Here is a 57,671-nt window from a genome sequence, read left to right on the forward strand (position 1 = left end):
AGCCATGATTGCTTAATTCAAAATCTAAATTGTCTAACTTTTCTATTGCACTTCATGAAGAGGCAGACGCTTTTACGTCACAACTTTAATTTTAATGGTTTACATGAATGAATCGCTTATGCGGATGTAGGTAAAGGCCTAATTCGTTCATAACAATCAAGATCAACGTTGCCATTACCAGACCCACCCCAACTAGAATCATTGGTGAGCTCACTGTTAGAATAAAGTAAAGGCAGGTTAGGATAACGACAATTTGTAACAGCAGCAAGGAGCTTTGTATGTGCGGCGGTTTGGGCTGATCAGATTTCATTGCATTCATTCCTTTTCATTTGAGATACCTGTATTCTAGCATAGAAATTTGGGAAAGCCAATTTTAAAGCTGTCACTTTTAAGCCATTGATCGATATTAATTCAAAAAATAGTCGCGAGATTGTTCTAAATTATGCGTTAGAAACGGCGCACCAGCACGGCTTTAAATGATTGATAAAGATTTTTTTAATTGGACGACTGAAGGTCTCAATTTAAAATTGGACAGGCAAATTTCAATATAAAGATTGCGCCGCCTGCCGTTTCTTGTTAGGCTTAAGGTATTCAATTGGTATAGGTTTGCAAACAAGGAGGCTGCCCCATGACAACTAAAACTGAGTTACAACAGCATTTAGCACTGGTTGATTCAAAAGCTTTTTGTTCAAGCATGTTGGTCCACGACACATTTCGTGCCTGCTTACACCGTAGCGCCGTTAATTTAGGCTTTATCGAACAAGATCGACTGACGCCTGCGGGCCATCAATATTTAAAAAAGAACATTCAGCCTTTGTAATGACTAACGATTGGCAAGCGCCAATCGTTTTTTCATGCTTGCCACCACAATTTGATCAAGGCTTGTGTGCCAGCATCCCCTAACTGTTTGTCATCAACCAGTTGGGTATATAACTGTTTGGCTTGTGCGGTGGCTGGTAAATCAAGCTGCATCCGCTGAGCTTCTTGTAAGGCGATCCGTAAATCCTTGAGAAAATGCTTCGCGAAAAACCCCGGCGTATAATCCTGTTTTAAAATCCGTGGGCCATAGTTGCTTAAACTCCAGTTGGCCGCCGCGCCTGCCCCAACAGTTTTTAACACAGCCGCTAAGTCAAGCTGCGCAGCCTGTGCATAAACCAGCATTTCCGTTAACCCTGTCATGGTGCCCGCAATCATAATTTGATTGGCCATTTTTGTATGTTGGCCTGCACCGTAATCACCAAACCGGACGATTTGTTGGCCAAAAACGTCAAAAATTGGTTGCATCGCTGTAAAAACAGCTTCCGGTCCGCCAACCATCACGGTTAACGTGCCTTTTTGGGCGCCAATATCCCCGCCAGAAACCGGCGCATCTAACACTGATAACTGTTGCTGTTCACCAGCTGTCCCAATTTTAACGGCCAAACTAGGCGTGCTGGTGGTCATATCGATCAACGTGGTCCCTGGCGTTGCCCCAGCCAACAACCCTGTTTCGGCATCAAAATAAACCGTTTCAACATCGTTGGGATAACCCACCATGGTGAAAATCACATCATTATCTGCGGCTAATTTCCGTGGCGTGGCCGCCCAAGTTGCGCCGGCCTGTAAAACCGTTGCCGCATGTGCTTTGGTTCGATTATAGACTTGTACCGGATAACCTGCTTTTAACAAATTCTGAATCAAGCCTGTGCCCATGACACCCGTGCCAATAAACCCGATTTTTTGCATTTTGATCACCTTTATCCTTGATAGAGTTCAGGGCGCCGATCCGCAAAAACCGGCATCCCACCACGTACTGTTACCACTTGTTGCAAATCTAATGTTGCCGTTGTAAAACCCGGTTGGGCGGCTAATTGCGTCACGACTTGCCCTAACGGATCGTAAACCAGCGAATGACCACCAAATTGATCATTGGGGTTTTCGCCAACACAATTAACCGCCACCACAAACGCCTGATTTTCAATTGCTCTGGCGGCTAACAACTGCTGCCACTGCTGAATGCGTTGGGTTGGCCACTCTGCCACCACAAACAATACTTGTGCCCCGGTAGCCATTTCACAACGAATCCATTCTGGAAAACGCAAATCGTAACAAATAATGCCGGCAGCTGGTACAGCTTGTAGTTGAAATAGGTTCGGCCGCCGCCCGGCCGTTAAATACTGGTCCTCCGCCATTAAACCGAATAAGTGTACTTTGTCATATTGGCTTAAAAGCTGCCCTGTGGCGTCAAAGGTATACATGGTGTTATAATCATCACCATCCCGCCGGGTCGCCACCGAACCACCCACAATGGCAATTTGATAACGCTGCGCCAAGCTTGCTAAAAAAGCTTGGGTAGCTTGACCATTCACATCACTATTTTGCTGTAAGTTTTGAAAGGCATACCCGGTACGCCACATTTCTGGTAACACCACCACCTGACACTTTGCTTGTGCCGCTTGCGCCACGACTTGTGTGACTTGTTGCTCATTTGCCGCAATCGCATCGTACTGCACAGCTAATTGAGCTAAGCCTACTTTTAACACCTGCGCACATCTCCTTTCATGCCAACTGCAACATTTATTTTTTAAGCGTAAGCAGTTTCACAAAATTTGTCAACGTAAGCAATTTCTTTCACTGAAAAAGCATGCTACACTGAAAGCAACTTAATCATAGGGAGTCTGACAGCATGTCAAAAACAACTACGCTACTTGTTACCCTGCTTTCTGCTGGGTTATTACTCACCAGCTGTGGCAAGCAAGATCAAACCAAACTCACGGCCTCTGAATCCTCTAGCTTGGCGGCCACGAAGAAAATGTCCCACTACACCTTACAGCAAAAATTCGTTGCCATTACAGATGCGACAATGGGACCTGTGCAGCTGGTCAACAAGCAATCCAGTAGTGCCAATGCACAGTTGAATACTAAAATTAGCAAGGCCACACAGAAGATCCAACAGATTCAAACCGATCTTAGTCGCAATCAAACCAACAGCGCTTTAACCAACAAGCTCAGTCATTACGCCAAAACCAGTTTGAAATTACTAAATTCGATCACGGCTGCAAATAGCAATCAATACTCTGAAAACTTCACCAAATTAAGCAATGAAACACAGAAAATTGCCAAAGCAGACTTTAATAATGAACTCCCAAATTCTTATCAAAGTGTGTTAACCTACCAAGCAGAACATGGCACTTATGCCAGTGGGAATATTTTAAATACCCCTGACTTCCGGATTTCCTTTACTAAAATTCAAACCATGACCACTTCCGGCGGTGATACAGTCTTACTGTTAACGTACACTTATCACAACAAGCGGGACACCACGGCAACCCCTGCCACTGACCTGGCCAAGTACGGTAGCTTCCATCAAGGCACAACCACACTGAAAAGCACCACGCCAACCACTTCAGATAGCACGTTGACGCAGTCCTTAAACCAGGCTACCCAAACCGTAGCAGCTGGCAAAACCGTTACTGCCGCAACGGCCATGACGATCAGCAGTACAGATACTGCCATTGAATACAATGCCGTTCAGCCTAAGAATCAAAAATCACTGGGAACGATTACGATCAATCTGAAACAATCATAGTCACCAGCCTCTAACAGCATGGGCCTTTACGCCATGCTGTTTTTGTATGCGTTAGTCCTTTTCAAAACCTTGACAAAGTCATCAAAACTCGTTATACTTGCGCACGCAATTATTTTATAGTAAGAAGGTAATGTGATATTGGGAACACAATCTAAAAATAAGTGGCTGATTTTGATCACCACATCGTTGATGACCTTTATGACTGTGTTAGACGCTTCAATCGTCAACATTGCCATGCCAGCTATTTCAACTGATCTGAAAATCCCAATGAATCGGGCTGAATGGGCGGTCTCATTTTACATTATTTTGATTTGTATGCTGATCACCTTATTCGGTAAACTCGGTGATGAGATCGGAAAAATTCGAATTTTCCAAACTGGCACGGTGATTTTCATTTTAGGTTCATTGCTCTGTGGATTAAGCCACAGTTTGGCCATGCTTCTCAGTGGTCGCTTGGTCCAAGCGCTAGGTGCCAGTATGACCATGGCCACTAATTTTGGGATCATTACCCAAATTTTCCCACAAAACCGGCGCGGTCGTGCCTTGGGCATTCTCAACAGCTTTGTCTCCCTTGGCAGTATTGCTGGCCCTGGAATCGGCGGGTTGGTGCTACAAACTTGGACTTGGCAAACAATTTTCATGATCAATGTGCCGGTGGGCTTGTTCACCTTTGGCTTAGGCCTTTTTGTACTACCGCATCATGCACATCCTTGGCGTTTTCAATTAGATGGTCGCGGGTTTCTATTATGGGCATTAGCGATTCTCAGCCTGTTCACAGCCATTTTCTGGGGCCAAGAAATCGGTTTTACCCAATGGCGCATTCTCGGATTAATCGTCCTAGCCATTGTGCTATTCGGCTCATTTTATCACGTTGAACAACATCAAGCGCAGCCCATGCTGAACTTTAAAATTTTTAACAACCATGAATTTACGGTCGGGTTAATGTGTGCGCTATTAGTCTTTGTGACCACGTTCTTTGCCAACGTGTTAATGCCATTTTACCTTGAAAAGACATTGGCTTTAAGCGCCTTTGCAGCGGGCATCGTGTTAATGGGGATTCCGATCATGATGCTGATCACAGCCCCAATTAGCGGTGCGTTAGCCGACAACCACGGTGCCCAAGGACTAACCTTTACTGGCCTAGTCCTGTTGACCCTTGCGGAGACTTACTTTGCCATCATGACGCCACACCAATCATTTTTATGGATGATCGGCGCTATCTGCCTATCTGGGATCGGCATTGGCATGTTCCAATCCCCTAATAATTCGATTATTATGTCCAGTGTGCCGAAGCAGTATTTAGGGATTGCAGGCAGTTTAAACGGCTTAGCACGGGAAGTTGGCATGATTTTAGGGTTATCTTTAGCCACTTCAATTTTATATTTAGGCATGAGCCAGCGGGCAGGCCGACACGTCACAACTTATGTCACAGCCCATCCTGAATGGTTCGTCACCGGCATGCATTTGGCATACGCCGTGGCAACACTTTGCGGTATCATTGCCTTATTGTTAACTGCACGCCGTTTATGGCTGGAAAGACGAGGGATGTCACATGAATAATGGCCTTTTTAAATGGCTGGCCATTGCCGATCGTCACTTTAAAATGACCTTAGACCGTGAATTAAAGCCATTACATTTAAACGCGAGTAACTATTATTACTTACTTCGCTTAAACGAGCGCCCTGGTATGAGCCAAGAAAGTTTGATCAGCTTGATGTACTTAAACCCTAGTAATATCACGCGGGCCATTCAACAATTAGTGCAACTTGGTTATGTCATTAAAGCCAATGACCCCGCCGATCGGCGTAGCGTTCATCTGACACTAACGGCGGCTGGTCAAGCACTGGTACCGAAGATCCAACAATTGCTCAAACGCCTTAATCAACAAGTCGCCACCGTTTTAGGTGATGATTCAACTGTTTTTCAACAACAATTGGAACAATTGGCTAAAATGGCGGTGCGCCTTGAAAAAGGTCAACCACTCTAAAAAATAAGCGTTAGCCTGTGATGATATCACTCTGGCTAACGCTTATTTTTAAACTGCTAATAAATCACCACTGGCTAATAAGTACAAATAGCGCTGTGTCACAGGCCGTTGCAATAGTTGTGCCAATGCAGCAGCATAGAGATTGATTTGGCCACGATACCGTTCTTTTAACAAGGCCTGGCGTTTTTCCGGTTGCTTTAAGCCCACGTGATCCGTTTTATAATCGAATAAAATCACATCTTCCGGCGTTACAAGATAACCATCCATGATACCGTGGATCAAGACTTGCGCATCTTCACCTGCTGGTAATTGTTGGAACAAGCGCGTTGCCGGTAATAATAATGAAAATGGCATTTCACGCTGGACCGCCTTTGGATGCAGCAACAATTGTTGTCCCAACGTGCTCTCAAAAAAGGTCATCAACGTTGGTAACGCAATTTTAGCGGCAACTTCTGTGGTTAATAAGCCCTGCGTCACTAATGTGTCAACTGTCTCCCCTAAACTGGCCAATGTTGGCTGCTGCGTCAAGTCCACTTGTTGAAGGACCAAATGGGTCGCAGTTCCAATTTCAGCTGGTGTCGGTTGCCGCGTCGTCTGTAAAAATTGTGGCGTGGCAAAATCTTGTTGCACGTAACGTCGCTTTCCCTGTGGTGTTTGCAGATCCAATTGATTCATTTCCAAAACATCTGGATCCGCAAATAGTTGTTTCACTTCTGAAACAGATTGATAAGCTGTGGTGCTGGTACTTTCTTGATAAGGATATTGTAAACGTAACACTTGTTGAATTTGATCCACATCGATGGTGGTTAATTCAGCTGGTTGTAGCGGTAACCGCCAGTCGTTGTCTGCTTGTTGTGGCGCCATCGTCGTCGTAAGCTGGGCCAGATCTTGCGGTTGCACAAACGTGATTTTAAAGGCTGTTTGATCTGCCGCCAAAACCGGTGCTGGTTGGCCTTGATCCAACCACTTTTCTGGGAACTGCGGTTGTCGGACCAAACAATACCCGAGCCAATCCATAAAATTATTGGTATCCCGGCGCAAGCTGTCATTTAACACCAACTGTTGACTTTGTAAGCCACGTTGCCATTTGGCCACCGCCGCTTCCTGACTCGGATAAGTGCCCACCAAATAAAGCTGCTGCTCAGCCCGCGTCAGTGCCACATACAACAACCGCATTTCTTCAGCGGCCTGGCGTTGTTGCACTTGGGTCCGCAACAATGCCTGTTGTGGCGTCGGTACTTTCACCCGCTCTGTCGGCTCCAAATAAGTAATGCCCATGCCGTAGCGGTCATCTAGCACATAATCCTGACGTAAACTGGCCTGATTAAATTGATGGTTCCCGTCCATTAAGAAAACAATGGGAAACTCTAGCCCTTTACTACCGTGAATGGTCATTAATGCCACCGCATTTTCTTGACTCACAGTGGGTGCTTCGGCTAAGTCCTGATCCTTTTCCTGCATTTTTTCAATAAACCGTACAAATTGGAATAAGCCTTTGAAACTGCTGGCCTCATAGGCGTGCGCGCGCTCATAAAGCGCATGTAAATTGGCTTGACGCTGGGCACCTGCTGGCATCCCACCAACATAATCTAAAAAGCCCGTTTCCTGATAAATAGTCCAAATCAGGTTCACCAATTGATTTTGCCGCGCTAATTGCCGAAATTGCGTGAGTTGCCCTAAGAAGCGGGTTAATTTTTGTTGGAGTTTGCCTTCAAAAGAGCCGGTAACCGCCCGCTTTTGAAACGCCAGTACGGCTTGATAATAGTCCCCGGTGCGCTGATTAATGCGCAATGCAGCGAGTTCATTTTCCTTTAGGCCCACGATCGGTGACCGTAAAACAGCCGCCAGTGGAATATCCTGGTAGGGGTTATCGATAATCTGCAACAAGGACAACATGATCTGGACTTCCGTTGTTTGAAAGTAGTTTTCGGTGTTCGCCACCACCAGCGGAATTCCCATGACTTTAAAAGTTTCGGTTAACGCTAAATTATTTTTGCGCGTTGGTGCCAGTAATGCAATATCACCATAAGTCACGGCCCGCATTTGTTGCGTTTGCCGATCATATAATTGCCCGTGTGCCACTAAAGCTTGGATCTTCTGGCCCACTATTTGGAGCTGGCCCTGCGTTTTATCTGGACCTGCCTTTTCGTCAGTGGTATACAGCAACAATTCAGGTTGCGCGCTTAATTCAGGATACTTGGCACCTGGAATCAAACGTGCAGCATCATCATAAGGCATTTCTCCCACCGCTTCATCCATGAGTTGACTAAAAATCAAGTTGACAAAATCTGTTACAGCTGGCGCAGAACGAAAGTTTTCAGCTAAAATAATCCGCTGATCCGGCGTGTCTGAATTTGCAAAAGCCTGATATTTTTTCAAAAACAGGCTCGGATCTGCCAAACGAAAGGCATAGATCGATTGTTTGACATCCCCGACCATAAAGCGATTGCCTGGCGTCGCCTGCGCAACGGTGGTTAAAATCGTTTCTTGCAATCGGTTAATATCTTGATATTCATCCACCAATACTTCTTGAAATTGTTGTTGTAAATTAGCTTGCACTTGCTGACCCTTAGGGGCCTTTAAAATCGCCAATGTTAAGTGCTCTAAATCACTAAAATCTAACACTTGCCGTTGCCGTTTAGCTTGGGTAAATGCGGCTTGAAATTGTTGGACCACGATCACTAATTGCTGGACTAAAGTGCCAGCGGCAACCATGATCTGCTGCGTATCGTCTGCTGGCAGTTGAAAATAAGCCGTCGCCAAAGTCACCACCGTTTTTTTAGCTTGGTCGCGATAAGTGGCAATGGTATTTTTAGCAGCCAAAGCGGCTGGTTCTAAATTGCGCAATGATGGTGCCCGCTGAAATTTAAAGCCTGTTAACGCTTTTTGAATCTGATCCCAGTCCCCCTGCGCCACTGTTTGGCGCAAAGTTGCTAATTGCGCTTGATCCTGGGTCAGCACTGCGCCAAACTTTACCAGGTCCGGCTGCGCTTGTGCAATCGTCAATGCGCTGGCTAAATCGCGTTGCGCTTGCATCAATTCACTTTCCAAATAAGGTTTTAACTGTTGCTGATAAAATGGGGTTTCAGTTAACGGTTGGTTGCCCACAACATATGCCTGGGGTAACGCATTGAGCCAAGCTTCCGGGTCTGGATTTGCATTCGCAAAGTCGAATAACCGATAAACAAGCTCGGTTAGCCCATCATCACTTCGATCATTCGAAAAATTTTGAACCAGTTGCGGAAAACTTGGACTGCTGGCGTACAACTTTTCACGCAGCTCATTCCAAACATCTTCCCGTAATAACAGTTGCTCGGTATCATCTGTTAACAGGCGAAAATTCGGGTCTAAATCGATGACATAGTAATAACGCTGGATCACGCGTAAACAAAATGCATGCAAGGTGCTGATCTGCGCACTGCCTAACAGCCCTAATTGCCGCCGTAAACGTTGTTGCTTGGTACCAGGTGCTAACTGTTTCAGTTGTGCCTCTAGCGCAGCTTGAATCCGCTGGCGCATTTCAGCAGCCGCCGCTTCCGTAAATGTCACAACGAGCAATTGATCTAAGTCCGTGCCTTGCAAAATTTCTTGGATCACCCGTTCAACGAGCACCGTTGTTTTCCCAGAGCCTGCTGATGCAGACACTAAAATATTGTGTCCCCGGGCGTCAACCGCGGCCTGTTGATGCGCTGTAAATTTTCGTGCCATTGGCTTAGGCATCCCCTTTCGTCTGTTCATGACGCAACATTTCGATCACCTTTTGCGGTGTCAACTTATCCAATTGATTGTATTGATTTTCCGGTAACATCGCATCAAATTGGAAAATCGGCTGGTAAGGTGAATACTGTAACGCTGTATGTTGATCTGGCCACTTCACTGGATTTAACGCATCTGCCCCAGCAAAAATAGCGGTACCGGCGGCTTTGATCAGCGCCGCGTTATGGGCTAGCAATAAGTCCAATTCTTGCGAAGTGACCAGTTTGCTATCCCGGGATGCATAGCCATGACTAATGGTTTTTTGCAATGGATAGACCGGTGAATGGCCAGTACGTGCTGCTGCCAAATCTTCATCTAAAGCCGCTAACAAGTTTTCATCATTCAATAAAATACCATCGTATTTATTGGCCGCTAACACAGCTTCATCAAAACTTTGTTTCAAAACGTCCTGTAATTTTAATTTAGGATTTTGCAAGTGCAAATAAACAGCCCCTGCTGGCTGAACCGTTTGATGGTCGGCACCTGTAAGGGTGGACACATTTTGCATCACAGCCGTTAAATAGGTCAGCATTTGTAGTGCTAAGCCGTAATAAGCATCCCGAAAATTAAATTGGTGGGCGCTTGACTTATAATCCACAATGCCTAAATAACGCTCACCCGGCAATACCAATTGATCGATTCGATCAATTTTTCCTCGGACTTGGACCACTTTTTGATTGGGCAACTCAAACCGTAATGGTTGTAACCCCTGATCACTCCCCACATGCCCAAACAACACTTCGGTTTGCAAGGGTTCCATTTTCGTGCGTTGCCCTTGTTGCCGCATGGCAAACCCCATTTGCCGGACGGTTTGCACCAATTGCTTGGCCAAATAAGCCATGCGATTGGAGCTCTTTAAAATCTGAAATTGTGGCTGGGCTTGTAGTTCCTGACAAATCCGCGTCACAAGTTTGTCAATTGCAGCTGGCGCTAGTTGCGCAATCGACTGACCTTGCGCTTTGATCTGTGTCAACAATTGATCTAACGCTGCATGGTAAAACTCCCCTGTACTTGCCGGGGATAACTGGAAAACATCGCGTTCCTGCAGCTTTAAACCATACTTCAAGAAATAAGCATACTGATTTTGGTAAAACTCTTCTAACTTGGAAATCGACGTGTTGATCAATTTGCCATATAACCCTTGCACGATCTCCGGGCGTAACGGCTCCGGCTCATTGTGATAGGTTAAACCTGCTAAGGCTTGGTCACTTAAAGCGGCTAAAGCTGGCTGACGCCGAATTTCTTGATAAAGTAGGCGCCATACCGCTGGTAGCGGCGTTTTTTCAGACTGTGCCTGCCGCACGATTTGTACTAATTCAGACAAGACCACCCGTGGTGCCCCTAAATAAGGCTGCACTGGACTGGTTAGCGTTGGCGCGGGCACAGCTTGTGGTTCCACTTGAAACTGCTGTTGTAGGCGTTGCACATAAGGTGACAATTGCAGCGCCCCAGCATCATCTAACTCTGGGCATGTAAAAATCAACTGTTCCTGTGCGTTTAAAAAGGCCAAATAGTTTAAAAAGGCCTCACCAGCAAATCGTTGGGTCAACGACTCGCTGAGTTGCATCGTCGCGGGTAAATAAGGTGCTAAGCGTTCCTGATCTTGATCACTTAATAATTGCTCCTGCACTTGCCGGTCCGGCATCACCTGGTCAGTCGCCCCAATAATAAACACAATTTTACGCGGTGCTCCTTGTACAATTCCTGTTTCAGAAACCAGCACTTGATCTAATGTTGACGGAATCTGGGCATAACTGGCACCGTTGAACCCAGCCGTTAAAGTCGCTAAAAAATCCGCGGCCACAAACGGTTGCGCGCCTAGTAGATCCACGTATTCATCCAACAGCTTACAGAATGTTTGCCACACTTGTTCCGGTTCAGCGGCTGTGGTGAGATCTCCAACTGCTAGTGCTTGATCGCGCCACGCCATTAACCGTTGTGGGACCCCTTGTTGGACTAGAAATTGATAAAGGACGGTGATTGCTGCTGTTCCTGTATCGGCAGCTGCCATTTTTTCAAAAAAAGCTGGCAACGTTGCCTTAACATAATGACGAATTTGATTCACTTGTTCCGTAATTTGCTGATCTGCTGTGGTTTCAACACCAAAATCATGGTCGGCAAACCGATAAAACTGCCAGTCTTCTTGGCGCAACCATTGCTGGCCTTCAAATCCATACTTCAACACCATGTTTTCCGTCAAATCAACAGCCTGCCGATAGGCCGCTACGGTGAGATCCTGCGGACGTAAGAGTTCGGTTTTTAACAGCCGCATCATATCCTGATAGCGATAATAACGCCGCTGAATATTAAATAACGCTGTAATCAATTCCAGCAAAGGGTGGTCTGCCATTTGATGCGTCAAATCCGCAAAATATGGAATCTGTTGGGCTTTAAAAATCGGTGCTAAAATCGTTTCGTAAGGTGTTAGATGACGCGTCATAATCAAAAAATCACGATAACGATACCCTTTTTCCGCTACCAATTGGCGAATACGCGTAGCGACCTGTTGCAGCTCGCGATACCGATTCGGTGCCGTGATGATCTGCAAGCTGGCTGGATCGGTTAAAGGCGCCGCTGCTGGTGTCGCAGTGCCATCAGTGGAGGCCTGCCAGTACTGTTCCACAGCCAATAAGTCTGCTGTCCGAGCTGGTTTTGTACGGACATCCATTAAAACTGGGATCTGACGTTGACGTGCAAACTGGTAAAGTTGATGATACAGCTGAGCCGGCTTAAAAAACAAACTCTGGGGATCAGGTACCGTGGTGGCCGCTGGCTGATCTAACATCAGATCCAGCACCACACTTTGACTTTGTGCCATTAAGACTTGCACCAAACGCTGTTCTTGCCCCGTCATTTGGTTATAACCGGCAATGATAAAGTGCGTGTCTGCCAAAGAGATTTGCTGTAAATAATCTGCTAAAGTCGTTAATAAATCGGTATTGGCTAAATAACGCTGCTTAAAGGCCGTGACAAAATCTGGGTAGAGCACCTGTAAATCATGCAGTTTTGCCACCAAATCTTGATTGGCATCCTGGGGCAAATCAGCAATGACGTCCGCCAGTAATGCTGGAGTTAACTGTGCCTGCTGTAAGGCCACCAATTGCCCGGCCACCATGGCCACAAAACCAACCTGCTGTTGCTCACCACGAAAAATCGTTAATTCCGTTTGGTGCACTTGTAACAGTTGTGTGACCAGCATATTCAATCCGGCCTGATCTAAACGGGGCAATTGATAATAAGCCGTATTTTTCATGAAATACCAGGCTAGCCGAGTAAATGAAAAGACTTGCAACCGATTTTGCGCATAAAACGGCTGATCCGCAGCAGTGGCGGCCTTTAAGGCACTGAGCACCCCAACTTCTGTACCAAACTTAATATGGTTGGGAATCAAATAAAAAAAACGGTCATGTGGTGCCTTTGCCATTGCTTGCTGCAGTAAAGTGACTAATGTGGCCTGATGATCGCCACTAGCCGGTCCAATCACAAACTGTAAACTCATTTTGTTCCGTCCTTTCGTTCCGAAGTGCTTCTAGTTTAACATAGAAACGCATTTTAGAACATATGTTCACGGCTATTTAGTCGCAAAAAAAGCCCGTGCTTCTATTAAGTTAGAAACACAGGCTTTTGCTAACGCGTCTTTTCAGTTACTTGGCAAATTCTAAAATGCCTTTCAAACTCTTGACCTGATGCTGCGGTTCAACGGTATCTGGTACTGGATCGTCGTGCCGGTTGATCCAAATCGCCGTCCAACCCATTTCAAGCGCTGGTAAAATATCAGTTTGATAGTTCGCTGCCACGTGAATGTGATCAGGTTCAAATTGCAATTCCCGCTGTAATGTATCAAAGAAGCGAATATCTGGTTTATAAGTCTGTACCATTTCTGATGTACATAAGGTAACCGGTAAATTCAACTTAGTCGTGTGCGCCATGACAATATCATCAGCGGTATTGGCCATAATCGCAATATTGTAATCACGGTTAATTAACGTTTTCAACGTATGTTCGACATCTGGAAAAAGCGGCAAGTTTTGCAATGCCGCAATCAAATGGAAGTAATTCCGTTTAAATGCACGATCCTTAATGCCAAAATGATAATCTAAGGCAATCAACGCATCCCGCAAAACCAGGTCGTAATCAACGTAAGGGATTACATTACCCGGATCAGCAATATAATCCGCAAAGGTTGTCCGCGCCTCTTTTGCATCCACCCCATCAATTTCGTTTGCAATTGCCTCAACGCAATCAAATAAGCCAGTACGATCAAATAAAGTGTCGTATAAATCAAAACTGATCCATTTTGCCATGTCTATCGTCCTCTCAAACTTTCTCTCTGACGTTAAGTATACACCAGCTCAGGTGTATAGGACACCTTTGCTTTGCAAAGGCTTTATCTTCACTGGTTGTCCAGTCTTGTGGGGGTAAACCGCCCCGCAGGACACATGGCACCAGCTCAAGTACATAGGGTACCTTTGCTTTGCAAAGGCTTCATCTTCGCTGGTTGTCCAGTCTTGTGGGGGCAGACCACCCCGCAGGACACATGGCACCAGCTAACTGATCTAAGGTACCTTTGCTTCGCAAACGTTTTATTTCCGCTGGTTGTCCATTGCTACAGGCACAACCTACACATCCGAAACACACCGTTGACTCAAAAAAGCAAGCAGGCGTGTGAATCACATGTCTGCTTGCTTAAAGGTTATGCAATGACTAATTGTTGTGTTTGAATCACGCCTAAAACACCGATAAAGGCAGGTACTTGTTGCAAGGCTGTTGCCACTGTTTGTTGGGTGCCTGCTGCTGCCATCACATATGTTTTGTTGTACTGCGGTACGGCTAACGTGGCGTAGGCAATCACCCCTAAGCGGCGTTTGGTCATCAAGTCAATGGCTTCAGCTAAGGTTGCAGCCCGTACCAAATAATGTTGTTGGTCATGGGTGGTCATTTTATAAACCGTCAGTTCTTGGGACCAACTCATTGTGGGTTTGATCGTGGTTGTTTTCGTTGTCCGCCGACGCCGGCGTTTGGGTTGTTGTGGGCTCAAGGTCTTAATTTGTTTGGTTAAGTCATCAATAATAGCATGTAACTCTTGAATTTCATGACAGGCCACACAAGTCTGCGGCTGACTGCCCGCTTCGTGCTGTGCGTTGTCATGATCGGTATACAAATTTGCCAAGTAAACCAGCAATTTATGCTGATTTTCTTTTAATTGTTGCCGCTTTGCTTCCATCTTCATCACCTATCATTTCAGTCAATATCAAGTATGCGTTAATATTACAACAAGATTACAAAGGTGTCAAATTTATAACAAAAGCGTTACCAACTTATCTATCTCAACACAAAGCAATTAAAATCAGCGCTAATAAAAAAGGATCGCATGACATTTGCAATCCTTTCTTCCTTTACAAACTTAGGCTTTTGCTTCAGCGTCTGCCAACAATTGGCGGAATGGCACCAGGCCTTCTGCACGATACTGCTTCACAAAGGCAGCGACTTGAGCTGGATCTTGTGTTTCAGGATCCAATTGTAATTGTTCAACTGGTAATGGGCGTAAATTAGAGATCTTCACATCGATTACAACAGGCCCTTTGCGGTCTTTCGCAGCAGCGAAGGCCGCTTTTAATTCGGCTAGATTGTGCACTTCATAGCCATCTGCACCAAGCGCCTTTGCAGCGTCACCAAAGTCCCCGTCAATCAAATCAACCCCTGAATGTGGTTGCTGATTATCGTCTTGTTCGCCTTCAATGAAGCCTAGGCTTTGGTTCGTTAAGATCACATTGATAATTGGCATATGATATTTCACTTGGGTCAACACATCTTGCATGACCATAGCCCAGCCGCCATCGCCGGAAATGGACCAAACTTGACGATCCGGGTAATAAGATTGTGCCCCAATGGCTGCTGGCAATGCATAGCCCATTGTGGCATACCAGCCAGACGTGGTAAAACGTTGTTGTTGGTCTGCTTTTAAGAACCGCATCCCGTTAATCGTCACATTTCCCACATCCGTTTGGAAAATCGCATCATCAGTTGCCATATCGTTAATAGCCTTGAAAACGGGTTCCACATGTAATGGGGTGCTGTCATCTGTTTCCAATGACGTCAACCAGTCACGCCAGTTCGCTTTATTGGCCAAAGCCGCTTCATACCAAGGGGTTGTTGCCGTTGGTTCTGAACGATCTAATAAGGCCTTCAACGTTTGATGTGCATCTGCCAAAATTGCAACATCCACACTGTGACGACGTTTAAACTTAGTGCCATCAATATCAACTTGAATGTACTTTGCATCTGGTGCAATAAAGTAAGGCTGGAATGGGAAATCAGAGCCTAAGAACAGCACTGTATCAGCGCCACGCGCGACTTCAACCCCTGGTTTTGAGGCTACACGTCCAGCTGAACCCATATTGCCTTTATAAGAATCGGGTACGATACCTTTGGCTAACGCAGTGGTCACAATTGGAATATGCATTTTTTCAGAAAAAGCAATCAAGTCTTCACGTGCACCACGAATGCCTTGGCCCACATAGATCAATGGATGCTTTGCAGCTTTTAATAAGGCCAATGCTTCATCTACTTTGGTTAAATCAGGTGCCGGATAAATTGGCTTTTGATAAAGGTTTGCAGATGACACATAATCGTCTTCGATTTCCTGCCAGCCTAAATCTTTTGGTAACGTCAGGACGGCAACCCCCTGATGCGCATACGCTTGCCGAATGGCCTCATCGACCACATGTGGTAATTGTTCGGCGGTCATGATCGTCCGATTGTAAACAGAAACATCCGCAAACATTGGGTTTTCATTCATTTCTTGGAAATAGTTGGTATTCATAACAGAAGTTGGGACTTGGCCCACTAAGGCTAACACAGGGACATGATCATATTGCGCATCATACAGACCGTTTAGCAAGTGCACCGCACCAGGGCCAGCAGAACCAAACGTCACACCGATTTTCCCTGTCACTTTGGCTTCCCCAACAGCCGCTAAGGCGCCGACCTCCTCGTGACGCACTTGCACATAATTTAAGGTATCCTGACGATTGTGAAGTGCATTCATGGTTGAATCAAAGGAACCACCAGGCAAGCCATAAATATTCTTGACGCCCCAGCTTTCAATGACCTTCAACATTGCATCTGCCGCATTAATTTTTGTCATGTTATAACCTCCATGTCTGACCATCATTTTTAAGCATCAATTGCTTTTGAATTTTGCTTACTAAAAATAAGTATATTTTTAGTATAGCACTTTACTTACTAAATACAAGCAAAAGTAAAAAAGCACCACCGACTAACTTCAGCATACTATGTGCTGGCCTGACAAAGCGACTAATATGCACAACTAAAAACCGATTTTAGGCCAAAAAAAACGCCTGTTACCAGACGTTTGTCATGACTAATTTAGTTAACATGGACCCCAAATGAAGGTTGGAAGTAAGAATTGATGCTTTGTACTTCAACACTTTGACCAGGTTGTGGGGCAGCGATATATTGGTTATTACCAATATAAACGGCGGTATGATAAGTTGAACCTTGGTTGCCCCAGAACATTAAATCACCAGCCTGTAATTGGCTAACACTAACACGTGAACCTGCTGATTCTTGTGCAGTAGTCGTCCGACCAATTTGTTTACCGGCTTGATTATAAGCATATTGGGTCAAACCAGAGCAATCAAAACCGCCGTTACCCGTACCGCCCCATGCATAAGGTACACCTAATTGAGACTTTGCAGCATTCACAATGGCTTGGGCTGTGTTATTTGAATAAGTGCCAGTTGCTGTCGGCGTAGTTGATGCAGTGGTCGCAGCTGCCTGTTGTTGGCTGGTAGCTTGTTGACCAGCAGCTTGATACGTTGCACCCGTTTGAGCGGTTGTTGCGGCTTGCGTCGTCGCTGCCTGTGCAGTGGTTGTAGCTGCTGTGCTGGTTTGAGCCTGAGCTTGACCAGCTTGAACAGTCGCCGTTTGTTGGTCAGCAGTAACCTGTAAATATTTACCTGGAACCCATTGATCCTGGCCAATATTGTACCAAGTTTCACCATAAACTTGTTTACTGGCTGTAATATTGACTTGATCCCCTTCAGTCAAATAACGAACTGGTTGTGGTGTTTGGTCAACGTTGTTCCAAACGGTTGTTGCACCGCCATGATACGTGACAGTCCCCGTTGTCGCTGCCTGAGCGGCCGTTGATGTTTGCAAACTGATCACCGTTGCACCAGCGACCCCGATCACACCAGCGGTGATTCCTTTTACCAAATTACTTTTCATTTTCATAAAGCGCGCATACCCCTTAATATCATCTTTTTTCATTTTTCCTAATGTTAACTATACCGGCTTACCGTTACAACCCCGTATCGGTAAAATGACAACTATATTACAAAAACGTGAAAGTCTTGCATTCAGTTTAATTTCGTGCTAGTTTGTCACTTTCTGAAAGAAAATCACATTTTGAGTTGTTGACAATCACAAAAAAAGTCAGGCCCATTGCTGAGCCTGACTTTTTTATTCTGGTAAGTTTTTCAAATGCTTCTTGAGATACGCCAATAACTGCGCCTCATTTCGAAAAACACGCGGTCGTTTCTGACCGTGTAGCCTTAGATTGATCTGATTGATCTTCATACGTCCTGTCCAGGTATAGCTGTATTGTACGACATAGCGATTATTTAACAGCTTTTTCCCAAACCGCAGCACGTAATAATTTTCAGACGCAATCAGTGGCGACACGTAATTTTTTTTATATTTAAAGCCATTCGCTTTTAAATAATTTTTGGTTTTACTAAGCATTGATCGCCACTTCCTTCCGCCCGATTTAAAGCACTAGCTAATGTATATAATACAAAAATTTGGGCTTAAAAGCTAGCAAATCAATCTAATTTATGCTTTTTACTATAGGCGTCCTGTATAAGTCATGAAACTAATGTAACAAGTATCCCCATCTGGTAAGTCATAACCTGTGTTCACGCCACTTCCATTATCTTCGTGTAGTACCATGAATTCACCTGAACCAAAATCTTGCGAATTTAAATAAGTGACTAATTTATGATCGCACTCTTCCAAAGTTTTACCAGTCACCATACGGCGGTTCCAACCACGGTTCACTTCACTGTTTTTGTTCGTATTAATTGCAGGCATTTTATCGCTCCTCTTTATAAAAACTGTCTTCTATTATACGCACTTTTCTTTCAGAAAACATAAAGAACTAATGAATTTGGAAATTTTTCGAAAAAATCCAATTTTTTTCTGAAACCTTTGGTATACTAGGAACTTGTACGCATCATTTGCTTTTTCATGAAAAGCACATTACATAATTGTTTAGCATAACAAGGGGGAAAATCAGTTGATTCATCAGATGTTGGCAGAATTTATGGGAACCGCCTTAATGATCGTTTTTGGGGTCGGCGTTCACTGTAGTGAAGTTTTGAAAGGCACCAAATACCGTGGTTCCGGTCATATTTTCGCCATTACAACTTGGGGTTTTGGTATCACCGTTTCATTATTTATCTTTGGTAATGTTTGCATCAACCCAGCCATGGTCTTGGCGCAATGCCTATTAGGCAATATCGCTTGGTCATTATTTATTCCTTATTCTGTCGCCGAAGTCTTAGGCGGGGTTGTTGGCGCCGTGATTGTTTGGATCATGTACGCTGATCATTTTAAGGCGTCTCAAGACGAAATTTCACCGATCACCATTCGGAACCTGTTCTGTACAGCACCTGCTATTCGGAACTTACCTCGAAATTTCTTCGTGGAATTCTTTGATACCTTTATCTTTATTGCGTCTATTCTGGCTATTTCAGAAATTAAAACACCTGGGATCGTCCCAATCGGCGTTGGTTTGCTGGTTTGGGCTATCGGCATGGGGCTTGGCGGTCCAACAGGGTTCGCGATGAACCTGGCGCGTGATATGGGCCCACGGATCGCTCACGCGATTTTACCTATTAAAAATAAAGCAGATAATGACTGGCAATACGGAATCATCGTTCCCGGGATTGCACCTTTCGTAGGTGCTGCCGCTGCCGCATTATTCATGCATGGTTTCTTCAATATCGGTTAATTCCATTCAAAAATCCTTGGCAGTTTGCCAAGGATTTTTGAATGCCTTTTTTTAAACCATATCCCACAAAAGATCTTTATCAGGGGCCACCGTGTTAGCAGGCACCACATCAAAGCCTAACGCCTTCCCTGCGTCAATGGCGCCACCGGCAACCGTTAACAGCGTTTGTTGTTGGTAGGCTTGCTTAATCGCAGTACTAGCCGCTGCCAGATCATCAAATTGCGCATAGTAGCTGGCCCGCAAACCACCGTTAAAGTAAAAACTAACTTTAAAATATTTATTCACAGTTTTTCCTCTTTTCTCATTTACTAAAAGGATACCCTAAACCGGCTTATTTTGAAACGTTTGTCGCCCTAATTCTTGGTAAAAAGTTGCCAATTGTGCCCCCTGCTGCGTCAAGGTCCAGGCTAACACTTGCCGCCGCTGCGCTGGTTGCATCAGAATCGTCGGCAATGCTAATTCGTCCTGAATTGTTGCATAAGCCGCTAAAATATCGGTCAGATCCAGATTATCTTGTACCATTAATTGTTGAAAACACTGACTGTAATAAGCTTCGACCTTATAATAAGTTAACCGATAATCAAAACTGCGTGGTGTTAAAGCATGCTGACACGCCTGTTGCGTGTGGCACATGGAAACACCTGCCAGCTCAAAATCAACACAGCGCAACAAAGCTAGCAACGACTGCCCCGGCTGCTTAGCCGCCCAAGCGGCTTGAAACCGTAAATGCTGCACTAAATATTGTTGCGCAAAATCACCTTGCGTCTGTGCCGCTGTATTAGCCGCCGTCAATAACTGAGCCACACAGGCTGTTTCTGATAAGCCAACAGCTGGTAATTGTTGCCGCTTGGCTTGTTCAAAGTCGATGATGCCTGGAAAATAGTGACAGTGTACCCACCAACTGGTTGTGTCACAGGTCAATAACGTTTGCCCAGCTGGCGTCACTTGGTAATAGCCTTGCGGAAAATCCGCCTGCCACTGATCCGGTGTGACTGCTGCAAGTCGCGCCACTAACTCAGCTTTACGACCACTGATTTTAAGTTGCTGCCGCCGTAACACAACTTTCAAGGCCGCCACTGTTTGTTGGGGTAACACCACCAGCGCGTCATGACTAACTTGCACCAAGTGCTGTTTGAGCAAAGTTGGCAAGATCTGCTGTGGCGTCACGTCATAGTGTTGCCAAAAAGCTTGTTTAAACTGATAGGTTTGCGGCTGTCCTGCAATGAGATGTAAGGCAATCACGAACTGCGCCGGTGTCATATAGTGCCCCCCTTTTGCCATGCTGAATAGCTTTCATTGTAAAGCGCCACGCCAAGCTGTCAACCTGTGTGAATCTGTGAAAACGGTATGAATTCTTCATGTTCGCTTGCCTTCTTTTAAAACAGCGCTTACAATTTAGTTATGCAAAATATTTATTTTTTACTGGAGGCCAACTAACATGGAAACTGTACAACGCTTAACCGACTCAATTCTCTCGCTGGACTGTAACGACCGTCGCTTGGAACGATTCGAAAATCTTTTCCCATTACCAGATGGCGTTTCTTACAATTCTTACTATATTGACGATGAAAAAACTGCCATTGTCGATACCGTTGATTCTAGTGTGACCTTACAATTTTTAGAAAATGTGAAATACGCCTTAAACGGCCGTGACTTAGACTTTTTGATCGTCAACCATATGGAACCCGATCATTGTGCCAACATTGTTGAATTAGCGAAACTATACCCGAATATGAAACTGGTCGGTAATGCACAAACCTTTGCCTTTTTCGAACAGTTTTACCCAAGCGCTGATTTAACAGCCAACTACTACCCGGTTAAAAATGGTGATCAGCTTTCTTTAGGACAGCATGAATTAAACTTCGTCTTTGCGCCAATGGTCCACTGGCCAGAAGTAATGTTCTCTTATGAAAGTACTGAAAAAATCTTATTCTCAGCCGACGCTTTTGGCACTTTCGGCGCTTTAAACGGGAACTTATTTACAGACGAAACAGACTATGAAAACCTTTATGGCGATGAATGCCGCCGTTATTACACCAATATTGTTGGGAAATACGGGCCACAAGTCAAGCGCGCTTTAAAAAAAGCCAGTAAGCTTGATATTGCAATGATTGCCCCACTACACGGTCCCGTTTGGCGTTCTAATATCGATTACATTTTAGACCGTTACATGAAGTGGGCCACTTATACCCCTGAAAAGGCCGGTGTGGTCATCCCTTACGCGTCTGCTTACGGCAACACGGCCTCTGCAGTTGACTATTTGGCCAACCGTCTCTCTGAACAAGGTGTCAAAGATATTCGGATCTTCGACGTTTCAAAAACAGATGCCTCTTATATCATTGCCAACATTTTCAAGTATAGCCATGTGGTGTTTGCAGCCCCAACCTATAACTTAAACCTATTCCCAGCTATGAAATCCTTCTTAGATGAAATGGCGATCTTGGAAATTAAGAATCGGCAGTTTGCGGTGATTGGTAACGGCACTTGGTCCCCAACTTCCACCAAAGAAATGATTGAATTCTTCGATACGCAAAAGGGCTGGACGAACTTAGGCGATACCATTACGCTGAAAACAGCCATGGTCGACGATGAAAAGGCCCAATTCGATGTGTTAGCGAAGGCCATTGCGGATTCCGTTAAGGCAACTGAAATTGACTAATTGGTTCAAAAAAAGTAGCGTCAGACAAAATGTCTGCGCTACTTTTTTAGCGGGCCGAAACTGGCCGCGTTTTAACTGCTGGCTTGGCCTTTGGTGCTGGTGCCAAGGTCGGCATATGGTGAAACCACGCAATTGCTACCACAAACGGTAGCAAAATCAAGGCTTCTAATCCAAAAATCAAAAAGGCTAAGCCTTGCACAGAAAGTTCCTCTTGATCTAATTGTTGTAACTGTTGTTTGACAGTCGCCTTACCGTGATGTGCCTTAACCGGTGCTGCGGTTTTACCACTGGCTTCTGTATCGTCATCATCAGCCGGCATGGTGATCGAGATCAGCGGATTTGCTGGTACCGGGGTTTCTGGACAAAATTGAACGATTGCCAAAAATTCAACCGCTAAAAATGTTAAAAATAACATGAGAATATTTTCTTGAATAAAGCGCCACCCAAAGCGTTTCATATTCACGCCCCCTCCAATTAGAAAACGTTTCCTAACAATCGATTTTAGCGTAACAAAATCGCCTGAAAGTCCACTGGGAGGGGCCTGAGAGAATCACAAGTAAAAAGTGTAAGAACTTGCGCTTCATCTCATAGTTCAGCAAATTTTTATTTAAATTTAGGTAGCACCAAATGTTGATAAAGCTTAACGGTTAACCCATAGTAACCTAAATATAAAATGCCAAAGATGCTAAACGGTACTAACAAATCACGGTAAGGATGTGTCAGCAAACCACTGACTTCAAACAATTGGAGCCCAAATAGCACATGGACCACCCCTAGAACAGCTGGTAAGGCAAACAACACGCCAATTTCGCGGTTAACACTCCGCCGTAATAATTTAGAACGTGTCCCAATCTTACCTAACATTTGATAACGTCGCCGATCATTAGCCGCACCGGCTAAAATCTTAAACATTAAGCAACTGGCTAGCATCGCTAAAAAGGCAATTCCTAAGAAGAAGCCCATAAACTCAAGGCCAGAAACCAAGCTGTTCATTAATTCATAGCTTTGATATTTACTTAAAACGAGCCCCACTGAACTTGGAAAATGATTCTCTTGATTGTCTGTGATCACAAGTTGTTTGATTTGAGGCAACGCTTGATAGAAGTTCTTGGTTTGAATCGCAACAACGCGATAGTGTGGCCCCTGCAAGGCCTGATAAGCACCGGCATCAACCACCCGCACAGGATGACCATAATCATTAGGCCGTAACCAATCATTTAACGTTTGTTGCCATTGTTGTTGCTTGGCCAGTGTCAGCTCAGACGGTTTAATTTCCCGATACGCCTTTTGACTGGTGGTGGTGCTTTGATGAATCGCTAACAGCGGTTGCGTAAATTGAGCCCGATTAAAGTACACCGTTCCCTTTACCACTTTGTAATCAACCTGCCATTGCCGCTTAATGTCTAATTGAGCCGCCTTTTTCTGTTGGGCCGCCGTTGGGTCATGTAAGACCACATCATATGGCGACACGTCAGCAATATTGTGCAGCTGGCTTTGGAAACCCATCCCCACTGTTAACGCCCCTAATGCTAAGGCAAAGAGCAGTGTGACCAACGTTAACATCCGATTTAAATCATGTAATCGAAATTGTAACTGTGCCAACACAAAGTTATTAAGCCCGTGATAAGCAAAGTGTTCCCGACGTTTTAAGCACTGTAGGCACCAGGTAAATAACGCGCGAAAAAGTAAAAAAGTGCCGACGACAATGGTGACTAACGCAATCCCAATACTACTCATTTTTAGCACATCAATTTTGATCATCGACCAGTATCCAATGGCCAATAAGATCAGCCCAAGCAAGCTTTGGAAAAACTGACCACGTGGTTGTCGTTGTAAATGAGTTGGCTGTGTATCACGATGTAATAGCGTCAGTACCGGTGTGCGCCGCAATTGCACTTGATTGACGATTGCTGCCAATAAGAACAAGACGCCGAAAAAAATCAACGTACTGATCATGGCTGGTCCGTAAAACGGTGTAAAGTGATGCACCGTTAAATGCATGCGACTGAGTAATAAATGGCCGGTTAGCTCAGTGAGACCTAAGCCAATCAGTAAGCCTAATACAGTGGCAACTGAACCAATCACCAATGTTTCAATGAAAATCAACTGCCCTAATTTACGCCCTTTGGCACCTAACACCATGAATAAGCCGTAATCACGTTGGCGCATACTAAGTAAAAAGTTGTTGGCATACAACAAATAAATAAATGTAATAATCGCCAACAGGACTGACCCGAATTGGAAGACTAGAAAGGCCATGCTAACTGGCGAATTCGATGTAACGAAGCTTTTATTTAAAGCCAAAGCTTCAAACATATAAAAAATCGCACTGGCCATGGCTAAACCGGATAAAAGCACTAAATAATCCCGCAACCGGCTTTTAATCCCTGTTAAAGCTAATTTCCACAGCATTTAGTCGCCCCCCTGTTCCGTTCGACCTAACACTTGTAAAATTTGTTGGTAAAATTCTTGCTTGGTCTGTTGACCGCGCTTTAATTCAGTGCCGATCCGGCCGTCTTTAATGAATAAGATCCGTTGGCAGTAGCTAGCCGAAAATGGGTCATGCGTCACCAATAAAATCGATACGTGTTGTTGTTCATTAAGCTGGGTCATGGTTTCCAACAAGTCTTTGGCACTTTTTGAATCCAAAGCACCAGTCGGTTCATCCCCCATTAAAATACTCGGTTCCTGCACTAAGGCCCTAGCAGCTGCCACCCGCTGCTTTTGGCCACCAGAAATCTCAGTGGGATAATGGGTTAAAATCTGGTCAATGCCTAAAGTTGCCGCGATTTTAGCCACCGCTGGCTTAATTTTTTTAGCCGCTACATTTTGAAGGGACAGCGGTAAGGCAATATTGTCATACGCTGTTAAATTTTCTAACAAATTGAAATCTTGGAAAATAAAGCCAATTTCCCGGGCGCGAAAATCGGCTAAAGCATCGCCTTTTAACGCGGCTAAATTTTGGCCGTTGATCACCACTTCACCTGCTGTCGGTTGATCCAAAGTAGACAAAATATTTAATAACGTGGTCTTGCCTGAGCCGGAAGCCCCCATAATACCGACAAATTCACCTGCTTCAACGTCGAAATTAATATTGTGTAAGGCTTCAAACTGCGGTTCATTTTTACCGCCATATACCTTGCGGACTTGTTTTACTGTCATGACTGCGGTCATCAAACATCCTTCTTTCTCATTTTGATTTACTTTTAGTTTACCGGGAAATGACCAACCGCTCCAGTGCTCGAGCTTACATCTCCCCGTCGTCAACGAACAGTTTTGTAAGTTTAACCATGAGTTCCCCTTGTAATCGATGCCAAATCTCGTATACTTTAAGCACGAGATTAAATTTTGGAGTGATTTTGATGAATAAAGTTGGGATTATTGGTGTGGGACATGTGGGCTCAGCAGCTGCACATGAAATCGTTGTCCGTGGGTTGTGTCATCACCTTGTCTTGATTGATGACCGTGATGCTAAAGCCAAGGCAGAATGCTTAGATCTAAAGGATATGGGTGCACAAACGCTCTCCCATACCAAAATTTCTGCACAGGATTACAGTTTATTAAGCGATGCTGACGTGGTGATTTTTTCAACCGGTGCTGTGGATCGACAAGGTCCTGACCGGATGCAAGAATTAAACTGGACCAAACAAACTGTCTATGATGCGATTCCAAAACTGATGGCAACTGGCTTTAACGGCGTGATCGTCTCAATCACCAATCCTTGCGATGTGATTGCGGCCTTGATTCAAAAAGTATCTGGCTTACCTAAAAATCGTGTTTTCGGTACCGGGACTTCGTTGGATACTGCGCGGATGAAACGGGTGCTGTCTCAAACTTTCAACGTGAACCCTAAAAACATCGGCGGCTACGTGTTAGGCGAACATGGGGATTCTCAATTTACAGCCTGGTCGACCGTTTCTGTCGCCGGCATTCCGTTAGCAGAATACCCTGGTACTGCGGACTTAGATCTGGCACAACTCACCAAAGAAATCTCAGCTGGTGGCTGGGCCGTTCACAGTGGCAAAGGCTACACATGCTATGGCATCTCTTCTTGCGTCAGCAATATTGTCAAGGCAATCTTAACAGATGAAGTGGGCGCCTTCCCGGTTTCAACCTATTCTGACCGCTACGATACTTACATCGGTCGCCCGGCTTACATCGCTGGTTCTGGGGTAGTCAAACCGTTGCCATTAAATTTGACCATCGATGAACGTACCCAGCTCGACCAATCGGCTGCTAAGATCCGCAAAAGCTTCCTAGAAAATGCAGTGGTTCAGGCCGCGCAATAGGCCTTTCTTGTGGTGTACTCAGTTAAAGAACCACCCGGAATTTTTCCGAGTGGTTCTTTTTGATTTTGTCTGATTTTTTTAAAACAAATGCTGCCATAATCGGTTAATTTGCTGACCGATAGACGCCTTTTTAACAGCCTTTTGCGTGTATACCGGTACCTTCGTGCCTGTTGACCCTTTTAAAAATTGACGTGTTTGCGCTGGTAAGGTAACTTCTGCCACACCGGCTTTGGTTTGTGCCTTAGTCGGTGCCGCCAAAGTGGTTTTAAGACGCAATTTATAAGTGGCCTTTTGCCCTTTTGGCACCCAATAGGTCAGCGCCTGCTTGGTTTTAGCAGTGGTCGTTGTTGTTTGACCTGTCTTGATTTTCACGGTTGCTTTGGGTTTTAAAGTGACTTGTTGGTTTTGTTGATACACGGCATGCATGATTTTTGCGGTTTCTGTGAAACGCGCATTGGCATCATCGTCACCTTGATTGGCATGCATCACCACCGTGATCAGCCGCGCCCCATTTTTAGTCACTGTCCCAGTAAAGCAAGCACCTGCTGCATCGGTCGTGCCTGTTTTCAACCCGTCTACTGGCAAGTCAGAAACGGCAGCTTGCTGGCCTGGTAACATGTAGTTCCAAGTGGTCATGTCACTGGTTGTGGTAGCAGTGGCCTTAAAAGTCGCCTTGGTGAGTTTCGTTGTTTGTAAGACTTGTGGAAAATCATCGATCAAATGACGGGCTACAATCGCCATATCTTCCGCCGTCATTTTATTTTCTGCTTTTTCACCCGAACCAGGGTAAATATGCCCTTCCAGGTCTTCATTATTCAGGCCTGATGTGTTAACAATCGTCGCATCTTGAATACCCCATTTTTTCAACAACGCCCGCATTTGATCCACTGCTTTGGTTTGATTGCCGGCAAAGGCATCCCCTAGCAAAATGGCAGCAGAATTCGCTGATGAGATCAGCGCCGCTTGATACAACGTTTTAATGGTGTATTCGCCATTTTGGGCCAATGGCACATTGGTCAATTCTGTATTTTTCGTTAACTGATAGGCTTGATCTGTAACCTTCACCTTGGATTGCCAATGTAACTTACCTTGCTGAATCGCTTGTAAGGTTAAATAAACCGTGATCAGCTTGGTCATCGAGCCAATGGGCAGGACCTGATTGGCATTTTGTTGATACAAGATCTGACCAGAATTCGCATCAACTGCCAACCCTGCTTTCGCATCGACTTGCGGTGAAGTCGTGGCGGCTTGAACCGTCATGGCCTGCATGCTACTGGCAACAAGGCCAAACACCACCAAAAAACTCAGCACCACTCGTTTGACGTTTTTCATTTTTTCTCCTTTTCCTGCGGTTTCAGCTTTTGGCCTTGTTGGACCGGTAAATGCATGATAAAAGCCGTCCGCTTGGCATTTGAGCGGGCATAAATATCCCCGCCGTGGCGTTGCACAATACTTTGCGCAATGGCCAATCCTAAACCTGTCCCACCTGTTGCCGTATTCCGCGATTCTTCCACCCGGTAGAATCGATCAAACAACTGATGTAACGCTGCATTGGGAATCGGTGTCCCATTATTGGCCACTTGGATCACCACTTCAGGGCCGTGTTGCCGCGCCCGTAGCCAAATCGTAGAAGCACCTTTGCCGTATTTCAAGGCATTACTGATCAGGTTATTAAATACCCGACTTAACTTCTCCGCATCAGCGTCCATCATTAAAGGCACAGGTTCGGTTTTCACTGAAATTTGAATTTGCTTTTTCTCGGCTTCTAGTTCAAAACTAGCAGCAAGCTGATCCAACATTTGCCCCATATCAATTTGATGAATGGATAACGGTGTGGACGTTTGCCGCATTTTGGTGTACTCAAACAGATCCTCGACCAAAACTTGCATTTGTTTGGCCTTATCGTAAGCTGTATGCGTGTACTTTAACACCTGTTCTGGCTTTTGATACTGCTTATTTTCAATTAAACCTAAGTACCCAATAATCGAGGTCAGTGGTGTGCGCAAATCATGACTCACATTGGTGATCAGCTCGTCCTTAGAGTTTTCGATTCGCCGTTCTTCCGCCATAGACTGAACCGTCGAATCCACCAGCGCATTAATGCTGAGAATCACCCGTTGCAAATCGCCGCGTAACGTAAACGGAATGCGATGTTCAAAGTGACCATCCGCAATATAGTGCAATTCTGCGATCACATGGCTTAACTGCATTTGGTGATACCGGCGAATCAAGCGCCAGTAGATCACCAAGGCATCGAACACCAACATCATCACCGTGAACACCCGCTGCCAACTCATTAAATGAAAGTTATTCGGGCCTAATGTGACCGCCTTTTTGATTTGAAAAATCGCGTCGCTTAACGCTTGGTTGGTGTGAATCGCTTGATTGGCCAACACGATAATCGATAGATTCAACAGTAATAATAAAATGAAAGTGGTAATGCCTTCCATTAATAGCGCACTTTTTTCACGCCCAGTTAACTTCAACGCGCTGCCCCCTCAACTGACTAATGAACCTCAACTTTATAACCGACGCCCCAAACCGTTTGAATCACTTTTTCGCCATTCGTTGCTTCTTCGATTTTGTCCCGCAAATGACTCACGTGTACCATGACAGTTTTCGCCGAAACGATACTTTCTTGTTGCCAAACCCGTTCGAAAATCTCATCAGCTGAGTAAACCCGATTAGGATGACTGGCTAATAAGTACAAAATGCCGAATTCCAATGCTGTTAGCTGAATTTGTTGGCCGGTTAACGTGGTCACTTCATGAGAGTCTTTTTTGATCACCAGTGGGCCGACCTCTAACACGTCAGGTGTATCGTTGGTAACTTGATGTTGGCTCCGCCGCAATAACGACTTCACCCGCGCCATGACTTCTAATGGGTTAAATGGCTTGGACACATAGTCATCGGCCCCGCTGATCAAACCCTTGATTTTATCCATATCGGTAGTTTTAGCCGACAACATTAACACTGGGATCTGCGAATCTTTACGCACCTCACGAACCACTTCCATCCCATCCATATTCGGCATCATAATGTCCAAGATCATTAACGCTGTATCTGGATTGGTGGCTAATTTGGTCATCGCTTCTTTGCCATCATAAGCTTTGATGGGTTCATAGCCTTCATTTTTAATATAAATACTGAGTAATTCAACAATATCTTGATCGTCGTCAACAACTAAAATTTTCACGAAAATCCCTCATTTCAATTCGAACTGGCCTGATTTAAATCAGCCGTTTATGATAGGGGAAGCGCCGCACGCCTGCTTTTTTACAATCAGTCACACCCTATGGTCTTCATTGTAACAAACAAAGCCTAAGAAAAATTAAAATCATACCAAGATATTTGGTTGTTGCGTCAAACGTTGTTGTAATCGTGGCGTTAAGTGCACCCCTAAACCAACACCGGTGGGCACGGTTAAGCGCCCGCCAATGAGTTGAAAGTCAGTGGTTAACAGATCCCGCTGATAATAGTGCGCACTGGCTGCCAAATCAGATGGCAACTGAAAAACTGGTAAGCTGGCCAACGCCAAGGCTGTTGCGCGACCAATGCCACCTTCTAACATACCGCCACACCAAAGCGGCCAATGATGTTGCTTCGCCCAACGAATCATCGCTAAGGCTGGTCCTAGTCCCCCAACTCGGGCGAGTTTTAAATTCAGGACTTGCCCCGCCCCTAATGCATTGGCCGTTTCCAAATCAGCTAGCGTGGCCACACTTTCATCTAAACAAATCGGTGTGTGTAGCCGTTGCTGCAACCATTGTTTGCCCACTAGATCCGTAGCTGGTAGCGGTTCTTCGATCAACGCAAGGTCTAATTGATCCAATTGCTGTAAAAAGGGGAGATCTGCTGTTGTAAATGCTGAATTAGCATCCACCAACAATTGCAGTTTGGGAAAAGCCTGACGCACGGCCTGAACTCGCGCCAAGTCAGCCGACTGGGTGACCTTCAACTTAATCCGGCGATAGCCTTGCTGGACCGCTGTGGTCACCTGCGCCACAGTGGCCTGTGGTGTGCCACTGGCGCCTAAACTGATGCCAACTGAGATTTGCGCTTGCGGCTGACAATTTAATTCAACTGCCAAACAAGCCGCCAATGACTGGCCTTGGCGCTGGGCCCACAAATCCCAGATGGCCGTTTCCAAAGCCGCCTGCGCCATTTGAAACCCAGTTACCGCAGTCCAAAACGACTGCACCGCCTGTGGTGTGGTAAACGATTGCCCTTTTAGCGCTGGAATCAACGTTTGGGTCAAAATCGCACGACTGGTGGCTTGGGTCTCTGCCACATAATATGGTGTGTCAAAACTTTCTAATTCACCAAGCCCTTGATGGCCCATTTCGTCAACCACTTGCACCAAGGTGATCCCGCGAGTTTGCACCGTTTCATGGGCCGAACGAAACGGTCGTTTCAATTGCAAGGTCACAGGCAACAACCGCACTGCTGTTAGTTCCATCCGGTTTGTGCCTCTAAAATGGCTTGATAAGCCGCTGGTTGTTCCAAGTGCACATTATGTCCGGCAGCTGGCACCACAAAGCGCTTTGCCTGAGGCAATAAAGCTGCCATTTGTTGACTGATCTGCTGGAACTTCGGGTCTAATGCCCCAACGATCAGCGTTGTCGGCACGGTTAAATAAGGCAACGCTGGCCATAAGTTCGGCTGCTGGCCAGTGCCAAAATAACGCAAACTATTCACCAGGCCCACTGGCTTATGTTGCTGGCGTTGCTGTTGAATCCGGTGTTGTTGGGTAAGGGGCAGCCGTTGTTGACTGGCAAATAAAGGCAGCCGAGCCCACGCTTGCGCAAAGGCTGGTAACCCATTTGCTAACAGCTGCTGGGCTAAGGCCTGATCATGGGCTTGCCGCTGAGCTTGCGCTGCCACACTGGCCAAGCCTGGGGAACTACTTTCCAATACCAAATGCTGCACGAATTCTGGATAGCGCAAAGCCAATCCCAACGCTAAGCGCCCGCCCATAGAATAACCCACTAAGGTCACCGGTGCAGGCTGTTCCCGCAACCACCGGGCCCAAGTCTCCGTTTGTGTCCACATGTTATAGGCCGCCGGGTCCGTTGCCGGATGGTCCCCGTGTCCGACTAACGTGACACAAGTCGTTTGGCCAGGTAAGGTCATAGCCAGGTGGGCAAATTCCCGCTGACTGCCCATAAAACCGTGAAAAAAGACCCAATGTTGTGGTGCTTTAACCATTAAAACCACCCACTTTCTTGTAATGCACGCTGAATCTGAGCAACTGCGGCTGCATGCTGTGCCACATTTGCCTCACGCTGGGTTGGCACTTCAATCAACTGTAAGCCTTGAACAGGCTGCGCCAAAGCCGCCACTAAAGCAGCCGATGTGGTGGCCTGTTGATAGCGACCATGATAAAGTGCGGCCACTTGGGCCCAGTCTAACGTTTGCGGCGTTCCGAAAACCGTTTCAAAATAAGCGGGTTCATCATGTTGCGGTAAAAATGAGAAAATACCGCCGCCTTGATTGTTAAGTAAGATCACCGTTAATTGCAACGAATAGCGTTGGGTCAGCATGAGTCCGTTTAAGTCGTGGAATAATGCCAAATCACCGGTCACCAAATAATGCGGTCGCGAATTGGTACTCATCCCCAGCGCCGTAGAAACGATCCCGTCAATGCCGTTGGCCCCACGATTGCAAAACAGACGTTGGGTTGCTGTTGCAGGCTGATAAAAGTCGTCCATATCCCGAATCGGCATAGAATTGCTGATAAAAATATCCGCATTCGCCGGCAACGTGCGCGCTAACACTTGTGGCACCCCAACTTCCGTTAAAGTTGCGCGAGTTGTTGGTGCCGGTAGCGCCGCAGCTAAAATCGCGCTAATCGCTTGCCAGTGCGCCCACCAAGTTGCTGGCGCCGGTGTCAATGCTGCCAATTGTGGAACCAAAGCCGGCAACGTGCTTTGCAGCAAGACGGTAGTACTTAACGTGTGGTCGGGCCAATCGGCATGCATCACCACCTGATAAATAGGACATGTTTGTGCTTGCAGCCAATCTGAAATCGCCGCTGACACCAGCGTTCCGCCTAACCGTAAAATCACTTCCGGTTGGAGCGCCGTTGGCAGTGTACCTTGGGCCGCCTTGAGCATCAAATCAGCTTGACCAATTGTTGCCGCTGCCCCACGTAATTGGCTTAAAGGATCCGTCCAAATCGGCCACCCTAACCGCTGAGCCGCGGCCGCAAAATCCGTTAAGGCTGATGTTGTGTCATGGGGGCCGACAATCACTAAAACCCGTTTGCCTTGTAGGCCCGTTAGCGCCTGAGCTGCCAAGGTTTGTGTCGTCGTCACTTGCTGTAATGAGGCAACTGGTTGAAACGGCAAAGCCAAGTCTGGCATCAAGGGTTTACGCAAGGGCAAATTCAGTTGGATCGGCCCTTGCGGCGGTGTTAGCGCCGTTTGAACACTCCGTTGTACCACCATATTGGTGTAGTCACCTTCTGCGGCAAGTTCACTGGGCAACGGTAATTGCCAAAATGCTTTCACTTGTTGCCCATAAAAATGATCTTGATCTAACGCTTGTGGGGCGCCAATCTTGGTTAATTCCGGTGGTCGATCGGTGGTCAGCACAAGTAATGGCACTTCACTGATCTTCGCTTCACAAATCGCTGGATAAAAGTTCGCAGCAGCCGTCCCTGATGTACAGACTAACAACACTGGTTGCTGACGGGTCTTCGCCAAACCTAAGGCAAAAAAGCCAGCTGACCGTTCATCTACGTCTACATACAATTCTAATTGTTTGGCCTGTGCCAACTGGGCCACACGCAACGCCACTGGTGTTGACCGTGAGCCAGGTGCCAGCACCACCACCCGACCTTGTTGCGCCATAAACGCGCCTAAAATCTGATCCACGCGCGCCGTTACATTGGTTTGTGCATTCATTTTGCGTCCCCTTTCAAGGCTTGTAACATCGGTTGAAATTTCAACGCTGTTTCCTGAAATTCTTGTGGTGCTTGCGAGCCCACAACGATCCCGGCGCCTGCAAATAACCAAGCCTGCTGACCTTGCAGTAAACCAGACCGAATGCCCACTGCAAACTCACCATCGCCGGCTAAATTAAAATGACCGATTGGTGCCCCAAATAAGCCGCGCTGCTGTGGCTCCACTTGCCGAATCTGCTGCAAGGCTGCCACCTTTGGCAATCCGCCTAACGCAGGGGTTGGGTGCAAGCTGGCCAATAACGCACCTAATGTCACCACGCCATTGCCTGTGATCGGCGTCCATAAATGCTGAACTTGCGGATTTTTCAATAATTGCGGTTGTTGGTCATAATGAACGGTTAACCCTAACTGACGTAAAGCCTGCGTAATCGCTTGTACCACATAGGCCTGTTCCTGTCGATTTTTAGCATCATTTAGCAATTGCGCCCCCAGCGTTTGATCTTGCTCAGGCGTCACCCCACGCCGAATCGTGCCGGCAATGGCTGCAGTGGTGACTTGATCGCCTTGACGGGCCACTAAACGCTCTGGTGTGGCGCTGATAAACGTTCGGTCTTGATAGCGTAATAAAAAGTGGTACGTTTGCGGCTGTTGCTGCCGTAATGTTTGCCACACTTGTACCGGTTGCCAAGCCTGACCCGCGGTAACGGCTAACACCCGTGCTAAAACGACTTTTTGCTGCTGGTGTTGTTGCAACCGGGCAACCGTTGCAGTGACGCCTTGTTGCCAGTGTTGTGCTGCCAACGCATGGGTTTGCACCGCTTGTAACCGTTGTGCAGGTAAGGCCACTTGTTGGGCCAACTGCTGTTCAAACCAAGCTTGCTGATCAGCAGGGCCTTGATAAATCGCCTGCGTTGCCGTTAAATGGACTAAAAACTGTGGCACGAAAAAGTAACCGGTGGTCAGCGGTCCCCAAACGCTGGCCCGCTGATCCGTGGTTTGAAAACCGCCAGCACCGACTACTTCGATTTCTGGTTGTTGAAATTGTTGCTTTAATTGTTGTTGCCATTGGGTCAATGTGGTGAGATCACCTTGTTGCGGCTTAAAATCTGCAATTTGCCCATAAGCCACATAACAGTCACCATTGGGCATTTCACCCATATAAAACGGGTCATACTGAGCGCCTAAGGCACATAACTGTGCTAGCGTTGGCCGCTGTGTCAGCGCTTGAACCCGATAATTTAAGTTTTTCATAAAAAATTGCCTCAATTTCCTAGCTTCGCTTTAAAAATACCAAGTTCCCGTGAGAATTTGCTTAAAAACCCGTAAAAATCCGATTTGGCGCAAAGTTACCTTTTGGTATATACTCTTTTGAAGACAACCAATTGAATCGGTTGTTGAATTGATCCAGCAAAGGAGCTAACAACGTGCAAGTCAACTATGAACAGTCCAGTACCCAAATCATTAAAAAGCTACGCCAGCCTTATTTATGGCCTAATTTAGTGATTTTTCTGGCGTTAACCCTTATAGTCGGCCTATTAAGCCTTTTTATTGCGGATCTATTGCCGCACACGCTGGCCTTTTCCATTCGGATCATGGCTGTCGCAGTTGTTGACTTTTTATTGTTAGCCTTAACCTTTGTCCAATACATGCAATACCTCAGCTACTTAAAAGAACATCCCAAACGGGTGCGGATGATCAACTATATTCATAATTTAGCGCAACAGGGGCTTCCTGAAAAGCCTTTGAAACAATTAATCAAATTAGTGGCTATCACTGAAGACCTGCGCAAGCCGCAATGGGAACCCCTTCAAACTGTTTTACGCCGGGCCGACAATGATCCGGAACAACGTGAGATCCTGTTGGAAAATCTGGAACAGTCTGAAAAAAAACTGAACGAATTTTGGGAACGCCGCCGCTTTGTAAGCCCGGTCACCTTTAAAGAATTTTTACAACAATTACAAGTGAATCACCATGAATTAGTGCCTGCTAAACGTGAATTTCGGTTAGAACACAGCGCATTGCCAACCCGTCGTCACCCACGCTAACCAAGCGTTTTAACACCTTTCCAGCCCCTATCAAGGTATACTAACCTTAAAGATCGTCTGTCGGTAAGGTTTTTTGAGGGGGCTGATGCCATGCAGCTGATCGTCGTGGCATTATTTCTGACAACACTCGGGGTACTCGACTTATTGCGTTTAACACACTGTCAACATTTTGCGCGCTGGCACCGGCGCTTGATTGGCGTAGTGGCTGTGCTTTTAATTTTATGTGGCTTAGCGATTCATTTTCATCACTGTTGTTTGATCAACTAAATAAAACGCAGGCGTTGACATTTTTTGCCAACGCTTTTTTAAGCATAAAGAAGGTATTCAATGCAAACAGCATTTCAAACTGCCAATCACATTTGGCTGGCCTGGTTAGGCTACGGTCTGGGCTTGCCCTTACTGGGCGGTCTGCTCTTAGCCGGCCTCAGTCATCAATGTAAAAAATTGATTGTCACCTTATTCGGCTGGCAGGCGCAAATTTACGGTGGCGGCCTTGGCGTCATGCTCCACGAGCTCAGTCACTTGCTAGTGGCCCTCCTTTTTGGCCATCAGATTGTTGATTTTCAACTCCTGGTTCCGCCTTGGAAGCTTAACCCCCAAGCTGAAGGACAGGCGCTAGGTTACGTGGTCCACCAAGGTAAAAATAATTGGTGGTCTAAAGCTGGTAACGTCTTTATTGGGCTAGCCCCTTTATTCGGTGGCACGCTGGTGCTGTGGCTGATCACGCATTTTGGGTGGCCTGAATTGGCCCAATTTGAGCAACACTTGCTCACAGGTGCGACTGCACCCAGTACCCTGTTACCAACCCATTGGGGGCGCTGGGGAATTTGGCTACTGCTGACGTTGCAAATTGCCATTGGTGGCTTCGACTTAAGCCCTGCTGACTACCAAAACGCCAGTGCTGGCGTGGTCACCTTGCTGATCGGGTTGTACGGCTTCAGCTGGCTTGGCGCCTTACTGGGTTTTGGAGGCACCTTACAACAAGTCGCGCAACAGTGGGGTATTTTAGCCTTAGGCTGGCTGGGTAGTGCCCTGTTAGTACTACTTGTCGTCACTGGGCTCCTTACCTTGCTCAACGGCCACCGTTAACGTCAAGTAGAAGCACCGGGACAATCGCAAGTGGATTGTCCCTTTTTTGCGCGCAGCTAAGTGATTAAGATAGGACTTGTCATTAAGGAAAGGAAGTCCTGGTCATGAAAACAAATTTTGATTTCTTAATGCCTAGCGTGAACTTTTTCGGCGCTGGTGTCATTCAAAAAATCGGTGAACGTGCTAAAATGCTGAAATGTCAACATCCATTGATCATTACCGATCAATTTCTCGAGAAAATGCCCCAAGGTCCTGTGGCACAGACGATTGCGTCCCTAACAGCTGCTGGTATTCCTTATACCGTTTACGATGGGGTCGAACCGAACCCTAAGATCCACAATATTCAAGCAGCTAGTAAATTATACCGCGCTGCAAGCTGTGACAGTTTGATCACCATCGGCGGCGGTTCAGCACATGATACCGGGAAAGGCACCGGGATCTTACTCACCAATGGCTCTGATATTAGTCAATTTGCGGGGATCGAAAAATTAACCAACCCGCTACCAACCCTATTGGCCGTAAACACCACTGCTGGAACTGGTTCAGAACTGACACGGCATTGTGTGATCACCAATGAAGCCACACACTTAAAATTTGTCATCGTGTCCTGGCGCAACATGCCCACGGTTTCCTTTAACGATCCTTTGCTCATGTTGGATGTGCCACCACGGATGACCGCTGCTACGGGGATGGACGCCTTTGTTCAAGCCATTGAGCCTTACATTTCCACGAACCGTAATCCGATCACCGATGGGCAATGTTTACAAGCCATTAAATTAATTGAACATTCATTGCGCACTGCTGTTGCTGATGGGCATAACGTGCAAGCACGAACTGAAATGGCAGAAGCTGAAATGCTCGCTGGTATGGCGTTTAACAATGCCGACCTCGGTTACGTTCACGCCATGGCGCACCAATTAGGCGGCCAATATGATGCCCCACATGGTGTCTGCTGTGCCTTACTGCTACCAACGGTTGAGGAATTCAACCTGATTGCTTGCCCAGAACGCTTTGTCGATCTTGCCAAAGCCATGGGTGAAAATGTAGCCGGCTTATCCACGCGTGATGCCGCCGAACTGGCCATTAAAGCCATGCGGCAACTGGCCGATGATGTGGGCATTCCGCACAGTATCCAGGCGATTGGCGCAAAACCTGAAGACTTTGAAATGATGGCCACAAACGCCTTAAAAGATGGGAATGCCTTCTCCAATCCACGGAAAGCCACCCGTCAGCAGATCGTTCAATTGTTCCAAAATGCTTATGATGCCAAATAATGACAGCAAAAAACGTTGCCCCTTTTTCGAAAGCGGCAACGTTTTTTGCTGTTTTATTAACGTGTGTTCTGATCACGAATCAATACTGCACTGGCCAAAGCGCCTAGCGTCAACAGAATGGCAATGAGCCACAAACTATTTTGCATCCCGGCCTGGAAAGCAGTTGCAACAGCTCGCTTTACCCCAGCAAAGAAGGGTTGCTGGGCAAAGGCTTGGGCTTGCCGACTGGTAAACAACCCTTGACCAACAAAAGCCCCAGCTTGCAACAATAAATGCTTGATTGGCGCTAACATTGTGGCTGGTAAGCCTGCCACCTGGGCGAGTTGGTGCGGTAGCGCGTCCCGATACCCAGCACTCACACGAATCCCTAGGATCACGACTCCAAAGGAAATCCCAAATTGTCGGCAAACATTCAAAATACCCGATGCCATCCCTGAATCGGCTGCTGGAACACTTCCCATCACGGCATTCGAAATCGGTGGACTAACTAAAGCGTTGCTCAACCCTAATAAAATAAAACCAGGTACCAACATCGCCCACTTAAACGGTACTTTAATTTGATACGCCATGGTGAGCACCCCTGCTGCGCCTAGCAATAAGGCAATGGTAATTAACCACCGATTGCCAAATTTACCTGCTAAAATCCCAGCTAAAGGCCCCACAACCAACGCAAAAGCACTGATCAACAACATGCGTAACCCCGTATCAAACTCAGAATAGCCCATATAGTTTTGCATTAAAATAATCAGGTAAGTAAAACCACCGTACAAACCAGCCCCTAATGTAAAGGCCGCTAAGTTAGCCCCAACAAAACTGCGCGATTTAAATAAGGCTAATTTTACCATCGGTTGTGACCGCCGTCGTTCCACGACGATAAAAAGCACCAACGCAACCAACGCCAAAGCAAACCAACCACTGACCCGCCAAGCCAACCACGAATCGGCACTATGATTTTCTTTTTGGATCAATCCTAAAATAATCCCAAAAATCAACACTGCACTTAACAGTAAGCCCGGTAGATCCAAGTGTTGGGTTCGATCACGAGCAGTGCGCTGAATGACCAGACTACCTGCCAATAGCGCAATCACCCCAATGGGTAAGTTAACCAAGAAAATACTTCGCCAACCAAAAGCCGCCACTAAGGACCCACCAATCAGCGGTCCAGCTGCAACGGCCAAGCCAACTGCGCTACTCCAAATTCCCAGTGCTACGCCGCGTTGACGCGCTGGAAAAGCAGCATTCACAATGGTCAGCGATAGTGACATCATCGCTGCCCCACCAATACCTTGAAACCCCCGGAAAATATTCAACCACAAGCCACTGGCGGCCAGCCCACTAGCCAGTGAACCTGCCGCAAAAATAACCAGTCCCCCTAAAAAGACTGGCTTACGACCAATCATGTCCCCTAATTTCGATACCGGTAATAACATCACCGCATAAACCAGTGTGTAAGCATTTAATACCCATTGTAACGTGGAAAACGTGACATGAAATGCAGTTTGAATATCAGGTAACGCCACATTGACAATGGTAATGTCCAACATTGCCATAAACACAGCCACACTCACTGTAGCCAGCACCCACCACTTTTTAGTCTGAGTCCCCATTTTGACACTTCCTTTGTGTTCTTTAGTACACACATATGCACATATAAGTCATTCAAAAAGCCTGCTTAATGAGGCAGGCTCAGTAAAGCCTTCATATTAACCGCTGCATCCGCAAATTTATCAGCCACCACTTGGGCATTGGCCTGATAGTAAATTTCACGCCCTGCTTTACGCCGCTGTACCACCTGATAACGATAGAGTAGGTCTAAATGCCGAGAAATCACCGACCGATTTTGTGGAAATTCCGCCGCAATCTCACTAATCGTCATTTCACCATTACTGGCTAAAAATAAAATCAAGTTACTGCGCACCGGGTCACAGATCACGCGAAAAAACGGTAGATCAATTTTTTCTTCGATTAATTGTTGACAAGTCTCTGGATCATATTTATGTTGCATCTGCATCACCACGTTCATTATATGTGCATGTTTGTGCACGTGTCAACCATTTTATAACCCAATCATTGCGTGCTACATTTGGCCATCACGATTCTCAAGCCGCCGGTATTTGGCTCTTAACGCATCATTCAAACCTAAAAAAAGACCTGCTGGTTTCCCAACAAGTCTTTCAAACCTATGCGGCTGCTTTTTTCTCACTTTGTGAAACTAACGTTGCAGCCACCATGGAACTGGTAACGTTCGTGGTTGTCCGAGCCATATCAGCAAACGCATCAATCCCGGCAAAAATACTGATCATACTAACTGGTAACCCTAAAATTACGAATAATGCGGTCGCTAACATAATGCCACCACCAGGCACACCTGCAGTCCCTAAGGAGACGATTGGGCATAGCACAATGATCACTACGGCCTGGGCAATGGAAATATTGCCCCCCATTGCATGGATCGTATAAACAGCTAACAATGGTGGCCAAACGCCGGCACAACCAGACATCCCCATGGTCGTGCCTAAAGACCCAACAAAGTTCGCAACACTTTCAGGAACCCCAACCTTCGTGGTTAAACATTCCACATAAAGTGGCAAGGTCCCAGAACTACTCCGAGTAGAAAATGCCATTAATTGCGCTGGAATAATCCCTTTAAAGAATTTTCGCAATGACATTTTACCAACAAACTTCAGCAAAATACTGTCGGTTACGTAAATGTGGAACGCACAGCCGACAAAAGCAAACACGATCAACAATGCCAATGGTAATAACGCTTTGGGATCACTGTTACTAACCGTGTCTGCCATTAAACAAATCACAGAGTATGGCAAGAACTTAATGATCACCCGAATCAATTGATACACAATGGCGTGGCTATCATCAATGAAGTGCTTAAAGGTCACCATGCGGGTTGCATCCTTGGAAGACAACGCCACAACCGCGATCCCAACAATAATGGCAAAGAAGACGACTGGAATCAATTGCCCTTCTGACATGGCATTAAATAGATTATCCGAGAATAAATCCGTAATGACTTGTGTGAATGGTGGGATCTTAGCAATTTTGACACTCTCCACAATATGTAAGTGACTCCCTTGCCCTAAACCAGAAGCAAGCGCTAATGCCATCCCAACAATAGCGGCTAATAACGTTTGGAATAATAGCCAAAAAACTGATTTTGCCCCAATTTTCTTTAATTGCTGCAACGATTTCATATCATAAATACTCTTGATCAATGACACTAATAATAGCGGAATAACCATCATCGAAATGACTTTGGTATAAATTGTCCCTAAAACGGCAACATAAGTGGTATGGCCCTTAAAAATCAAACCGATCACGATCCCAATGATTAAAGCCACTACCGCTGCAAACGTAAAGTTTGACTTGTGTTGCAATAAATAAATTCCGTAACAGGCCAGTAGCGCAACCGCTAACGTGGCCAAATTCCACATAATATCCATTTGAATCCCCCATTTAGTGATGTAACTGATCGACAACACGTTCTATTAAAAAACAAATTGACCGGTCTGTCCTAAATTATGAGAAGGTTAATAAAAAAAACATTTTGGCTCTCATTCAATGTTTTCAACAAGTTAATTTTCAAAATTGATTTCAGACAGTTTTCACAATTTAAAATGAAAACGAAATTATGAAAACTTTATAATACTAGGCTCGTTCAATAAAAGTTAGCAATTTTAATAAAAAAATCTCGTCAAAAGCGCCAAAATAACGTCAAAAAAAATAAGACCATGACTTACGCCATTATCTTATTTTTCACAATCTGAACAATTCAGCGCTAGTGCTGCTTAATCAAAAAGCGCTTAAACCGCGGTTGATTGACTAACGCCGCCACAATCAAGCAGGATAAGATCTTATCCACGAAATTCCCCACAACAGTCCCCATAAACGTTGAGGAGATCATAGATTTACCGGAAGCCTTTAACGTGAAGATCAATAAGTCAGTGCCTGAACCGGTAAACCCACCGTACAGCCAAAGTCGAATTGGCGTACCGATAGCTGGCGCCACAACAGACAAAATCAGCCCTGCAATAATTGCCTTCCGGTAGGAAAAGCCATTGTGCCGCGCTAGTAAACCGACAACAATTGCCACCGCAATACTGACGATTGCAAAGGGTAATTCCATTAGGCCACCGCCAAACGGCATTAGTAAAAAGTTAGACACAAAGCCAGTTAAGGCACCCCATAAAATACCGCCTTCCACCGCCATGTAAATCGTCCCAATGGTATCTAAAAATAATAATGGGATATGTAATGCAGCCACCGTTTCCCCTAAAACGACGTTTAAAACGGCTGCTAGTGCACAATAAACTACCAAACGCACCTGGTTATGTTGCAAAAAAAATCACTCCTCATATTTAATCGCTTGATTTCAAAAATTGTTGCAATTGCTGTTCAAAAGCAGCGGCATTTTCAGGATAGGTCACTGGAACGGCTAATTTCGGCAGTTCCAGGCCATTGTCCTGGCAAAGCTGTTCAAAAATAGACATGAACACCCCTGGTCGCTTCAATAAATCACAATTAGGACTGTCCTCAATGCCTAGCACCCCTAGTAACTGGACCCCATCCGCTTGTAATTGAACCAATTCCTGAATCGTTGGTTGCAATAATTGCCGACAATAGGCGTGATAGCCTGGCAATGCTTGGTATTCGGCATACGTCATACCAGGTCGATTCGCCCCTAAGTGCAAAAACTCAGGACATGGCAATTGCACCAAACTAATTTGCGGCGGGATCTGCTTCACAAACGGAAACGCCCCAATTGCACGTTCTAAACCGTGCACCACCACACTTTGATTCAGAACACAATGACTGACAACGAGTGCACAGCGCATGTAAGTCACCTCCTTCCCTCAAAAATTATACTTGTTGTTTCGTTACTTCACAACGCTTACATGATGCTTTTCTTTCGTTATGTATTTAAGTAAATTGTTTGCAAGAATAATGCAATTATTTTCATGAAAACGTGCTTTATCCTTTTTTACCCCAGCGCTAAACTATTGTTGCTGCTTGAACAAAGCTGTAAAATAAGAGTTAACATCAAGTCAAAAAAGGGGGCTTCACTTTGCGTGACACATTACCGGATCCGCTGGTTTTCCAAACCAATGCGGCAAAGCATAAACCTGAAAATATTCGGCAGCCATTAAATGCCTGTCCATTTTGTGCACCCGCGCAGCTCACCAATGTGTTGCTGCAACAGACTGATATGATCTGGCTGGTGAATAAATTTCGAACGCTGCAAAATACCTTGCAAACGTTGATCATTGAATCAACGGATCATCAAGGGGACATTTCCAATTACACCGTGGCCTACAACCGTCAACTATTTGCTTTTGCATTTCAATGTTGGCAGCAACTGCAAGCTGATCCCCGTTACCAAAGCGTTGTGATGTATAAAAATTATGGGCCTTTATCTGGTGGCAGTTTGCGGCATCCCCATTTACAAATCGTCGGCTTTGAACAAATTGACGGCTACGCCGATATTTCACTGGCCCATTTTCAAGGCTTACCGGTTAGCGAAACAGATGCGCTAACGGTGACGATTTCCACCAAACCCGTCATGGGCTTTGTGGAGATCAACGTCCATTTAAAACAAGCAACGGCTTTAACCGCCTTAGCAGATACAGTCCAAGCAATTATCACCTATGTCTTGCAACGCCATTATCATGGTCAGTGTGACTCCTACAATCTCTTTTTTTACCAGCTTAACGGAGACGTTTACTGTAAAGTCCTCCCTCGTTTTGTGGTATCACCTTACTTCGTCGGTTATCACTTGGCCCAGGTCAACGATCATGAACAATTGATGGCGGTTCAACATGGTTTACGCACCATCTTCGCTGAACGCGGGCTCTGCCAATGAGCCAACTGGTATTTGTGCTGCTTATTGCCCTATTCGGTGCGCTGGTCCGGACAGTTGTCGGTTTCGGGGAAGCGCTGGTCTCCATGCCGTTATTAGCGTTGATTGGATTTGACCTGCCAACCGCAACTGCCTTGATTGGCGCGCTAGGACTGATTGTCGCACTACCGGCAACCATTCGCTATCACCAACAGATTAACTTTCAGGTGGTACGCCGCTTGGTCACAGGTTCCTTGTTAGGCGTCCCATTAGGGATTTTACTGGTTAAAACCGTGCCGACGGGCTGGGTGCTTCATGGCTTAGGCTTATTTTTAATGGCCAATGGTGGCTACGGATTATGGCAAGCGTTTCATCAGCACCGCCGCCAACCACACTTTCAGCACAATGGTTGGGACTATGTGGCCGGCTTGATAGCTGGTGCATTAGGCAGTGCTTACAACAGTCACGGGGTCCCAGTTGCCTTGTACGGCAGTTTTAAACAGTGGCCCGTGTCTCAACTACGTGGCATTTTACAGGCACACTTCCTATGCGTTGGGCTATTAGTGGTTGGCAGTCAAATAGCGGCTGGCTTTTGGAACATGACAGTGGTCAAACTGTTGTTGGTCTTACTGCCTTTATTAGTGCTAACAATTGGGGCTGGTAATTGGTTATTTGCTCGCTTGCCACGCGAAAAACTAACCCACTATTTAAACGGTTTATTCATTATTTTCGGAAGCTTATTATTAGCCCGGTAACACAAAAAAACGCCACTCGCAATGAGCAGCGTTTTTTTGTTTGGCTGTAGCAACTTTTTGTGTTAGACACACAATGAGCTAAATTATACCACATTTTCAGTAAATTAGGCGATTTCATTTATCAGATAGCGTTTTCAAGTGTTTTTGACTGCATCAAGCCTTGGATCGTATCCCCAATAAAGGTCATTAAATAGTCGCCTTCTTGTTGCAGTGAACGTGGTTGGCAATCAAACAACCAACGGCGGAGTTCCGCAAATAACCCTGGTGCCAACATCATTTGAATAAATTGAATGTAATCGGCTGTCACTGGTAATTGATTTTGGGCGCATAGATCCAGCAGCACCTCATGGATCAAGGTTGCAATTTCTGACTGTATGATTGGTGCTAAAGCATTTTGACCCGTCACGACCAGTACGCGCCGATAAAAGAAACGATTTCGTTCAAAATAAGTTAAAAGTTGCATCACCAGTTGCTGCCAATGGGCATCATCAGCCGGTACCGTTACAGCTTGGGTCAGATCTGTTTGATAAATGCCGGTTACCAAGGCATATTTATCTGGAAAATAACGGTAAAAACTTTGCCGCCGTAAATGCGCCGTGCGCATGATCAACGTGACGGATAGTTCTTGAAAAGAATAGGGAATCAATAATTTTTTTGTCGTTTGCGTAATTTGCGTTTGAATGCGATCTTTCATACTGAAAACCTCGTTGCTTTTGGAATAAATTTATCATAGCACACGTGATTTTCTGAACTTGCTTAAAACACCTACTAATTTCAGCAACCGCTTACTTACATCTTTTGTCAGTTTGTTTTCATTTAAAGTCACTTAATCTGACTTTTTTTCATACCGACAGAATTTTTTTGATACACTTAATTGGTAACTACTGATCAAGAAAGGTGATCCTATGTTAAAAAACCATCATATTGCCCTTTACGTTAGCGCCGCTTTAAACATTCATCAAGTGCCTCAATTGATTCAGGGCTTGATTGCGGCCGGTGCCGAAGTCCGGGTGGCCATGACACCAGGCGCGCAGGCATTTATCACCCCCTTAACTTTACAAACTTTAAGCCAACATCCGGTTTACACCAACCGCTTTGGCCAAAACAACGTGCAACATGTAAGTCACATTGACCTAGGCGACTGGGCTGAATTAGCCGTTGTGGCACCGGCCACGGCCGACATCATCGGTAAAATGGCCAACGGTATCGCTGACGACATTGCCACCACCGCGTTAGTGGCAACAGCAGCCCCTAAAATCGTCGTGCCGGCCATGCACCCGGTCATGCTGGCCAACGTAGCCGTACAACGTAATTTAAAGCAATTAGCAGCAGATGGCATCACCTTATTGAAGCCTGATGTCGGTTTCCAAGCAGACAGTTACCAACGCTTTTTTGACTAAATCATCCCGGTTAAGGCCCTGGCTTTAACCGGTTTTTAATTGCACCAGCTAAGTACTCTGTGGTTATTTTGCTTCACAAAATCCGATTTCCACTGGTTGTCCATTGCTACGGCACAATCTCCCTCGTAGAAAACATGGCACCTCCTAAAATCTCTGATGACTATTTTGCTTACGCAAAAATCTTATTTCCGGAGGATGGCCATTCCGTCGGACGAAAACCGTCACGTCGGAAACATGGCAAAAAACAGACGCTACCCCAATGGTGAACGTCCGCTTCCTCATCTGTTAATTGTTGCCTAGCCAGTCTTCATAATTTTCAATCACAGGCCGGCCATCTTCTTCATAGTACAAAATGTCGTGATTGCCATCGTAAGGGTCAAACGCTGCATCTGCTTCGGCCTTAGCTGCCGCGGCCGCATTTTCATCTGCAATTTGCTTCTGGCGTGCTGCTTCCTGTTGCGCCGCAGCTGCAGCCTGTTCGGCTGCTTTTTTCTGAGATTTGGCGGCTGCTTGTTTTTGAGCCGCTGCAGCCTGCTGTGCCTTGGCAACTGATTCCGACTCAGCTTGCGCTTTAGCTGCTTTTTCGGCCTCTAATTGGCGTTGTTTTGATTCTGATGCTGCCTGCGCTTCTGACTCGGCCTTAACCTTTGATGCCGACTTTGCCTTGGCTTCAGATGCTTTTTTCGCTGAATCCTGCTGTTCTGTACGCGGTGTCGTGGTCTCAGCAGCCTCATCTGGCGTGATCATCACAATTCCAATCAGCAGTGCAACAAGGGCTAAACTGATCCCGAGCGCCCATTTTTTAGCGTTCATGATCGGCACCTCCTAAGTGATCTATGGTTAGATTTTGTTATCACAAAATTTTATTTCGGAGGATCACCATTCCGTCGGGCGAACACCGCCACGTCGGAATCATGGGCCTCCTCAGTGATCTAAGGTTAGATTTTGTTGTCACAAAATTTCATTTCGGAGGATCACCATTCCGTCGGGCGTACCCCACCACGTCGGAAACATGGGCTCCTTTCCGTCACTGCCTAACCTATTCATAGTCATCGTAGTCAACGGTATCCCCTGGATCAGAATAGTACTCAATGTCATCTTCAACATAGTAGTCATAATCATCGTCGTCATCATAGTCGAGTTCCGCGGCTGCCTCAGAACGTGCCGCTTCCTCAGCAAGCTTGGCCTCAGCGTGTTCTGCTAAATCCTTTTGGCGTTGCGCTTCCGCCTTGGCATTAGCAGCAGCTTGTTCCGCGGCCTTCTTTTTCGATTCGGCAGCTGCTAATTCCGCTTGGCGCTGCTTGTCAGCAGCAGCCTGCTTTTGCGCTTCAGCATCGGCTTTTGCCTTCGCCAAAGATTCTGATTCAGCTTTTGCTTTCGCTGCTTTTTCCTTGGCTAATCGGGCCTTTGCTTCGGCTTCCTTTTTGGCCTTCGCGTCGGCCTTTGCTTTCGCCGCAGCTGCTTTCTTCGCTTTTGCTTGACTGTCGCGCTTCTCAATTCGCGCTTGCTCTGCTGCCGTTTGACGGTCCTGATGTGACGATACCAACACGAAACCAACGATCAAACACAACAATGCGGCGCCAATACCGGCTAACCAATACCACTTGCGCGTTTTTTTTCGTTTTGGGCCATTACCTCTTTTCTCAGTCATTTTTTCCGCCTCCCTAGCGAATGACAACTGCGTCAACCAACCGATCTGTTGGCGCTGATTTTTCCCTCCCTTCTATCTAAAAAAGCGCTTTCCGTTGACATAAATGTACCATGCACCGGTATTGCGTTTCGAGAAATATACACCTCAAAAAATGTGGGTGGGCCATAATGCGGTTAGCCTTCGAGTATTAGCCAAAAATAGAGTAGAACTCTGAATTTCGAGTTCTACTCTATTTTGCAGCTAAACGGAGAAGGCTGCATTATGGCGCACGTTAGAGGCCGATTTTATTCCTTTTTCAGATAAATTTAAAATCGGCCGGGTGCGGTGCGCAAACCAAAATAAGTAATTATGATCCAGTCACCTGTTTGATCATGATTTTAATTTGGCAGTCGTGGCCTGACTTAACAGACGATAACCAGTAGCCACCACAGGAACCCCTAGTAAAATACCTAGAAAGCCCCCTAAACCACTGCCAACCGTAATGGCTGCTAATACCCACAACCCTGGCAGACCAATGGAGGTGCCCACCACTTTAGGATAGATCAAATGCCCTTCAAGTTGTTGTAAGGCTAAAATAAAGACGATAAACAGCAGGGCCTTGACGGGATCATTGACCCCAATCAAAAGGCAGCCCACAGCGGCGCCAATCCAGGCCCCGAAAATCGGGATCAACGCCATCATCCCCACAAAAGCCCCAATCGAAACTGCATATGGAAAACGGAAAAGCCACATGCCGATCATACACAACGTGCCTAAAATTACAGCCTCCGTCACTTGTCCCACAATAAAGCTACTAAAAACTTGATGCGTGGTGCTTAACACATGGTGCAAAGGCCGTTGCCAGCTAGGCTTGATAAAGGCCTTCCCCACCCGCTTGATATTGCGCAATAATTTTTCTTTACTACTTAACATATAAATGGCAAAAATCAACGCTAATACGCCGTCAAAAGCCCCTTTGGCAACCGTACTAAACACGGTAACCGTTGAGCCGAGAATACCGCCTAACCCAGAGGTAAAGTACTTCATCACTTTTGATTCAATACTGCTCCAATCCAGCGTCACACTGCTAAGTTGCTTTTGAATCAATGGCAACTGATCTGTTTGTTGCACCCACTTCACAAAGTGTTGCGCAATTAATGGCATCGCTGCAAAAAACTCGGATAGTGCTTTGCCAAATTGCGGGAGTACCAAACGTAAAATTAGCGCAATCACCAAAATAACGATCAAAAAGGTCAGTAATAAGCTCACCACGCGCCGCGTTTTCACCACGATTTTGCGTTGTGATCTCGGAAAATACCATTTTTCGATTCGACTGCACAAAAGATCTAAAATATAAGCTAGTGCAGCGCCTAAAATCAATGGTAGCAAAATACCCACCAGGCTATGGCCAAAGCCCACCAGTTGTTTGGGATAAATCAACCCGACTAAAATAATAACCCCTAAAGCCGTATAGCCTAAAATCTGTCGTCGTTTCAAACCCTCAGTCCCTTCCAAATAATCGCTTCAATTTAACGTTAATCCCTTGCTGCCCTTACTCACGAATCACGATTTCCGCTTGATAGGTGGTGGGCAGCACTAACTGCTGAATTTGTCGAAATAACAGTAATACCCAGCTAAAGGCCAGGCTAAACGCACTTAATTCAAAAGCGGTCAGCGATAAATACCCCACCACTTGAAATGCAATATCCAAGCCTACCAAAACACCGCCTAATAACAGTGACAGTTGTAAGAAAGACTTGGGGATCTGTGGTAACAGCCAGTGTAAGCTGATCATGATCACCAAGGCAAAATAAATCAGCAAATTCGCCACTTGATCATGTAGCCAATGGTAACGCTGATCATTGGGAAATACGCCGATCAACCCTAGATCCACCGCCATTAAGGTCATCAGCACACGTAACACTTGTAGTCGGGCGGAGGCCCCATAACGCTCACGTAACAGAATAAATAAATGATCGACTAAGGCCACCACAATCAACGCGGAAAAGATCAGGGTTAAATTAAATTGCCAACTATTGCTGGCTAACTTCGTACCTAAAAAACTTAAGTTATACTGCCACCAACGACGCTGACCATTGGCGGCCATTGCGATCAACGTCCCACCAATAATGACCAGCATCAAACAATTCATAAACATTTGCGACGTGATGGTTTGGGCAATGTAACACATCGCCACATTGATCAGCCAGCAAAATACAAAAAAAATCATCACCGCTGTGCCAAGCCCAAACGTGCTCCCTGCAAAAGCGGAGCCCATTAACCAAAACACGCCTAGTAAGGCGACAATCAAAATACCGACAAAAGAAAGCACGATCACTGGCAAATTCCGCCAATATAACTTTGTTGAAAAATCATTGGTCATTTGCCGCCGATTTTTCACTAAAAACACACTGAATAGCACTGAACCAGTTAGTGCGCCTAACAGAATCACCCAACTGGCAATAGACTGTTCGCCAACCAATTTAATTTGGTGGGTCTGCCGGCAACCGATATAAAAAATCACACTGGCGCATACGGCAAACACAGTTGGCCACCGCCAAGCAACTTCAGCTAAGCCACCACGATCATGATCCGCTAACACCAGTTTATGTTGCTTTAGTACCACTTGCAACGTTTGTCCATTGTCAATTGCTGCCGCGCGTACCGCATCTTGCGGCAGTTTTAAACATACCTCGACCTCATCCTGTTTCAATTTTGCCAGTCCTCTCGCTTAACTTGTAGCACCATTGCTTGTTGCGACAACGCTAATAATAATAAATCAATATTTTCCTGTGCTGTCAACTGGGCATCGATTGCTAAGATAATTTGTTCTGGTGTGATCGAACTCACCGTCACACTTTGGTGTTGAAAACCAGCTTGTGCTAATAATTGCCGAATCGTCGCAAGCGTTTGCCCTTTATTTTCCAGCACCAGCCGACAATGAAAGTGTTTTTGCCGTAGTAAAAACTTAAAAATCGTATTTTCCCGCAACAAATATTGAACCAAGACAATTAAAATAGCCGCCGTTAATCCCAAGCTTTCCATACCAGCACCAATGGCTAAGCCAACAATCGCGGTGGTCCAAACACCTGCCGCCGTGGTCAGGCCATTGACCCCTTCACCTTTTAACAAAATCGTCCCGGCACCAATAAAACTGATCCCACTGATGATCTGCGCCCCGATACGCGCCGGGTCTAAGCGCATGCCATGCAGCATCAACACATCGGTAAACCCATACTTTGAAATAATCATTGCCAAAGCAGCGCCAATCGCAACGATCACATGGGTGCGGATCCCAGCATTTTTAAGTCGACGCGTTCGCTCATAGCCAATTAAACCACCACAACCAGCCGCCAACAAAAGCCGTCCGATCCAAACAACTTGCAGCATCGCTGTTCACCCTTTCTGATTAATTTTCGAAAGCTTAACTGCTACTAGCATAACGCATTTCAGGCAATCCTGACCACACAAAAAGAGACCTGTTATCACACAGATCTCTTTCAAAAATTGATATTTTAGGACGCCAATTGACTGGTCACATATTCGCGATATAACGGATGGCTGGCCACTAGCTCTTTGTGTGTGCCGTGACCACTGACTTGACCTTTCTCAATGAAATAAATTTCGTCAGCGTCCACAATGGTGCTTAAGCGATGGGCGATGATCAACGTTGTCCGATCTTTCATTAATTCGGCCAAAGCTTGTTGCACCATCATTTCAGATTCTGCGTCTAAATTGGCAGTTGCCTCATCCAGCAATAAAATTTGCGGATCCCTTAAAAAGGCCCGGGCAATGGCTAATCGTTGCCGTTGCCCACCAGATAACTTCACACCACGTTCACCAACTTGCGTGTCCAGTCCTTCCGACAACGCTTTAACAAAATCAGTGGCATAAGCCAGTGCTAAAACGTGCCACAATTGGTCATCGGTGTAAGTCCCAGTTAGACCGTACGTCAAGTTGTAACGAATGGTGCCCGCTAGCATAGGGGCATCTTGCCCCACAAGGCCAATTTGTGACCGCCAACTGGCCAAATTTAAAGCAGCCACATCGGTATCCCCTAACCGGATCTGACCGGCTGTGGGATGATAAAAGCGTTCTAACAAACTAAAAATCGTTGATTTCCCACCACCAGAAGGGCCTGCAAAAGCGACTACCGTATTGGGTTTCGCGGTGAAGGAAACCTGCTGTAAAATCGGTTGATCCGGTAGGTAACTAAAATCAACATGATCCATGGTCAATACTTGGCCAGTGGCTTGGGCCGGTACGCCGCTGATCTGATCTTCCTCAGGTTCCTGCAACAGTTCATTGATCCGCGCCGTCGAGCCGCTAGTTTTTGCTAAATCAGAGAAAAACTGCCCGGCTGTCCCAAATGGACCGATCATTTGCACTAAGTACATCAAGAAGGAAAACATCATGCCCATACTCATGGTGCCTTGGGCCACACGATTAGCCCCATACGCCAACATGCCCACTACTAGGCCCATCATCACCATGGTCATTAACGGTCCTGCAACAGAATCGTAAATGGCTTCTTTTAGGCCAATTTGATACAACTTTTGAATGCTGTTATGCCCGGTTTGCTGTTCAAAGTGTTCCGCATTGGATGACTTCATCAGCCGAACTTCACTTAAGACATCGCCTGCTTCACCGTTAAACCCAGCTAAGGCATCTTGGCGTGCATGCCCGACTTGCCGCGAACGACGTGCAACGGGCATCATCACCACCATGACTAATGGCACAGCAATGAACATGATCAATGTCATATGCCAATCCATCAGCAACATTAAGACCAAGGCCCCGACTAATTGCAACAGCGATGTCGCCATGCGCGGAACAGAATTAGCCAACAGATCCTTGACCTGGGTAGAATCATTCACCAGTCGTGACGTGATCTCGCCGGACTTGGTGTCATCAAAATAGTGGACCGGCAATCGTAATAACTTTTGCCACAAAAATTCACGCAGCTTCGCCACCACATCTTCACCGAAAAAGCCGAGTACGGCACCTGAAACACTACTGATCAAGGCGCTGCCAATAAATAAGGCAATCACCGCAACCACCAAACCTGGATCGATATGATGCCCCAAACCGTTGATCAAGTTTTTCGCAAACTGGGGCACCAATAGCTGACTGCCGGTGGCGACCAAGCCTAACAGTAGGCCGACCACCAATTGCCAATACCGTGGCTTGATCGCCACAATTAAGCGTACAAAATCTTTTAATTTAAACCGTGATGGCTGTTGCACTTTAAAAGCCCCCTTTAGTCCTCAAATGGTCCGCGAAAGCCGTTGGGAAAACGGCCGTCAAAAGGCCCACGACCACGCTGATGCTTGGCCCGCTTAAGCTGTTTTGCCTGTTTAAAAAAGTCCTGCCAATCAGTATCGCGATGGGCCTGTTTTAAAAAGGCTTGCCAATCCGTGTTTTCCCAAGTCACAGGATTGTCTTCTAAATGTTGAACCAATTTGGCCATTAATTGCGTCAACTGCTGTTGTTCATCCGCAGTCAATCCAGCAAAAAGGCTTTCCGACAGTTCATCTTTTAATTGATGCGAGTTATCCAGAAAGTTTTGACCGGCTTCCGTTAAAACGATTTGTAAAATACGCTTGTCATTTTCATCCGGCTGACGTGTGATAAACCCGCGTTCTTCCAATTTATTCACCAAAGCGCTGGCAGAACTTGGGCGAATGTCCAAGGCTTCCACAATTTGTGAATTGGTTAATTGGCCTTTGTCCGCCAATAAGCGCAGCACCCGTAATTGGCCTTGTTGTGGTTGCCGTGAATGGCCGTGTTTATCAAATTGCCAGCTTTTCATTGCTACACTAATGAAGCCATGTTGTTGCATTAAGCGGCCGAATAATTGTAAAAGTGTTTGTGAATCGTGTGTCATTTCATCAGATCCTTTATTGAGATTTTAGTTCGTTTTTATTTTATGAAACTAACTAACAGGGCCTATTATAATTAGTTAGTTTATATTTGTCAACACGAACTAAATAGAAAGTTGATTTATTTTTTCTATCAGGTCTGGGTCTTGCTATGACGGGATTTTCGGTGCTTCGTAACCGATTACACCCACTGTAGCATGCACACAATTGATTCAAATCAACTTGTTTATCCGTTTAAAGTGAGTATTCTGGAAGACAATCGAATGATTTTGGGGGCAGTTCATATGGAAATCACACATCAGCATCATACAAATCATCATTTTTTGGCGCTTGGGTTAATTTTAGTCTTGGTTATTTTCGGTATCGCAACAGCACAACAACCTCAAGCTCCTGCTAGTCAACCGACACAAACCAGTGTGCAGCACTTTTATGCCCAGCACCACGGGTTTTCAAATTTACTATTTCTAAACCACGGTCATAGTTTAGACTAACAAAAATCCTACCACCTCCGACTAATGACGGAAATGATAGGATTTTTTAAATGGTTGCAATTTGTTGTGCCAATGCGGCAATGGCAGGGGCCACCGCCGAGGCCTCAGCGGTGGTCACAGCATGATAAAACGCATTGATCTGTTGCACCAGCTGCGGTGCTGTCACCAGTGCTGCTAATTCAGTGGTTGTAATGGTTGCGCCAGTGCCATACTGATCAGCTGCCACTAATAATAAAATCACCATGCTATTGATCAACTCTTCGCCTAGTTGGATATAGCCAGTTGGCGTAGGGCGCATAAAAGGTGACACTAACACTTGCGCAGTGCGGTGAAATTCTTGCTGCCAAAATTGGATCAAGCTTTGCTTTGAAACAACCGGCATTGGCGTTAAAATTTGTTGTAGCCGGCTTAACTCATCTTGATTTTCCCATAAAATTTCAGCCTGTTGTAATGCGCCTAATAATTTTAACCGCGCGACAACCGTTGGCCGCGTTGTTTGGCTTAAATCACCGGCCAAACCCCAACGGACCGCTGTTTCCAGGGCTTGTAGTGCCTGAACGGTGACTAACAAGCGCCCTGTTGGCCATTCAATTATGACTTGATGCAACCGTTGTGCCATAAAGGGTGTCACTTTGACTTTTTCACGAGTCGCCAAATCAAAACTTTCCTTCAAAAATGTGAGCAATCGCGGTTCGGTGACGTACAAATCAAAATCAGTTGTGCCATAAATCAACAACGCATCTGGTTGGTCAACACGCGCCAAATAAGCAATTGCGGCTAAGCCGCGATTACTAGTATTCCAGATCACTTTGGTAAATCTCTCAATGATTGTTCGGTCTATCATCACATGAGCCTTCTTTTCTAAATCAGTCGTTCGTTATTTTTGGTTTAGATGTCTGGCTTATTTTACCATAAATAAAAACCAAATCAGGCCTATTTTCGAAAGTTTTTTTCAAAAATGATATTTTATTAAGTTACAAAACAGCCAGCATTGATTGACGTACTTTAAGGTAGACTGGCCTTTTAGTGACGCACTGTGCTTTCGTTCAAAATATTTTTTCACATTTTATGCTGAGTTGGTGTTATATTTAGGCCATGCCAAATTTCAATTTGAGGTGAACTTATGTATCAACTAATTACTGATTCAGGCTGCGACTTGCCTTTTCAAACGTTGCAAGCCCATCATGTGGCCTTTGTTTCCATGCATTTCAATTTAGACGGCCAAGAAATAACAGATGATCTCGGACAAAGCTATGACATTAATGATTGTTTTGAAAAAATTGCGGCAGGTGTCATGCCAACCACAACGCAAGTGAATGTCGGTGAATTTTTAAATTGCTTTACCCCTTATGTTGAAGCAAAAACACCGATTCTTTACTTAGGTTTCTCATCTGGTTTAAGCGGCACATACAACAGCGCCGTGCAAGCACGCGCCATGTTACTAGAGGATCATCCTGACGCTGAGATCTATGTAGTTGACTCTCGGGCCGCTAGTGCTGGTTTAGGCTTAATGGTATTAGATGCCGTTGCCAAACAAGCTGCCGGCATGCCTATCGCTGAATTGGCCCAATGGTTAACCGAGCAACGGAATTACTACCATCAATGGTTTACCGTTGACGACTTGAATTATCTCTACCACGGCGGACGCTTATCCCGCACCTCGGCTGCACTTGGCACCTTGTTAAAAATCAAGCCGGTGATGAACGTTGATGAGCCAGGGCATTTGGCCGTTGTAGGAAAAGTCCGTTCCCGGGCGAAGTCCTTACAAGCCTTAGCCGACCACATTCTAACGGCTATGGGCGACCAACAAGCGACGACGATCATCATCGCCCATAGTCACGATCAGGCCGCTGCAGAAGTGGTTCAGACCAAACTAGCCGCTGCTGCCCCAGCCGCAACTATTAAACTGCTGCAAATCGGCCTGACCATTTCCAGTCACACTGGCATTAGCTGTGTAGCCGTGTTTGTCCACGGTACCATCGAACGTTAAGCAAACCGCTCTATTTTTTGATGAACTATCCGGTATTATTCAGACAATTTTTTATTTTTAATCCAAACAAAAAACAGACGCAAACGACGTCTGTTTTTTGTTTGACCTAATCCACTTTACCTTGCTCTTGTAATTGTGATAAATGCTCGAATAAAACCCCTTCGCGTAACCCATTCTGGGAGAATGTCACGCGGTCGGAATCTAAATAACGGGTCATCGCTACTAAAGGTGTTAGCCCTGCTGCAATAATGTCGGCACGCTCTTTGGCCAACCCAGGAATCTTTTTACGGGCCGCGTAATCCTTGCTGACAATATCGGCATAAATGTCATCTGCTGCCGGCACCGGCATATGGTAGCCGTGAATATCTTCGAAGTTTAAGAAATTGGACTGCTTGCGCTGGATCTTAGCCAGGGTTCGATTACTCCCACCTAACGCAACAATTGGCAAATTTTGCGCCTTATGCAGCCACCAAACACCGTTAAATAATTGGTTCATAAACGTATACGCCCGGAATAAATCAGCCGCTTTGATCACATCTGTACTTTGACCAAAAAAGCGCTCCGTTAAATTGACGGATCCAATCGGCAAACTGATCAAATGTTGTGCCTTGCTATTTTGTACCAGAATCAGTTCACAACTGGCACCACCAGTATCCATGATCAAACAGTTCGCCACTGGCAAGGTGTTGATGACCCCTAGAAAATCATAATGCGCTTCTTGCGTTCCTGGGATCACTTCTAAATTCAAATCTGGCGCCACGCGACTGACTTGCTTTAAAAAGTCCTTTTTATTTTTTGCCATTCGTACAGCAGCTGTTGCTACTGCTTTAAGTTTCACATTCGGCAATTCCTGGTAAATGGTTTGAAAATCATTTAACGTGGCCAACGTGCGTTCCATGGCTGGCGGTTGAAGCAGCCGGTCACCATTCATGTTTTCAGAAAGCCGAACCATCGCCTTTTCTCGGCGCACCACTTGGTACGTCCCATCGTCTTGAATCGCGGTGATCGTCATGCGTGCTGAGCTTGAGCCTAAATCAATGACTGCAAAATTTTCCATTAATCGTCATCCTCCGTTAACTCATCTTGGGGTTTCTTCATTGGGATAAAGTGCGTTTGTGGGGCTTGTTCTTTCGGTAAATGGGCTTGCCGGTGGGCCACCGCTTCTGCAACCAGCGTTTCCTGCATGTTCAACGGTGTCAATCCACGCCGGTTAACCCGCTCGTAGTGGCCATCTGGTTGCAGCACTCGGGTTTTCAAATTATCTCGCCACATCAAATCATAAATCCGCAAAATACGCTGTTTCACATCAGCTTGGAAAATCGGGAACAACAATTCAACTCGCCGTGAAATATTGCGGTTCATTAGATCTGCGCTGGACAAGTAAAGTTTTTCTTCGCCGCCAGCGTAAAAATAGTAGATCCGACTGTGCTCCAAAAAGCGACCAACGATCGAATGGACGGTAATGTTGTCACCAACACCCGCAACCCCTGTTTTCAAACGGCAAATGCCACGGACGATCAAGTCGATTTTAACACCAGCCGCACCGGCTGCATAAAGTTGCTCAATCAAATCTTTGTCGGATAACGAATTCATTTTCATACGAATGACTGCTTTTTTACCCGCTTTGGCTTGCGCCACTTCATCTTGGATCCGTTGCTTCAAAAACGGCCGTAGCGTCAATGGTGCAATATTCAATACTTCAAATTGTTCCGGCTCTGAAAAACCGGACAGCATATTGAAAATATTCGAGGCATCGACGCCCATTCTTGGATCAGCGGTAAATAACCCAAAGTCCGTGTATAAATTGGCGGTGACATCGTTGTAATTCCCAGTGGCCATGTGCATGTACCGGCGAATGCCATCATTTTCACGACGTACCACCAACAACAACTTACAATGGGTTTTCAGCCCCACTAAGCCATAGATTACATGGCACCCCTTCCGTTCCAATTCATGAGCCCAATGTACGTTATTCTTTTCATCAAACCGTGCTTTCAATTCCACCAAAACGGTAACCTGCTTGCCATTTTGCGCTGCTTCACCTAAATAACGGATAATC

The 57,671-nt window shown here is 45.8% G+C and carries 54 protein-coding genes (1 of these 54 running past the window's edge); 16 read left to right on the forward strand and 38 right to left on the reverse strand.

The features are described 5' to 3' along the window. The first annotated feature begins 628 nt into the window (after positions 1–628). The gene (locus FC07_RS08565) at positions 629–820 is read left to right on the forward strand and encodes a hypothetical protein (protein ID WP_057904689.1); all 192 of its coding nucleotides are present in this window, start codon (positions 629–631) and stop codon (positions 818–820) included. A 32-nt stretch (positions 821–852) separates the two neighbouring features. Here the strand turns inward: FC07_RS08565 and FC07_RS08570 are convergent, their stop codons facing one another. Then, positions 853–1,725, reverse strand: coding sequence for an NAD(P)-dependent oxidoreductase (locus FC07_RS08570; protein ID WP_057904690.1), 873 nt, complete (start codon positions 1,723–1,725; stop codon positions 853–855). An 11-nt stretch (positions 1,726–1,736) separates the two neighbouring features. Beyond that, complete coding sequence (locus FC07_RS08575) at positions 1,737–2,522, reverse strand: carbon-nitrogen family hydrolase (RefSeq protein WP_057904691.1); 786 nt, start codon at positions 2,520–2,522, stop codon at positions 1,737–1,739. A gap of 143 nt (positions 2,523–2,665) precedes the next feature. Here FC07_RS08575 and FC07_RS08580 point away from each other — a divergent pair, with 143 nt between their 5' ends. The 3 genes from FC07_RS08580 to FC07_RS08590 all read left to right on the forward strand — a co-directional run bounded on the left by FC07_RS08580 (position 2,666) and on the right by FC07_RS08590 (position 5,555). Next, positions 2,666–3,568, forward strand: a complete 903-nt coding sequence (locus FC07_RS08580) for a DUF5067 domain-containing protein (protein WP_057904692.1) — start codon at positions 2,666–2,668, stop codon at positions 3,566–3,568. Between the two features lie 138 nt (positions 3,569–3,706). After that, a complete protein-coding gene (locus FC07_RS08585; RefSeq protein WP_268888237.1) occupies positions 3,707–5,128 on the forward strand; it encodes an MFS transporter in 1,422 nt (473 codons plus the stop codon). Further along, positions 5,121–5,555, forward strand: coding sequence for a MarR family winged helix-turn-helix transcriptional regulator (locus FC07_RS08590; protein ID WP_057904694.1), 435 nt, complete (start codon positions 5,121–5,123; stop codon positions 5,553–5,555). Before FC07_RS08585 ends, FC07_RS08590 begins: the two co-directional genes overlap by 8 nt. A gap of 48 nt (positions 5,556–5,603) precedes the next feature. Here the strand turns inward: FC07_RS08590 and addA are convergent, their stop codons facing one another. From addA to FC07_RS08630, 8 genes are all read right to left on the reverse strand, one after another. After that, complete coding sequence (addA, locus tag FC07_RS08595) at positions 5,604–9,263, reverse strand: helicase-exonuclease AddAB subunit AddA (protein ID WP_057904695.1); 3,660 nt, start codon at positions 9,261–9,263, stop codon at positions 5,604–5,606. A gap of 4 nt (positions 9,264–9,267) precedes the next feature. Continuing rightward, positions 9,268–12,810, reverse strand: a complete 3,543-nt coding sequence (locus FC07_RS08600; protein ID WP_057904696.1) for a PD-(D/E)XK nuclease family protein — start codon at positions 12,808–12,810, stop codon at positions 9,268–9,270. A gap of 145 nt (positions 12,811–12,955) precedes the next feature. Continuing rightward, positions 12,956–13,615, reverse strand: coding sequence for an HAD hydrolase-like protein (locus FC07_RS08605; protein WP_057904697.1), 660 nt, complete (start codon positions 13,613–13,615; stop codon positions 12,956–12,958). Between the two features lie 389 nt (positions 13,616–14,004). Further along, positions 14,005–14,535, reverse strand: coding sequence for a hypothetical protein (locus FC07_RS08610; RefSeq protein ID WP_057904698.1), 531 nt, complete (start codon positions 14,533–14,535; stop codon positions 14,005–14,007). 180 nt (positions 14,536–14,715) lie between these two features. Next, positions 14,716–16,458, reverse strand: coding sequence for a pyruvate oxidase (gene spxB, locus FC07_RS08615; RefSeq protein ID WP_057904699.1), 1,743 nt, complete (start codon positions 16,456–16,458; stop codon positions 14,716–14,718). 242 nt (positions 16,459–16,700) lie between these two features. Then, on the reverse strand, positions 16,701–17,570 hold the full coding sequence (locus FC07_RS08620) for a C40 family peptidase (protein ID WP_057904700.1): 870 nt from the start codon (positions 17,568–17,570) through the stop codon (positions 16,701–16,703). 228 nt (positions 17,571–17,798) lie between these two features. Further along, positions 17,799–18,080: a hypothetical protein gene (locus FC07_RS08625; RefSeq protein WP_057904701.1), complete on the reverse strand. Its 282-nt coding sequence runs from the start codon at positions 18,078–18,080 to the stop codon at positions 17,799–17,801. Between the two features lie 102 nt (positions 18,081–18,182). Beyond that, positions 18,183–18,428, reverse strand: coding sequence for a hypothetical protein (locus FC07_RS08630; RefSeq protein WP_155797788.1), 246 nt, complete (start codon positions 18,426–18,428; stop codon positions 18,183–18,185). Positions 18,429–18,633: 205 nt separating this feature from the next. Between FC07_RS08630 and larD the strand changes: the two genes are divergently transcribed. Beyond that, on the forward strand, positions 18,634–19,350 hold the full coding sequence (larD, locus tag FC07_RS08635) for a D/L-lactic acid transporter LarD (protein WP_057904702.1): 717 nt from the start codon (positions 18,634–18,636) through the stop codon (positions 19,348–19,350). Between the two features lie 51 nt (positions 19,351–19,401). On the opposite strand, the gene FC07_RS08640 is transcribed toward larD, so the two are convergent. Further along, positions 19,402–19,635 carry a hypothetical protein gene (locus FC07_RS08640; RefSeq protein WP_057904703.1) on the reverse strand — a complete coding sequence of 78 codons (234 nt, stop codon included), beginning with the start codon at positions 19,633–19,635 and terminating at the stop codon, positions 19,402–19,404. A 36-nt stretch (positions 19,636–19,671) separates the two neighbouring features. Continuing rightward, a complete protein-coding gene (locus tag FC07_RS08645) occupies positions 19,672–20,631 on the reverse strand; it encodes an SAP domain-containing protein (protein WP_155797789.1) in 960 nt (319 codons plus the stop codon). 157 nt (positions 20,632–20,788) lie between these two features. Between FC07_RS08645 and FC07_RS08650 the strand changes: the two genes are divergently transcribed. Continuing rightward, a complete protein-coding gene (locus FC07_RS08650) occupies positions 20,789–22,009 on the forward strand; it encodes an FprA family A-type flavoprotein (protein ID WP_057904705.1) in 1,221 nt (406 codons plus the stop codon). 46 nt (positions 22,010–22,055) lie between these two features. Here the strand turns inward: FC07_RS08650 and FC07_RS08655 are convergent, their stop codons facing one another. From FC07_RS08655 to FC07_RS08665, 3 genes are all read right to left on the reverse strand, one after another. Next, positions 22,056–22,466 carry a hypothetical protein gene (locus FC07_RS08655; protein ID WP_057904706.1) on the reverse strand — a complete coding sequence of 137 codons (411 nt, stop codon included), beginning with the start codon at positions 22,464–22,466 and terminating at the stop codon, positions 22,056–22,058. 146 nt (positions 22,467–22,612) lie between these two features. Beyond that, positions 22,613–24,421: an FtsX-like permease family protein gene (locus FC07_RS08660; protein WP_057904707.1), complete on the reverse strand. Its 1,809-nt coding sequence runs from the start codon at positions 24,419–24,421 to the stop codon at positions 22,613–22,615. Further along, positions 24,422–25,183, reverse strand: a complete 762-nt coding sequence (locus FC07_RS08665; protein WP_057904708.1) for an ABC transporter ATP-binding protein — start codon at positions 25,181–25,183, stop codon at positions 24,422–24,424. A 188-nt stretch (positions 25,184–25,371) separates the two neighbouring features. On the opposite strand from FC07_RS08665, the gene FC07_RS08670 reads away from it, so the two are divergent. After that, positions 25,372–26,298 carry an L-lactate dehydrogenase gene (locus tag FC07_RS08670; RefSeq protein ID WP_057904709.1) on the forward strand — a complete coding sequence of 309 codons (927 nt, stop codon included), beginning with the start codon at positions 25,372–25,374 and terminating at the stop codon, positions 26,296–26,298. A 78-nt stretch (positions 26,299–26,376) separates the two neighbouring features. Here FC07_RS08670 and FC07_RS08675 read toward each other — a convergent pair whose 3' ends face one another. From FC07_RS08675 to FC07_RS08705, 7 genes are all read right to left on the reverse strand, one after another. Beyond that, complete coding sequence (locus FC07_RS08675) at positions 26,377–27,630, reverse strand: serine hydrolase (RefSeq protein WP_057904710.1); 1,254 nt, start codon at positions 27,628–27,630, stop codon at positions 26,377–26,379. Next, positions 27,627–28,784, reverse strand: a complete 1,158-nt coding sequence (locus tag FC07_RS08680; RefSeq protein WP_057904711.1) for a sensor histidine kinase — start codon at positions 28,782–28,784, stop codon at positions 27,627–27,629. The genes FC07_RS08675 and FC07_RS08680 overlap by 4 nt, the downstream gene beginning before the upstream one ends. Positions 28,785–28,804: 20 nt before the next feature. Then, positions 28,805–29,494, reverse strand: a complete 690-nt coding sequence (croR, locus tag FC07_RS08685; RefSeq protein WP_057904712.1) for a response regulator transcription factor CroR — start codon at positions 29,492–29,494, stop codon at positions 28,805–28,807. A gap of 141 nt (positions 29,495–29,635) precedes the next feature. Beyond that, positions 29,636–30,757 carry an o-succinylbenzoate synthase gene (menC, locus tag FC07_RS08690; protein ID WP_057904713.1) on the reverse strand — a complete coding sequence of 374 codons (1,122 nt, stop codon included), beginning with the start codon at positions 30,755–30,757 and terminating at the stop codon, positions 29,636–29,638. After that, positions 30,748–31,506, reverse strand: coding sequence for a 2-succinyl-6-hydroxy-2,4-cyclohexadiene-1-carboxylate synthase (menH, locus tag FC07_RS08695; protein WP_057904714.1), 759 nt, complete (start codon positions 31,504–31,506; stop codon positions 30,748–30,750). Before menH ends, menC begins: the two co-directional genes overlap by 10 nt. Further along, complete coding sequence (gene menD, locus FC07_RS08700) at positions 31,506–33,206, reverse strand: 2-succinyl-5-enolpyruvyl-6-hydroxy-3-cyclohexene-1-carboxylic-acid synthase (protein WP_057904715.1); 1,701 nt, start codon at positions 33,204–33,206, stop codon at positions 31,506–31,508. The genes menH and menD overlap by 1 nt, the downstream gene beginning before the upstream one ends. Continuing rightward, positions 33,203–34,456, reverse strand: a complete 1,254-nt coding sequence (locus tag FC07_RS08705) for an isochorismate synthase (RefSeq protein ID WP_057904716.1) — start codon at positions 34,454–34,456, stop codon at positions 33,203–33,205. The genes menD and FC07_RS08705 overlap by 4 nt, the downstream gene beginning before the upstream one ends. Positions 34,457–34,629: 173 nt before the next feature. Here FC07_RS08705 and FC07_RS08710 point away from each other — a divergent pair, with 173 nt between their 5' ends. The 4 genes from FC07_RS08710 to FC07_RS08720 all read left to right on the forward strand — a co-directional run bounded on the left by FC07_RS08710 (position 34,630) and on the right by FC07_RS08720 (position 37,613). Then, positions 34,630–35,250: a hypothetical protein gene (locus tag FC07_RS08710; RefSeq protein WP_057904717.1), complete on the forward strand. Its 621-nt coding sequence runs from the start codon at positions 34,630–34,632 to the stop codon at positions 35,248–35,250. Positions 35,251–35,340: 90 nt separating this feature from the next. Next, positions 35,341–35,517: a hypothetical protein gene (locus tag FC07_RS15885; RefSeq protein ID WP_155797791.1), complete on the forward strand. Its 177-nt coding sequence runs from the start codon at positions 35,341–35,343 to the stop codon at positions 35,515–35,517. Positions 35,518–35,577: 60 nt separating this feature from the next. Then, the gene (locus tag FC07_RS08715; RefSeq protein WP_057904718.1) at positions 35,578–36,339 is read left to right on the forward strand and encodes a hypothetical protein; all 762 of its coding nucleotides are present in this window, start codon (positions 35,578–35,580) and stop codon (positions 36,337–36,339) included. 104 nt (positions 36,340–36,443) lie between these two features. Continuing rightward, positions 36,444–37,613 carry an iron-containing alcohol dehydrogenase gene (locus tag FC07_RS08720; RefSeq protein ID WP_057904719.1) on the forward strand — a complete coding sequence of 390 codons (1,170 nt, stop codon included), beginning with the start codon at positions 36,444–36,446 and terminating at the stop codon, positions 37,611–37,613. Between the two features lie 56 nt (positions 37,614–37,669). Here FC07_RS08720 and FC07_RS08725 read toward each other — a convergent pair whose 3' ends face one another. The 5 genes from FC07_RS08725 to FC07_RS08745 all read right to left on the reverse strand — a co-directional run bounded on the left by FC07_RS08725 (position 37,670) and on the right by FC07_RS08745 (position 42,463). Next, positions 37,670–39,220, reverse strand: coding sequence for an MFS transporter (locus tag FC07_RS08725; protein WP_057904720.1), 1,551 nt, complete (start codon positions 39,218–39,220; stop codon positions 37,670–37,672). A gap of 65 nt (positions 39,221–39,285) precedes the next feature. Next, positions 39,286–39,618, reverse strand: a complete 333-nt coding sequence (locus FC07_RS08730) for an ArsR/SmtB family transcription factor (RefSeq protein ID WP_057904754.1) — start codon at positions 39,616–39,618, stop codon at positions 39,286–39,288. Between the two features lie 175 nt (positions 39,619–39,793). Next, a complete protein-coding gene (locus FC07_RS08735; protein ID WP_057904721.1) occupies positions 39,794–41,071 on the reverse strand; it encodes a dicarboxylate/amino acid:cation symporter in 1,278 nt (425 codons plus the stop codon). 335 nt (positions 41,072–41,406) lie between these two features. Next, complete coding sequence (locus tag FC07_RS08740; protein ID WP_057904722.1) at positions 41,407–41,967, reverse strand: CD3073 family putative ECF transporter S component; 561 nt, start codon at positions 41,965–41,967, stop codon at positions 41,407–41,409. A 19-nt stretch (positions 41,968–41,986) separates the two neighbouring features. Beyond that, positions 41,987–42,463 (reverse strand): hypothetical protein, encoded by a 477-nt coding sequence (locus FC07_RS08745; RefSeq protein ID WP_057904723.1) that lies wholly within the window; start codon positions 42,461–42,463, stop codon positions 41,987–41,989. Positions 42,464–42,693: 230 nt separating this feature from the next. Here FC07_RS08745 and FC07_RS08750 point away from each other — a divergent pair, with 230 nt between their 5' ends. Beyond that, positions 42,694–43,488: a DUF4931 domain-containing protein gene (locus FC07_RS08750; protein WP_057904724.1), complete on the forward strand. Its 795-nt coding sequence runs from the start codon at positions 42,694–42,696 to the stop codon at positions 43,486–43,488. Then, positions 43,485–44,219: a sulfite exporter TauE/SafE family protein gene (locus tag FC07_RS08755; RefSeq protein ID WP_057904725.1), complete on the forward strand. Its 735-nt coding sequence runs from the start codon at positions 43,485–43,487 to the stop codon at positions 44,217–44,219. The genes FC07_RS08750 and FC07_RS08755 overlap by 4 nt, the downstream gene beginning before the upstream one ends. A gap of 121 nt (positions 44,220–44,340) precedes the next feature. Here FC07_RS08755 and FC07_RS08760 read toward each other — a convergent pair whose 3' ends face one another. Next, positions 44,341–44,913 (reverse strand): TetR/AcrR family transcriptional regulator C-terminal domain-containing protein, encoded by a 573-nt coding sequence (locus FC07_RS08760; RefSeq protein WP_057904726.1) that lies wholly within the window; start codon positions 44,911–44,913, stop codon positions 44,341–44,343. A gap of 211 nt (positions 44,914–45,124) precedes the next feature. On the opposite strand from FC07_RS08760, the gene FC07_RS08765 reads away from it, so the two are divergent. Further along, complete coding sequence (locus FC07_RS08765) at positions 45,125–45,619, forward strand: flavoprotein (RefSeq protein ID WP_057904727.1); 495 nt, start codon at positions 45,125–45,127, stop codon at positions 45,617–45,619. 285 nt (positions 45,620–45,904) lie between these two features. Here FC07_RS08765 and FC07_RS08770 read toward each other — a convergent pair whose 3' ends face one another. The 7 genes from FC07_RS08770 to FC07_RS08800 form a co-directional block, all read right to left on the reverse strand. Further along, positions 45,905–46,432 carry a hypothetical protein gene (locus FC07_RS08770; RefSeq protein WP_057904728.1) on the reverse strand — a complete coding sequence of 176 codons (528 nt, stop codon included), beginning with the start codon at positions 46,430–46,432 and terminating at the stop codon, positions 45,905–45,907. A gap of 226 nt (positions 46,433–46,658) precedes the next feature. Next, complete coding sequence (locus FC07_RS08775) at positions 46,659–47,270, reverse strand: hypothetical protein (RefSeq protein ID WP_057904729.1); 612 nt, start codon at positions 47,268–47,270, stop codon at positions 46,659–46,661. A 369-nt stretch (positions 47,271–47,639) separates the two neighbouring features. Continuing rightward, complete coding sequence (locus tag FC07_RS08780) at positions 47,640–48,746, reverse strand: AI-2E family transporter (RefSeq protein ID WP_057904730.1); 1,107 nt, start codon at positions 48,744–48,746, stop codon at positions 47,640–47,642. A gap of 55 nt (positions 48,747–48,801) precedes the next feature. Then, positions 48,802–49,962: a DUF998 domain-containing protein gene (locus tag FC07_RS08785; protein WP_057904731.1), complete on the reverse strand. Its 1,161-nt coding sequence runs from the start codon at positions 49,960–49,962 to the stop codon at positions 48,802–48,804. Further along, the gene (locus FC07_RS08790) at positions 49,959–50,639 is read right to left on the reverse strand and encodes an MgtC/SapB family protein (RefSeq protein WP_057904732.1); all 681 of its coding nucleotides are present in this window, start codon (positions 50,637–50,639) and stop codon (positions 49,959–49,961) included. The genes FC07_RS08785 and FC07_RS08790 overlap by 4 nt, the downstream gene beginning before the upstream one ends. A 125-nt stretch (positions 50,640–50,764) precedes the next feature. Then, complete coding sequence (locus tag FC07_RS08795) at positions 50,765–52,495, reverse strand: ABC transporter ATP-binding protein (RefSeq protein WP_057904733.1); 1,731 nt, start codon at positions 52,493–52,495, stop codon at positions 50,765–50,767. A 14-nt stretch (positions 52,496–52,509) separates the two neighbouring features. Then, positions 52,510–53,136 (reverse strand): MarR family winged helix-turn-helix transcriptional regulator, encoded by a 627-nt coding sequence (locus tag FC07_RS08800; RefSeq protein WP_057904734.1) that lies wholly within the window; start codon positions 53,134–53,136, stop codon positions 52,510–52,512. A gap of 279 nt (positions 53,137–53,415) precedes the next feature. Between FC07_RS08800 and FC07_RS08805 the strand changes: the two genes are divergently transcribed. Further along, the gene (locus tag FC07_RS08805) at positions 53,416–53,622 is read left to right on the forward strand and encodes a hypothetical protein (protein ID WP_155797792.1); all 207 of its coding nucleotides are present in this window, start codon (positions 53,416–53,418) and stop codon (positions 53,620–53,622) included. 46 nt (positions 53,623–53,668) lie between these two features. Here FC07_RS08805 and FC07_RS08810 read toward each other — a convergent pair whose 3' ends face one another. After that, positions 53,669–54,466: a hypothetical protein gene (locus FC07_RS08810; RefSeq protein WP_057904736.1), complete on the reverse strand. Its 798-nt coding sequence runs from the start codon at positions 54,464–54,466 to the stop codon at positions 53,669–53,671. Between the two features lie 279 nt (positions 54,467–54,745). Here FC07_RS08810 and FC07_RS08815 point away from each other — a divergent pair, with 279 nt between their 5' ends. After that, positions 54,746–55,612, forward strand: a complete 867-nt coding sequence (locus tag FC07_RS08815; RefSeq protein WP_057904737.1) for a DegV family protein — start codon at positions 54,746–54,748, stop codon at positions 55,610–55,612. A 106-nt stretch (positions 55,613–55,718) separates the two neighbouring features. Here the strand turns inward: FC07_RS08815 and FC07_RS08820 are convergent, their stop codons facing one another. Together FC07_RS08820 and FC07_RS08825 are read right to left on the reverse strand one after the other, a co-directional pair. Beyond that, entirely contained in the window at positions 55,719–56,669 is a 951-nt protein-coding gene (locus tag FC07_RS08820; RefSeq protein ID WP_057904738.1) for a Ppx/GppA family phosphatase, read from the reverse strand. Next, positions 56,669–57,671 carry the 3' portion of an RNA degradosome polyphosphate kinase gene (locus tag FC07_RS08825; RefSeq protein ID WP_057904739.1) on the reverse strand. It continues 1,136 nt past the right edge of the window, so only the last 1,003 of its 2,139 coding nucleotides appear in the window; its start codon lies beyond the right edge, outside the window; its stop codon occupies positions 56,669–56,671. The genes FC07_RS08820 and FC07_RS08825 overlap by 1 nt, the downstream gene beginning before the upstream one ends.

Source organism: Loigolactobacillus bifermentans DSM 20003, assembly GCF_001434575.1.
GTDB classification, from domain to species: Bacteria; Bacillota; Bacilli; order Lactobacillales; family Lactobacillaceae; genus Loigolactobacillus; species Loigolactobacillus bifermentans.

Bases quoted from the DNA above. Each gene is read 5' to 3' on its own strand.
- FC07_RS08565 (WP_057904689.1), top strand. From the start codon at position 629: ATGACAACTAAAACTGAGTTACAACAGCATTTAGCACTGGTTGATTCA.
- FC07_RS08570 (WP_057904690.1), bottom strand. From the start codon at position 1,725: ATGCAAAAAATCGGGTTTATTGGCACGGGTGTCATGGGCACAGGCTTG.
- FC07_RS08580 (WP_057904692.1), top strand. From the start codon at position 2,666: ATGTCAAAAACAACTACGCTACTTGTTACCCTGCTTTCTGCTGGGTTA.
- FC07_RS08590 (WP_057904694.1), top strand. From the start codon at position 5,121: ATGAATAATGGCCTTTTTAAATGGCTGGCCATTGCCGATCGTCACTTT.
- addA (WP_057904695.1), bottom strand. From the start codon at position 9,263: ATGGCACGAAAATTTACAGCGCATCAACAGGCCGCGGTTGACGCCCGG.
- FC07_RS08600 (WP_057904696.1), bottom strand. From the start codon at position 12,810: ATGAGTTTACAGTTTGTGATTGGACCGGCTAGTGGCGATCATCAGGCC.
- FC07_RS08605 (WP_057904697.1), bottom strand. From the start codon at position 13,615: ATGGCAAAATGGATCAGTTTTGATTTATACGACACTTTATTTGATCGT.
- FC07_RS08610 (WP_057904698.1), bottom strand. From the start codon at position 14,535: ATGGAAGCAAAGCGGCAACAATTAAAAGAAAATCAGCATAAATTGCTG.
- spxB (WP_057904699.1), bottom strand. From the start codon at position 16,458: ATGACAAAAATTAATGCGGCAGATGCAATGTTGAAGGTCATTGAAAGC.
- FC07_RS08620 (WP_057904700.1), bottom strand. From the start codon at position 17,570: ATGAAAATGAAAAGTAATTTGGTAAAAGGAATCACCGCTGGTGTGATC.
- FC07_RS08625 (WP_057904701.1), bottom strand. From the start codon at position 18,080: ATGCTTAGTAAAACCAAAAATTATTTAAAAGCGAATGGCTTTAAATAT.
- FC07_RS08630 (WP_155797788.1), bottom strand. From the start codon at position 18,428: ATGCCTGCAATTAATACGAACAAAAACAGTGAAGTGAACCGTGGTTGG.
- FC07_RS08645 (WP_155797789.1), bottom strand. From the start codon at position 20,631: ATGGCAAAAGGGGGGCACTATATGACACCGGCGCAGTTCGTGATTGCC.
- FC07_RS08650 (WP_057904705.1), top strand. From the start codon at position 20,789: ATGGAAACTGTACAACGCTTAACCGACTCAATTCTCTCGCTGGACTGT.
- FC07_RS08655 (WP_057904706.1), bottom strand. From the start codon at position 22,466: ATGAAACGCTTTGGGTGGCGCTTTATTCAAGAAAATATTCTCATGTTA.
- FC07_RS08660 (WP_057904707.1), bottom strand. From the start codon at position 24,421: ATGCTGTGGAAATTAGCTTTAACAGGGATTAAAAGCCGGTTGCGGGAT.
- FC07_RS08665 (WP_057904708.1), bottom strand. From the start codon at position 25,183: ATGACCGCAGTCATGACAGTAAAACAAGTCCGCAAGGTATATGGCGGT.
- FC07_RS08670 (WP_057904709.1), top strand. From the start codon at position 25,372: ATGAATAAAGTTGGGATTATTGGTGTGGGACATGTGGGCTCAGCAGCT.
- FC07_RS08675 (WP_057904710.1), bottom strand. From the start codon at position 27,630: ATGAAAAACGTCAAACGAGTGGTGCTGAGTTTTTTGGTGGTGTTTGGC.
- menC (WP_057904713.1), bottom strand. From the start codon at position 30,757: ATGGAACTAACAGCAGTGCGGTTGTTGCCTGTGACCTTGCAATTGAAA.
- menH (WP_057904714.1), bottom strand. From the start codon at position 31,506: ATGGTTAAAGCACCACAACATTGGGTCTTTTTTCACGGTTTTATGGGC.
- menD (WP_057904715.1), bottom strand. From the start codon at position 33,206: ATGAATGCACAAACCAATGTAACGGCGCGCGTGGATCAGATTTTAGGC.
- FC07_RS08705 (WP_057904716.1), bottom strand. From the start codon at position 34,456: ATGAAAAACTTAAATTATCGGGTTCAAGCGCTGACACAGCGGCCAACG.
- FC07_RS15885 (WP_155797791.1), top strand. From the start codon at position 35,341: ATGCAGCTGATCGTCGTGGCATTATTTCTGACAACACTCGGGGTACTC.
- FC07_RS08715 (WP_057904718.1), top strand. From the start codon at position 35,578: ATGCAAACAGCATTTCAAACTGCCAATCACATTTGGCTGGCCTGGTTA.
- FC07_RS08720 (WP_057904719.1), top strand. From the start codon at position 36,444: ATGAAAACAAATTTTGATTTCTTAATGCCTAGCGTGAACTTTTTCGGC.
- FC07_RS08725 (WP_057904720.1), bottom strand. From the start codon at position 39,220: ATGGGGACTCAGACTAAAAAGTGGTGGGTGCTGGCTACAGTGAGTGTG.
- FC07_RS08730 (WP_057904754.1), bottom strand. From the start codon at position 39,618: ATGCAACATAAATATGATCCAGAGACTTGTCAACAATTAATCGAAGAA.
- FC07_RS08735 (WP_057904721.1), bottom strand. From the start codon at position 41,071: ATGGATATTATGTGGAATTTGGCCACGTTAGCGGTTGCGCTACTGGCC.
- FC07_RS08745 (WP_057904723.1), bottom strand. From the start codon at position 42,463: ATGCGCTGTGCACTCGTTGTCAGTCATTGTGTTCTGAATCAAAGTGTG.
- FC07_RS08755 (WP_057904725.1), top strand. From the start codon at position 43,485: ATGAGCCAACTGGTATTTGTGCTGCTTATTGCCCTATTCGGTGCGCTG.
- FC07_RS08760 (WP_057904726.1), bottom strand. From the start codon at position 44,913: ATGAAAGATCGCATTCAAACGCAAATTACGCAAACGACAAAAAAATTA.
- FC07_RS08765 (WP_057904727.1), top strand. From the start codon at position 45,125: ATGTTAAAAAACCATCATATTGCCCTTTACGTTAGCGCCGCTTTAAAC.
- FC07_RS08770 (WP_057904728.1), bottom strand. From the start codon at position 46,432: ATGAACGCTAAAAAATGGGCGCTCGGGATCAGTTTAGCCCTTGTTGCA.
- FC07_RS08775 (WP_057904729.1), bottom strand. From the start codon at position 47,270: ATGACTGAGAAAAGAGGTAATGGCCCAAAACGAAAAAAAACGCGCAAG.
- FC07_RS08790 (WP_057904732.1), bottom strand. From the start codon at position 50,639: ATGCTGCAAGTTGTTTGGATCGGACGGCTTTTGTTGGCGGCTGGTTGT.
- FC07_RS08800 (WP_057904734.1), bottom strand. From the start codon at position 53,136: ATGACACACGATTCACAAACACTTTTACAATTATTCGGCCGCTTAATG.
- FC07_RS08805 (WP_155797792.1), top strand. From the start codon at position 53,416: ATGGAAATCACACATCAGCATCATACAAATCATCATTTTTTGGCGCTT.
- FC07_RS08810 (WP_057904736.1), bottom strand. From the start codon at position 54,466: ATGATAGACCGAACAATCATTGAGAGATTTACCAAAGTGATCTGGAAT.
- FC07_RS08815 (WP_057904737.1), top strand. From the start codon at position 54,746: ATGTATCAACTAATTACTGATTCAGGCTGCGACTTGCCTTTTCAAACG.
- FC07_RS08820 (WP_057904738.1), bottom strand. From the start codon at position 56,669: ATGGAAAATTTTGCAGTCATTGATTTAGGCTCAAGCTCAGCACGCATG.